General features: G+C 54.8%; 56 protein-coding genes (2 of these 56 running past the window's edge). 24 read left to right on the forward strand and 32 right to left on the reverse strand.

Translation table 11 applies throughout. From position 1 onward, the window contains the following. From ACOTYH_RS10725 to rppH, 6 genes are all read right to left on the reverse strand, one after another. Positions 1–256, reverse strand: partial view of a prepilin peptidase-dependent protein gene (locus tag ACOTYH_RS10725; protein ID WP_032619109.1) — the beginning only. It extends 305 nt beyond the left edge of the window; the window shows 256 of its 561 coding nt (coding positions 1–256); its start codon is at positions 254–256; its stop codon lies beyond the left edge, outside the window. Beyond that, positions 247–711, reverse strand: a complete 465-nt coding sequence (locus ACOTYH_RS10730) for a prepilin peptidase-dependent protein (RefSeq protein WP_047726665.1) — start codon at positions 709–711, stop codon at positions 247–249. The genes ACOTYH_RS10725 and ACOTYH_RS10730 overlap by 10 nt, the downstream gene beginning before the upstream one ends. 184 nt (positions 712–895) lie before the next feature. Next, on the reverse strand, positions 896–1,690 hold the full coding sequence (thyA, locus tag ACOTYH_RS10735; protein WP_015571751.1) for a thymidylate synthase: 795 nt from the start codon (positions 1,688–1,690) through the stop codon (positions 896–898). A 6-nt stretch (positions 1,691–1,696) separates the two neighbouring features. Next, on the reverse strand, positions 1,697–2,572 hold the full coding sequence (lgt, locus tag ACOTYH_RS10740; protein ID WP_003862787.1) for a prolipoprotein diacylglyceryl transferase: 876 nt from the start codon (positions 2,570–2,572) through the stop codon (positions 1,697–1,699). Positions 2,573–2,800: 228 nt separating this feature from the next. After that, the gene (ptsP, locus tag ACOTYH_RS10745; RefSeq protein WP_015571752.1) at positions 2,801–5,047 is read right to left on the reverse strand and encodes a phosphoenolpyruvate--protein phosphotransferase; all 2,247 of its coding nucleotides are present in this window, start codon (positions 5,045–5,047) and stop codon (positions 2,801–2,803) included. Between the two features lie 12 nt (positions 5,048–5,059). Continuing rightward, complete coding sequence (gene rppH / locus ACOTYH_RS10750; protein WP_003862791.1) at positions 5,060–5,590, reverse strand: RNA pyrophosphohydrolase; 531 nt, start codon at positions 5,588–5,590, stop codon at positions 5,060–5,062. A gap of 683 nt (positions 5,591–6,273) precedes the next feature. On the opposite strand from rppH, the gene mutH reads away from it, so the two are divergent. From mutH to ACOTYH_RS10765, 3 genes are all read left to right on the forward strand, one after another. Beyond that, entirely contained in the window at positions 6,274–6,966 is a 693-nt protein-coding gene (gene mutH / locus ACOTYH_RS10755) for a DNA mismatch repair endonuclease MutH (protein ID WP_033487604.1), read from the forward strand. A gap of 128 nt (positions 6,967–7,094) precedes the next feature. Continuing rightward, entirely contained in the window at positions 7,095–7,313 is a 219-nt protein-coding gene (locus ACOTYH_RS10760; RefSeq protein WP_003862794.1) for a YgdI/YgdR family lipoprotein, read from the forward strand. Between the two features lie 132 nt (positions 7,314–7,445). Then, a complete protein-coding gene (locus ACOTYH_RS10765) occupies positions 7,446–8,486 on the forward strand; it encodes an NADP(H)-dependent aldo-keto reductase (protein ID WP_194301746.1) in 1,041 nt (346 codons plus the stop codon). 93 nt (positions 8,487–8,579) lie between these two features. Here the strand turns inward: ACOTYH_RS10765 and lplT are convergent, their stop codons facing one another. Both lplT and aas read right to left on the reverse strand, forming a co-directional pair. Continuing rightward, a complete protein-coding gene (gene lplT / locus ACOTYH_RS10770; RefSeq protein ID WP_003862801.1) occupies positions 8,580–9,773 on the reverse strand; it encodes a lysophospholipid transporter LplT in 1,194 nt (397 codons plus the stop codon). Next, positions 9,766–11,925 carry a bifunctional acyl-ACP--phospholipid O-acyltransferase/long-chain-fatty-acid--ACP ligase gene (aas, locus tag ACOTYH_RS10775; RefSeq protein WP_033487605.1) on the reverse strand — a complete coding sequence of 720 codons (2,160 nt, stop codon included), beginning with the start codon at positions 11,923–11,925 and terminating at the stop codon, positions 9,766–9,768. Before aas ends, lplT begins: the two co-directional genes overlap by 8 nt. A 617-nt stretch (positions 11,926–12,542) precedes the next feature. Between aas and galR the strand changes: the two genes are divergently transcribed. After that, positions 12,543–13,565, forward strand: coding sequence for an HTH-type transcriptional regulator GalR (gene galR, locus ACOTYH_RS10780; protein WP_003862806.1), 1,023 nt, complete (start codon positions 12,543–12,545; stop codon positions 13,563–13,565). Here galR and ACOTYH_RS10785 read toward each other — a convergent pair. From ACOTYH_RS10785 to ACOTYH_RS10800, 4 genes are all read right to left on the reverse strand, one after another. Further along, positions 13,520–13,996 (reverse strand): GNAT family N-acetyltransferase, encoded by a 477-nt coding sequence (locus ACOTYH_RS10785; protein ID WP_033487606.1) that lies wholly within the window; start codon positions 13,994–13,996, stop codon positions 13,520–13,522. The two genes, galR and ACOTYH_RS10785, sit on opposite strands and share 46 nt — an antisense overlap. Further along, on the reverse strand, positions 13,993–14,766 hold the full coding sequence (locus ACOTYH_RS10790; RefSeq protein WP_003862809.1) for a GntR family transcriptional regulator: 774 nt from the start codon (positions 14,764–14,766) through the stop codon (positions 13,993–13,995). The genes ACOTYH_RS10785 and ACOTYH_RS10790 overlap by 4 nt, the downstream gene beginning before the upstream one ends. A 78-nt stretch (positions 14,767–14,844) precedes the next feature. Beyond that, positions 14,845–16,272, reverse strand: a complete 1,428-nt coding sequence (locus ACOTYH_RS10795) for a glycoside hydrolase family 1 protein (protein ID WP_154123104.1) — start codon at positions 16,270–16,272, stop codon at positions 14,845–14,847. 7 nt (positions 16,273–16,279) lie between these two features. After that, on the reverse strand, positions 16,280–17,605 hold the full coding sequence (locus ACOTYH_RS10800; protein WP_015571758.1) for a PTS sugar transporter subunit IIC: 1,326 nt from the start codon (positions 17,603–17,605) through the stop codon (positions 16,280–16,282). Between the two features lie 299 nt (positions 17,606–17,904). Between ACOTYH_RS10800 and ACOTYH_RS10805 the strand changes: the two genes are divergently transcribed. Then, on the forward strand, positions 17,905–18,942 hold the full coding sequence (locus tag ACOTYH_RS10805) for a LacI family DNA-binding transcriptional regulator (protein ID WP_003862814.1): 1,038 nt from the start codon (positions 17,905–17,907) through the stop codon (positions 18,940–18,942). Here ACOTYH_RS10805 and lysA read toward each other — a convergent pair. Further along, positions 18,912–20,174, reverse strand: coding sequence for a diaminopimelate decarboxylase (gene lysA / locus ACOTYH_RS10810; RefSeq protein ID WP_033487609.1), 1,263 nt, complete (start codon positions 20,172–20,174; stop codon positions 18,912–18,914). The genes ACOTYH_RS10805 and lysA overlap by 31 nt on opposite strands. 120 nt (positions 20,175–20,294) lie before the next feature. Between lysA and ACOTYH_RS10815 the strand changes: the two genes are divergently transcribed. Further along, positions 20,295–21,221, forward strand: coding sequence for a LysR family transcriptional regulator (locus ACOTYH_RS10815; RefSeq protein WP_017692726.1), 927 nt, complete (start codon positions 20,295–20,297; stop codon positions 21,219–21,221). Here the strand turns inward: ACOTYH_RS10815 and ACOTYH_RS10820 are convergent. Then, the gene (locus ACOTYH_RS10820) at positions 21,216–21,908 is read right to left on the reverse strand and encodes an aspartate/glutamate racemase (protein WP_062938016.1); all 693 of its coding nucleotides are present in this window, start codon (positions 21,906–21,908) and stop codon (positions 21,216–21,218) included. The two genes, ACOTYH_RS10815 and ACOTYH_RS10820, sit on opposite strands and share 6 nt — an antisense overlap. Positions 21,909–22,043: 135 nt before the next feature. Between ACOTYH_RS10820 and ACOTYH_RS10825 the strand changes: the two genes are divergently transcribed. Beyond that, the gene (locus ACOTYH_RS10825) at positions 22,044–22,367 is read left to right on the forward strand and encodes a cupin domain-containing protein (protein ID WP_015571763.1); all 324 of its coding nucleotides are present in this window, start codon (positions 22,044–22,046) and stop codon (positions 22,365–22,367) included. A 33-nt stretch (positions 22,368–22,400) separates the two neighbouring features. Here the strand turns inward: ACOTYH_RS10825 and wzz(fepE) are convergent, their stop codons facing one another. Then, on the reverse strand, positions 22,401–23,537 hold the full coding sequence (gene wzz(fepE) / locus ACOTYH_RS10830) for an LPS O-antigen length regulator Wzz(fepE) (RefSeq protein WP_032669284.1): 1,137 nt from the start codon (positions 23,535–23,537) through the stop codon (positions 22,401–22,403). Positions 23,538–24,080: 543 nt separating this feature from the next. On the opposite strand from wzz(fepE), the gene ACOTYH_RS10835 reads away from it, so the two are divergent. Genes ACOTYH_RS10835 through ACOTYH_RS10850 form a run of 4 tightly spaced genes read left to right on the forward strand, consistent with a single transcriptional unit; the run spans position 24,081 to position 28,306 of the window. Then, positions 24,081–24,971: a carbohydrate ABC transporter permease gene (locus ACOTYH_RS10835; protein WP_003862825.1), complete on the forward strand. Its 891-nt coding sequence runs from the start codon at positions 24,081–24,083 to the stop codon at positions 24,969–24,971. Continuing rightward, positions 24,964–25,866: a carbohydrate ABC transporter permease gene (locus ACOTYH_RS10840; RefSeq protein ID WP_017692724.1), complete on the forward strand. Its 903-nt coding sequence runs from the start codon at positions 24,964–24,966 to the stop codon at positions 25,864–25,866. The genes ACOTYH_RS10835 and ACOTYH_RS10840 overlap by 8 nt, the downstream gene beginning before the upstream one ends. A 12-nt stretch (positions 25,867–25,878) precedes the next feature. Beyond that, positions 25,879–27,006, forward strand: a complete 1,128-nt coding sequence (locus ACOTYH_RS10845; protein WP_039269866.1) for an ABC transporter ATP-binding protein — start codon at positions 25,879–25,881, stop codon at positions 27,004–27,006. Between the two features lie 13 nt (positions 27,007–27,019). Next, a complete protein-coding gene (locus ACOTYH_RS10850; protein ID WP_017382862.1) occupies positions 27,020–28,306 on the forward strand; it encodes an ABC transporter substrate-binding protein in 1,287 nt (428 codons plus the stop codon). An 84-nt stretch (positions 28,307–28,390) separates the two neighbouring features. On the opposite strand, the gene ACOTYH_RS10855 is transcribed toward ACOTYH_RS10850, so the two are convergent. The 3 genes from ACOTYH_RS10855 to kduI form a co-directional block, all read right to left on the reverse strand. After that, positions 28,391–29,806, reverse strand: a complete 1,416-nt coding sequence (locus ACOTYH_RS10855; RefSeq protein ID WP_421637732.1) for a sugar porter family MFS transporter — start codon at positions 29,804–29,806, stop codon at positions 28,391–28,393. A gap of 312 nt (positions 29,807–30,118) precedes the next feature. Then, positions 30,119–30,880, reverse strand: a complete 762-nt coding sequence (kduD, locus tag ACOTYH_RS10860; RefSeq protein ID WP_006811839.1) for a 2-dehydro-3-deoxy-D-gluconate 5-dehydrogenase KduD — start codon at positions 30,878–30,880, stop codon at positions 30,119–30,121. Between the two features lie 63 nt (positions 30,881–30,943). Then, positions 30,944–31,780, reverse strand: a complete 837-nt coding sequence (gene kduI, locus ACOTYH_RS10865; protein WP_017382863.1) for a 5-dehydro-4-deoxy-D-glucuronate isomerase — start codon at positions 31,778–31,780, stop codon at positions 30,944–30,946. A 300-nt stretch (positions 31,781–32,080) separates the two neighbouring features. Between kduI and ACOTYH_RS10870 the strand changes: the two genes are divergently transcribed. Further along, positions 32,081–33,256 carry an oligogalacturonate lyase family protein gene (locus tag ACOTYH_RS10870; RefSeq protein WP_033487612.1) on the forward strand — a complete coding sequence of 392 codons (1,176 nt, stop codon included), beginning with the start codon at positions 32,081–32,083 and terminating at the stop codon, positions 33,254–33,256. Between the two features lie 205 nt (positions 33,257–33,461). Here the strand turns inward: ACOTYH_RS10870 and ACOTYH_RS10875 are convergent, their stop codons facing one another. The 3 genes from ACOTYH_RS10875 to ACOTYH_RS10885 form a co-directional block, all read right to left on the reverse strand. Further along, the gene (locus ACOTYH_RS10875; protein ID WP_003862842.1) at positions 33,462–34,145 is read right to left on the reverse strand and encodes an oligogalacturonate-specific porin KdgM family protein; all 684 of its coding nucleotides are present in this window, start codon (positions 34,143–34,145) and stop codon (positions 33,462–33,464) included. Between the two features lie 317 nt (positions 34,146–34,462). Beyond that, a complete protein-coding gene (locus ACOTYH_RS10880; protein WP_015571770.1) occupies positions 34,463–35,641 on the reverse strand; it encodes an acetyl-CoA C-acetyltransferase in 1,179 nt (392 codons plus the stop codon). Between the two features lie 92 nt (positions 35,642–35,733). Then, complete coding sequence (locus ACOTYH_RS10885) at positions 35,734–36,600, reverse strand: LysR family transcriptional regulator (protein ID WP_015571771.1); 867 nt, start codon at positions 36,598–36,600, stop codon at positions 35,734–35,736. Between the two features lie 101 nt (positions 36,601–36,701). Between ACOTYH_RS10885 and ACOTYH_RS10890 the strand changes: the two genes are divergently transcribed. After that, positions 36,702–37,166: a multidrug/biocide efflux PACE transporter gene (locus ACOTYH_RS10890; RefSeq protein ID WP_017382868.1), complete on the forward strand. Its 465-nt coding sequence runs from the start codon at positions 36,702–36,704 to the stop codon at positions 37,164–37,166. A 116-nt stretch (positions 37,167–37,282) separates the two neighbouring features. After that, positions 37,283–38,512, forward strand: a complete 1,230-nt coding sequence (locus tag ACOTYH_RS10895; RefSeq protein ID WP_015571773.1) for an amino acid permease — start codon at positions 37,283–37,285, stop codon at positions 38,510–38,512. Between the two features lie 33 nt (positions 38,513–38,545). Here the strand turns inward: ACOTYH_RS10895 and ACOTYH_RS10900 are convergent, their stop codons facing one another. Both ACOTYH_RS10900 and yjdI read right to left on the reverse strand, forming a co-directional pair. Continuing rightward, entirely contained in the window at positions 38,546–38,818 is a 273-nt protein-coding gene (locus ACOTYH_RS10900; RefSeq protein WP_003862848.1) for a GNAT family N-acetyltransferase, read from the reverse strand. A gap of 10 nt (positions 38,819–38,828) precedes the next feature. Further along, positions 38,829–39,059 (reverse strand): 4Fe-4S mono-cluster protein YjdI, encoded by a 231-nt coding sequence (gene yjdI / locus ACOTYH_RS10905; protein ID WP_015571774.1) that lies wholly within the window; start codon positions 39,057–39,059, stop codon positions 38,829–38,831. Between the two features lie 453 nt (positions 39,060–39,512). Between yjdI and ACOTYH_RS10910 the strand changes: the two genes are divergently transcribed. From ACOTYH_RS10910 to ACOTYH_RS10940, 7 genes are all read left to right on the forward strand, one after another. Further along, positions 39,513–39,701: a general stress protein gene (locus ACOTYH_RS10910; RefSeq protein WP_015571775.1), complete on the forward strand. Its 189-nt coding sequence runs from the start codon at positions 39,513–39,515 to the stop codon at positions 39,699–39,701. Positions 39,702–39,791: 90 nt separating this feature from the next. Beyond that, positions 39,792–40,289 (forward strand): ferritin-like domain-containing protein, encoded by a 498-nt coding sequence (locus ACOTYH_RS10915; RefSeq protein WP_003862851.1) that lies wholly within the window; start codon positions 39,792–39,794, stop codon positions 40,287–40,289. A 61-nt stretch (positions 40,290–40,350) separates the two neighbouring features. After that, the gene (locus ACOTYH_RS10920) at positions 40,351–40,857 is read left to right on the forward strand and encodes a ferritin-like domain-containing protein (protein ID WP_017382870.1); all 507 of its coding nucleotides are present in this window, start codon (positions 40,351–40,353) and stop codon (positions 40,855–40,857) included. 17 nt (positions 40,858–40,874) lie between these two features. Then, positions 40,875–41,747, forward strand: coding sequence for a manganese catalase family protein (locus ACOTYH_RS10925; RefSeq protein WP_015571777.1), 873 nt, complete (start codon positions 40,875–40,877; stop codon positions 41,745–41,747). A gap of 70 nt (positions 41,748–41,817) precedes the next feature. Continuing rightward, a complete protein-coding gene (locus ACOTYH_RS10930; protein ID WP_017382872.1) occupies positions 41,818–43,221 on the forward strand; it encodes a cytochrome ubiquinol oxidase subunit I in 1,404 nt (467 codons plus the stop codon). Next, positions 43,221–44,231, forward strand: coding sequence for a cytochrome d ubiquinol oxidase subunit II (cydB, locus tag ACOTYH_RS10935; protein WP_421637733.1), 1,011 nt, complete (start codon positions 43,221–43,223; stop codon positions 44,229–44,231). Before ACOTYH_RS10930 ends, cydB begins: the two co-directional genes overlap by 1 nt. An 8-nt stretch (positions 44,232–44,239) precedes the next feature. Beyond that, entirely contained in the window at positions 44,240–45,865 is a 1,626-nt protein-coding gene (locus ACOTYH_RS10940; RefSeq protein WP_368740739.1) for an alpha-amylase family protein, read from the forward strand. On the opposite strand, the gene ACOTYH_RS10945 is transcribed toward ACOTYH_RS10940, so the two are convergent. The 4 genes from ACOTYH_RS10945 to ACOTYH_RS10960 are packed head-to-tail and all read right to left on the reverse strand — an operon-like array spanning position 45,866 to position 48,358. Continuing rightward, on the reverse strand, positions 45,866–46,852 hold the full coding sequence (locus ACOTYH_RS10945; RefSeq protein WP_015571781.1) for an SDR family oxidoreductase: 987 nt from the start codon (positions 46,850–46,852) through the stop codon (positions 45,866–45,868). It abuts the gene before it with no gap. Between the two features lie 16 nt (positions 46,853–46,868). After that, a complete protein-coding gene (locus ACOTYH_RS10950; RefSeq protein ID WP_017382875.1) occupies positions 46,869–47,387 on the reverse strand; it encodes a 2-oxo-tetronate isomerase in 519 nt (172 codons plus the stop codon). Between the two features lie 11 nt (positions 47,388–47,398). Beyond that, entirely contained in the window at positions 47,399–47,845 is a 447-nt protein-coding gene (locus ACOTYH_RS10955) for a DUF421 domain-containing protein (protein ID WP_421637734.1), read from the reverse strand. Between the two features lie 9 nt (positions 47,846–47,854). Beyond that, complete coding sequence (locus ACOTYH_RS10960; RefSeq protein ID WP_058689558.1) at positions 47,855–48,358, reverse strand: hypothetical protein; 504 nt, start codon at positions 48,356–48,358, stop codon at positions 47,855–47,857. Positions 48,359–48,497: 139 nt separating this feature from the next. On the opposite strand from ACOTYH_RS10960, the gene ACOTYH_RS10965 reads away from it, so the two are divergent. Beyond that, positions 48,498–48,887 (forward strand): YdeI family stress tolerance OB fold protein, encoded by a 390-nt coding sequence (locus ACOTYH_RS10965; protein ID WP_032649404.1) that lies wholly within the window; start codon positions 48,498–48,500, stop codon positions 48,885–48,887. Positions 48,888–48,948: 61 nt separating this feature from the next. Further along, positions 48,949–49,833: an SDR family oxidoreductase gene (locus ACOTYH_RS10970; RefSeq protein ID WP_421637735.1), complete on the forward strand. Its 885-nt coding sequence runs from the start codon at positions 48,949–48,951 to the stop codon at positions 49,831–49,833. Positions 49,834–49,935: 102 nt separating this feature from the next. Here ACOTYH_RS10970 and ACOTYH_RS10975 read toward each other — a convergent pair whose 3' ends face one another. Beyond that, positions 49,936–51,918 carry an alkyl/aryl-sulfatase gene (locus ACOTYH_RS10975; protein WP_421637736.1) on the reverse strand — a complete coding sequence of 661 codons (1,983 nt, stop codon included), beginning with the start codon at positions 51,916–51,918 and terminating at the stop codon, positions 49,936–49,938. 171 nt (positions 51,919–52,089) lie between these two features. On the opposite strand from ACOTYH_RS10975, the gene ACOTYH_RS10980 reads away from it, so the two are divergent. Then, positions 52,090–52,488 carry a hypothetical protein gene (locus tag ACOTYH_RS10980; RefSeq protein WP_045330801.1) on the forward strand — a complete coding sequence of 133 codons (399 nt, stop codon included), beginning with the start codon at positions 52,090–52,092 and terminating at the stop codon, positions 52,486–52,488. A gap of 59 nt (positions 52,489–52,547) precedes the next feature. Here the strand turns inward: ACOTYH_RS10980 and ACOTYH_RS10985 are convergent, their stop codons facing one another. The 4 genes from ACOTYH_RS10985 to ACOTYH_RS11000 form a co-directional block, all read right to left on the reverse strand. Then, complete coding sequence (locus ACOTYH_RS10985) at positions 52,548–53,159, reverse strand: outer membrane beta-barrel protein (RefSeq protein WP_023295375.1); 612 nt, start codon at positions 53,157–53,159, stop codon at positions 52,548–52,550. A gap of 100 nt (positions 53,160–53,259) precedes the next feature. Beyond that, on the reverse strand, positions 53,260–53,889 hold the full coding sequence (locus ACOTYH_RS10990; protein ID WP_015571785.1) for a winged helix-turn-helix transcriptional regulator: 630 nt from the start codon (positions 53,887–53,889) through the stop codon (positions 53,260–53,262). Between the two features lie 63 nt (positions 53,890–53,952). Continuing rightward, a complete protein-coding gene (locus ACOTYH_RS10995; RefSeq protein WP_045910758.1) occupies positions 53,953–55,128 on the reverse strand; it encodes an OmpP1/FadL family transporter in 1,176 nt (391 codons plus the stop codon). Between the two features lie 222 nt (positions 55,129–55,350). Further along, positions 55,351–55,483, reverse strand: the end of a protein-coding gene (locus ACOTYH_RS11000) for an isochorismatase family protein (RefSeq protein ID WP_150390929.1). Its footprint extends 536 nt past the window's final position; 133 of the gene's 669 nt are visible here — the last part of the coding sequence; its start codon lies beyond the right edge, outside the window; its stop codon occupies positions 55,351–55,353.

Below are 55,483 nucleotides of genomic sequence, written 5' to 3' on the forward strand. Positions count from 1 at the left end.
CACATCGTCCTTGCCTGCCGATGATCATCCCCTGCCCCTGGCAATGCCCTGCACAATATCCTGCCCTCTGAAACTGTTTACCGATCGCGAACAGACGTTGCCAGACCTCATCCTCCAGCTCCTGCTGTCCGGATTGCAGTAAAACACCCCGCTGTAGCCCCGGTAAAAAACGTGACGTGCTGAGTAACAGAATGCTGCTTATCGTCATCGCAATAAGCACTTCCAGCAGGGAAAACCCTTTTCGATTTACTGGCATGCACCTTCTCCTGCGGCATTACACAGCCTGATACGTCCGCCATTTGAGACAATAACCCACCACCCACCAGCGCGGCTCTGCACGCGGATATGTCCGGCCCATGCGGTATCCCTTAAACCGTAAAATCCCAGCGCAGGGGTTATGTCGCTTATCGTGACCTCGGGCCACATCGGCTTCATCACGAACGGTCCGCCGCTGTCACAACCGGTCACCGCTGAACTGGCCAGACACTCCTTTTCACCGTCGTTATGCAGCGCGATCCTGTGCTCGCTGTTGTGACGGTTGGCGTCATTGCGCAAAAACACCAGGTAATCCCGCACCTGGCAGGCGGTTTGCCAAAGCCGCTGCCGCTGCTGCCAGCTGTCCCAGCCATAGAGCCCTGTGGCGCTGAGGATCACTGTCAGCGAAACGGCGATAAGGGTTTCGATAAGCGTAAAGCCTTGTTCGTTTTTCATGGCGGGAGTGTGGCGGAATAGCAAAAACGGTGCGAGCGTCAAACCAGAACTTTACGAGCCGCTTTCAGGAGATTTTCACCCGTTGCAACGCGTTGCATCGTCTCTGGAAACAGGCTCGAAAAACAAAACGGGCGTGAAAAAAAACCGGCGCTAAAGAGCACCGGTTGTGTCAGGATTTGCCGTATCAGATGGCGACAGGAGCTTTAATGCCGGGATGCGGGTCGTAACCCTCAATCTCGAAATCATCAAAACGGTAATCGAAGATCGATTCCGGTTTACGTTTGATCACCAGCTTCGGCAATGCACGCGGTTCGCGCGTCAGCTGGAGATGTGTCTGTTCCATATGATTGCTGTAGAGGTGGGTATCACCGCCCGTCCAGACAAAATCGCCCACTTCAAGATCGCACTGCTGCGCCATCATGTGCACCAACAGCGCGTAGCTGGCGATGTTAAACGGCAAGCCGAGGAACACGTCGCAGGAGCGTTGATAGAGCTGGCAGGAGAGCTTGCCGTCCGCCACATAGAACTGGAAAAACGCGTGGCAAGGCGCCAGCGCCATTTTATCCAGTTCCCCCACGTTCCAGGCAGAGACAATGATACGGCGCGAGTCCGGGTCATTTTTCAGCTGGTTCATGACGGTCGTGATCTGGTCAATATGGCGGCCGTCCGGGGTAGGCCACGCGCGCCATTGCTTGCCGTAGACCGGCCCCAGGTCGCCGTTCTCATCTGCCCACTCGTCCCAGATGGAGACATTGTTTTCATGCAGATAAGCAACGTTGGTATCGCCTTGCAGGAACCAGAGCAGTTCATGAATGATCGAGCGCAGATGGCAGCGCTTCGTTGTCACCAGAGGAAAGCCTTCTTGCAGATTGAAGCGCATCTGGTGGCCAAAAATGGAGAGCGTACCGGTGCCGGTACGGTCGTTTTTCGGCGTGCCCTCGTCGAGCACTTTTTTCATCAATTCAAGATACTGTTTCATGATTCCTCAGGAAAGTTGTTGCTGTGGACGACGACGATACGCCCAAATCATCATAATGGCACCCGCGACAATCATCGGGATGGAGAGGATCTGCCCCATGCTGATGTACTGTACCCATTCCCCGGTAAACTGCGCATCCGGCTGGCGGAAGAACTCGACGATGATACGAAACGCGCCGTAGCCAATCAGGAACAGACCGGAGACAGCCCCCATTGGGCGCGGTTTGCGGATATACAGATTCAGGATGATGAACAGCACCACGCCTTCCAGCGCCAGCTCATAGAGCTGTGACATATGGCGCGGCAGAACGCCGTAGGTATCGAAAATGGACTGCCACTCAGGATGCGAAGGCAGCAGCGCGATGTCCTCCGCGCGGGAACCCGGGAACAGCATGGTAAACGGCACGCTCGGATCGACACGCCCCCACAGTTCACCGTTGATGAAGTTGCCAAGACGCCCTGCGCCCAGCCCAAACGGGATTAACGGCGCAATAAAATCAGCCACCTGGAAGAAGTTGCGTTTGGTGCGTCTGGCGAAGATCACCATGACCAGGATCACACCAATCAGCCCGCCGTGGAAAGACATGCCACCGTCCCAGACGCGGAACAGATAGAGCGGGTCGTTCAGGAATACCGGGAAATTATAGAACAGGACATAACCGATGCGACCGCCCAGGAACACGCCGAGGAAGCCGGCATAAAGCAGGTTTTCCACTTCGTTCTTCGTCCAGCCGCTGCCTGGACGACTGGCGCGACGGCCAGCAAGCCACATGGCAAAGACGAAGCCCACCAGGTACATCAGACCGTACCAGTGCAGCGCTACAGGTCCTATTGAGAAAATAACCGGATCGAATTCCGGAAAATGCAGATAACCACTGTTCATCTGTCACCACAAGATGTTGTTATTCCGCTGAAAGTGGACAGCGGGTGAATTGCATTCCCGCCGTTGGCAGGTGCTCCAAAGTTGCGAATCATAGCATAAGGCAGGCGTGGAGGATGCGCCTGAGATGTAAAAGATGTGTATAGGGTTTCATGCGCGCTGTTCCCCCTCACCCCATCCCTCTCCCTCAAGGGAGAGGGGGTCGTCAGAGCCGTCATTATTTTGTGGGGATCAGCGGCCGCCCCGGATCAAACCGCCCATGCCGCGTCGCTCCATAAACGCAGCCACCTGATGGCGCACTTCGGCTGCCAGCTGTGCTTCCAGGCTACGCGCAGCCAGTTCGCGCGCCTCATCTTGTTCGATGTGACGTAACAGGTATTTCACACGCGCAACGGAACGTCCGTTCATTGACAGGTGACGGAAACCGAGACCAATCAGGATCGCCACGCACATCGGATCGCCGGCCATTTCACCGCACAGGCGCAGGTCGATATTATGCTGCTCGGCTTCGCGGGCGATCATCGCCAGGGCACGAAGCATCGCCGGATGCAGGCTGTCGTAGATGCTGGCAACGCGCGTATTGTTGCGATCGACCGCCAGAATGTATTGCGTTAAGTCGTTGGTGCCAACGGAGATAAAATCAACGCGGGTCGCCAGCTGCGGCAACATAAAGACCATCGAAGGCACTTCAAGCATCACGCCAATACGGGGTTTAGGGATCGCATAGCCGATCATCTCTTCCACTTCGCGCCCTGCACGTTCTATCAACCGCCGCGCTTCGTCGATCTCGTCAATACTGGTGACCATCGGCAGCAAAATGCTGAGATTCCCCGTGGCCGCGTTGGCACGCAGCATCGCACGAACCTGGATAAGGAAGATTTCCGGCTGATCGAGGGTTATGCGGATCCCACGCCAGCCGAGGCAGGGATTCTCTTCACTGATGGGCATATAGGGCAGTTGCTTATCCGCGCCGACGTCCAGGGTGCGCAACGTGACGGGTTTATCGTTAAACATCTGCAACATGCCCTGATACTGCGCCACCTGCTCCTCTTCTGACGGGAAGCCGCTTTGCAGCATAAACGGTATTTCGGTGCGGTAGAGGCCGATGCCATCGATGCGGCTGCCGAGCTTCTCTTCATGCTCAGGGCTTAAGCCAGCATTGAGCATCACCTTCACACGCTCACCGCTCTTGAGCTGCGCGGGCAGGTTGACGTCATCTTCCGCCAGCTTGCTTAATTCATTCTCTTCGCTGATAAGACGCTGGTACTCCTGAAGGAGAACCGGCTCAGGATCCACCAGCAACTCACCGCGGTATCCGTCCACCACCAGCGTACGGCGGTGCAGTACGGAGGGCTGAATATCCGCCCCCATCACGGTCGGAATACCGAGCGCGCGCACCATAATGGCGGCATGGGAGTTAGCTGCGCCATCGCGCACCACTACGCCCGCCAGCCTGTCCTGCGGTAATTCCGCCAGCGTCGTCGCCGAGAGTTCATCGGCCACCAGTACAAACCGGCTCGGCCAGGCATTCGCCCCCTGAATAGTATCATCAAGGTGGAACAGCAGACGTTGCCCAAGCGCGCGTAAATCGCCGGCGCGCTCTTTCAGATAACCGTCAGTCAGCACCGCAAACTGCTCGGCAAATTTTTCAATGACCTTTTTAACCGCCCACTCTGCCACCGAACCTTTATCGACCTCGGCAAATAACTCACGACGCAAACGCGCATCGGAAAGCAGGTGTGAGTAGAGGTCGAAAATGGCCGCCGTCTCTTTTTGCGCGCCAGCGGCAAAGCGTTTGCTGTAGCGACGAAACTCATTCGCCGCCTCTTCCAGCGCAGCGGTAAGCCGTTCGCGCTCAAGCGCTTCATCCAGCGTCGAGGCTTCATAGACCTGCTCCATCAGGGGGAGCGTGGCATCCATCCAGCCTTCGGCAATCGCGACGCCCGGCGAGGCCGGAAGCGCGCGGATGCGGGTATGACGATACTGCCCAAAAAGGGCTGCCAGCTGAGACTGGGAGAGGATCGCAGCCATCTGCGTTGCCAGCGTGACGAGGAAAGACTCCTCGCTTTCGTCGTACTGCCGCAACTCTCGTTGCTGGACAACAAGCACGCCAAGCAGTTGACGGCGCTGAATAATCGGCACGCCAAGGAAAGCGCGGAACCGCTCCTCTTTGACGGAAGGGATATATTTGAAGCTGGGATGTTTTTGCGCATCGGCAAGGTTGATTGGCTCCGCCAGTCGCCCGACCAGGCCAACAATACCTTCATCAAACGCGAGCGTGACGGTGCGTCCCCGTGGTTTTTTTAAACCGCGGGTTGCCATCAGGTAGTAGCAACGTCGGTCATGGTCGGCCAGGTAGACCGAACAGACCTCGGTTTCCATCGCAAGACAGATGTCCGTCACCAGAATATTCAGCGCCTCGTTGAGGCGAGGCGCACTGGCAACCTTTTCAACTATTTCTCGCAAGCGGGTGAGCATGATTTGCGTAGCTTAACCTCTTTTACGTCGCCAGGCAGGTGCGCTCTGTGGCTTCGGAGGCGTCTCCTGAAGCTGCATCACGACACTTGCGAACTCTTTCATCACCCTACGATATACATCGCGCTTAAATGACACGACCTGACGAACCGGATACCAGTAGCTTACCCAGCGCCAGCCATCAAACTCTGGCGTGCTGCTGGTTTGCATATTGATATCTGAATCGTTGCCCACCAACTGCAAAAGAAACCACTTCTGTTTCTGGCCGATACAAACCGGCTTTGTGTCCCAACGCACCAAACGTTTCGGTAACTTGTAACGCAACCAGTTGCGGGTCGAAGCCAGGATGCGAACATCTTTTCGGCTTAAACCAACCTCTTCAAACAGCTCCCGGTACATCGCTTGTTCTGGGGACTCTCCGGGATTGATCCCGCCTTGCGGGAACTGCCAGGAGTGCTGACCATATCGCCGGGCCCACATCACCTGGCCCTGACGATTACAAATTACTATTCCTACGTTTGGGCGGTAGCCATCGTCATCAATCACCGGACTACCCCAAACTAAATCTGATATATGAATGATTGTTTCACACTACAGGGAGGCGGTAAACCACTCTCTTACAGGCCTGCAACCTAATAACATTTGAATAACTCACAATTTAGTGCGGAGTTATAAACAGATGCGGCCGACAGAGACCATTTTTATTCACCTTTTCTGTGGATATAGTTGTGAAGAAGTGCGGAATTACCGATGAACAACCTTGTAGCCCGACGAGCCGCCAATTTACCCCGCTTATAATAAATCATTTAAATTCATATGATTATATTGAAATTAAGGGTATCCAGTGCGATAAACGTGACGATCATCACATCAAAGATCCTCCTGCTGATGAAAGATCGAACAGCGTCGGTTTTATCCACAGTTTGTGCCAATAAGTTAGGCACAATTTGTGTGAAAATTCGATTTTCATCGCACGTCAAGGCTGTAAATTGAAACAGTAGTGGCAGTTATTCCCAGTTATCCCATTTTTCTGTGGATAACATGGTGTAAGATCCTGTTTATTGTCAGTGACCAGAATTGCACAACCTGTTTTTTAGCCGCCGCGGGACGGATTATATTCTAAAAAAGATGATATAAATCATCCACATGGAATAGGTGCACAGAAAAAGGTAAACTCTGTCCACAAGGGATAAAATATCAGCTCACTTTTTAATCAAAAGGTCGTTAGCATGCAATCTCTCGCCCCACTGCTCTCTCCTCCCGTCAGTGAAGCCCAGTTGCTCCAGCAGGCGCAACGTCTGGCAGGCTATTCACTGGGCGAGCTGGCCGTGATGGCGGGGTTGACGATACCCAACGATCTAAAGCGTGATAAGGGCTGGATCGGCGTGTTGCTGGAACGCTGGCTGGGCGCAAGCGCGGGCAGTAAACCCGAGCAAGATTTTGCGGCGCTGGGGGTGGAACTGAAGACGATCCCCATCGATAGCCAGGGACGGCCGCTGGAAACCACCTTTGTCTGCGTTGCGCCGCTCACAGGTAACAGCGGAGTGACCTGGGAAACCAGCCACGTCAGGCATAAGCTGAAGCGGGTGTTGTGGGTACCCGTTGAGGGCGACAGGCAGATCCCGCTGGCTGAGCGTCGCGTTGGCGCCCCGCTGCTCTGGAGCCCGAATGAAGAAGAGGAGAGACAGCTTTCCCAGGACTGGGAAGAGCTGATGGACATGATTGTGCTGGGACAGGTTGAGCGTATCACCGCCCGGCATGGCGAAGTGCTGCAACTTCGTCCCAAAGCCGCCAACAGCAAAGCGCTCACTGAAGCGGTAGGCGCACAGGGCGAACCGATCCTGACGCTGCCGCGCGGTTTCTATCTTAAAAAGAATTTCACCGGGGCGCTGCTGGCACGCCACTTCCTGTTGAAAACATAGTTTTTTACCAATTTTGCGCTCCGGCTAACATAATCTCCTCCTTTTTAAGATTTCCCCCCTTTCACCTGTCGTAATATCAGGTTATTACTACACTATGATTTGATACGAGCCAGGTGAGGATGAGAACGATGAAAAAATGGGCAGTAATTATCTCAGCAGTCGGTTTAGCGTTTGCGGTATCGGGTTGCAGCAGCGACTATGTCATGTCAACGAAAGATGGTCGTATGATCCTGACCGATGGCAAACCCGAAGTCGACGACGATACCGGTCTGGTGAGTTACCGCGATCGCGAAGGCAATCAAATGCAGATTAATCGCGACGAAGTCTCCCAGATCATCGAGCGTTAAACAGATAAAGGTCAGTAGCTTGCTGGCCTTTTTGATTTTTTCCTTCCCCTTTTGCCTTCCCTCTGCCATGTTTATATTCCTTTGTCGGGAGGTTCCTGACGCAGTCTGTATGTCTAAAAAAGGAAACCGGCTATGCATTATCACCGTATCCCCCACAGCGCTCTGGAGATCAGCCAACTGGGGTTGGGCACCATGACATTTGGTGAACAAAACAGCGAAGCCGATGCCCATGCACAACTCGATTACGCCGTCAGCCAGGGCATTAACCTGATTGACGTGGCGGAGATGTACCCCGTTCCTCCCCGCCCGGAAACACAAGGTCTTACTGAAACGTATGTCGGCAACTGGCTGGCGAAACGCGGCAATCGCGAAAAGCTGGTCATCGCCTCCAAAGTCAGCGGCCCTTCCCGTAATAACGATGCCGGGATCCGCCCTAACCAGATCCTTGATCGCAAGAATATCCGTGCCGCGCTGGATGCCAGCCTCAAGCGCCTGCAAACCGACTATCTCGATCTTTATCAGGTGCACTGGCCGCAGCGTCCGACGAACTGCTTCGGTAAGCTTGGCTACACCTGGAACGAAAGTGCTCCGGCAGTTACCCTGCTGGAAACGCTGGAAGCGCTCACGGAGTGCCAGCGGGCGGGTAAGATCCGCTACATTGGCGTTTCCAACGAGACGGCGTTTGGCGTGATGCGCTATCTGCATCTGGCCGATAAACACGACCTGCCGCGCATCGTGACCATTCAGAACCCGTACAGCCTGCTGAACCGCAGTTATGAAGTGGGTCTGGCGGAGGTGACGCAGTACGAAGAGGTGGAACTGCTCGCCTACTCTTGCCTGGGCTTCGGTACCCTGACGGGCAAATACCTGAACGGCGCGAAACCGGCTGGTGCGCGTAACACGCTTTTCAGCCGCTTCACCCGCTATAGCGGCGAGCAGACGCAAAAAGCCGTTGCGGCCTACGTGGATATCGCGAAACGCCACGGACTCGATCCGGCGCAGATGGCGCTGGCCTTCGTGCGTCGTCAGCCGTTTGTGGCGAGTTCCCTGCTCGGCGCAACGACGATGGATCAGTTGAAAACCAATATTGAGAGTTTCCATCTGAACCTGAGTGAAGAGGTATTAGCGGAGATTGAAGCGGTGCATCAGGTTTATACCTACCCGGCACCGTAATAAAAGCAAAACGGCAACGTGCGTTGCCGTTTTTAGGGTTTTCACCCTCTCCCCGTGGGAGAGGGCCGGGGTGAGGGCATCAGGCCGCACAATTCAACGACGACGCTGCCAGACCCACAGACCGCTAATCGCCAGCGCGAACAGCGCGCCGAATCCTACCCCGATTGCCACGACCGGCGCACCTGCTTTTACCGCCAGCGAGTAAATCCCCAGCATCAGTAACATCGCCATGTTTTCACCAAGGTTTTGCACCGCAATGGCGTTACCCGCTCCAACGGTCTGCTTGCCGCGCTCCTGCAACAGCGCGTTTAGCGGCACCACAAAGAAACCGCCTAACATGCCGATCAGCAACAGCAGGGCATAGGCAGGCAATAGGGCATGTTGCAGGGAGAAGAACAGAACGCCGACGCCAATCAGGATCCCCGCAGGCATGCAGCGCGCGACGGTTTCCAGCGTCACCAGTTTTGCCGCAGCCCCGGCCCCGACAACAATCCCGACGGCGACCATGGCATTCAGATAAGTCGGCGTGGCGTTGTCAGTAATGCCCAGCGCCACCGGCACCCACAGCACCAGCAGGAAACGCAGCGTAACGCCGGCCCCCCAGAACATGCTGGTGCCCATCAGCGAGAAGCGTGTTTCACCGTTACGCCACAGTACGCGGCAGGCGTTGAAGAAGCTGCCGGTCATTGGCCCGAAGCGCCAGGATTGCCCCGGACGCGCCACGGCCAGTTTGGGGATAAACAGGTTGGCGATCACCGCGCCACCGTACATCAGGGCGCAGATGCCAAGCGCGGCGAGCACATGCCAGTCTGCCAGTACGCCACCCGCCACCGAACCCAGCAGAATAGCCGCAATGGTGGAGGACTCCATCAGGCCGTTGGCCTTCACCAGCTTATCACCGGTGGTGAGCTCACCCAGAATACCGTACTTCGCCGGGGAGTAGGCTGCCGCACCAATGCCCACCAGCGTGTAGCCGACAAACGGGTTGATACCAAAGCAGATACTTGCCGCGCCCAGAAGCTTAAGGCTGTTGGCAAACATCATGACCCGACCTTTCGGGAAGCTGTCCGCCACCTGGCCGACAAACGGCGCAAATACGATGTAAGCACCCACAAACACCATCTGTAGGATCGGCTGGCTCCAGTCGGGGTAAAACTCAGCTTTCAGCAATGCCAGCGTGGCAAACAGCAACGCGTTATCGCCGAACGCGGAAAGAAACTGGGCGGCGATAACCGCCATCATGCCTTTCGACCAGATTGAAGTGTTAGTGTGCACTGACTCACGCATTTTGCTGTTCTGCCTCTTCAACCATGCCCTTCAGGGTCACGAAATCGGGTTTACCGCTGCCCAGCACCGGTAACTGTTTGAGGTAACGAATATCGCGGGGGACCGCTAGCTCGGGGATACCGTGTTCGCGTGCATACCTGAGCAGCGCATCACGCTTCAGTTCACCGTCTGTCGTGAAGAGCACCAGCGCCTCGCCTTTACTGGCATCACTTTTCACCACGGTCGCATGCATTTTCTCCGCCGAGACTGCGGTCGCCAGCGTTTCGACCATTTCAAGAGAGACCATTTCCCCGGCGATTTTGGCGAAGCGTTTTGCACGTCCCTGGATCTGCACGAAGCCCTGATCGTCGAAGCGCACGATATCGCCCGTGTCGTACCAGCCCGTTTCAACCTCGCCATTGACGTTCTCGGCCGTCGGCGCCTCAAGCACGCCCGGGTTTTCCACACGCAGATAGCCGTTCATGACGTTCGGCCCTTTCAGCTGAAGACGTCCGCCGTCTTCAATACCCGGCACCGCCAGCAGACGTGCGTCCAGCCCCGGCAGAATGCGGCCAACCGTTCCCGGTTTTGCCGCCATCGGAACGTTGATGGAGACCACCGGCGCGCACTCCGTCACGCCATAGCCTTCCAGAATGCGCAGGCCAAACTTGTCCTGCCAGATCTGGCGCGTGCTGTCCTGGAGTTTTTCCGCGCCCGCCACCACGTAGCGTACGCGGAAGAAATCATACGGGTTGGCGAAGCGCGCGTAGTTACCGAGGAAGGTGGACGTCCCGAACAGCACCGTGCAGTTACGGTCATAAACCAGTTCCGGCACAATGCGGTAGTGCAGCGGGCTTGGGTAGAGGAACACCTCGGCACCGGTCAGCAGCGGCGTAAAGAGACCCACGGTCAGACCAAATGAGTGGAACAGCGGCAGCGCCGACATAAAGCGATCGTTGGCGGTAAAGTCAGCAATAGTTTTAATCTGTTCGACGTTCGCCAGAATGCTTTTGTGGCTGTGAACCACACCTTTCGGGTTACCTTCAGAGCCAGAGGTAAAGAGGATAATGGCATCATCTTCCGGCTGCTGCTTAACCTGCGCCAGACGCGGCATCAGCAGGTGCGCGAAAATCCACAGCTTGTCAGCGGTCGTGACGTCTGCTTTCAGATCTTCCAGGAACACCCAGCGCACCTGCGTCAGCTGTTCCGGCAGGTGCCACAGCTTGCCTTTATCCAGGAACTGGCGGGAGGTAAAGATGGTGTTGATTTGTGCGGCGGTAATCGCGCTGGAGAGCCCTTTCACGCCCGCCGTGTAGTTCATCATCGCCGGAATGCGGCCCCGGGAGACGGCACCAAAGATTACCGCCGCGCTGATACCCGCGTTTGGCAGCATCAGGCCGATCTTTTCGCCCTGTTTGCTGTACTTTTCCAGAATACGCCCGACAAACAGCGTTTTGGTCAACAGCTTACGGTAGGTATCCGGCGTAAAACTGATGTCTTCGATGCAGTTTTTCTTCGCACCGTAGCGATACTGCGCCGACAGCAACGATTCATACAGCGTTTCGCGCGGGCGAACGGCCATGCGCGCTTCCATCATAATCTGGTGCAGCATTTCCCCGGCGATTTTACGGCGGTCGCGCGCGCGCGGCGCCTCGGGCATCGGCAGTGACGTCGGCGGTAATATATGCAGGGTAATTTTCGGGAACAGACGCTGCTTCACCAGCCCTTTCAGACGGCTGAAAAAGGTCAGCTCAGCCCCGTCGATGCGTAGCGGCACGACGGTGGCCTGAGACTTCGCCGCGACAAAACCGGCCCCGTCGTAAATTTTCATCAGGGAGCCCGTCACTGAAATACGCCCTTCCGGGAAGATAACCACCGGGCGCCCCTGCCCAACCAGACGCACCAGATGTTTAATCATCATCGGTTTGGTTGGGTCGAGCGGGACAAAATCAATCAGCGGTTTGAGCCAGCGCATGTACCATTTTTCACTGATGGAGCTGTAAACCGCGAAGACGGGGCGCACGGGCAAAAACAGCGCCAGCAATACGCCATCAAGAAAAGAGACGTGATTCGGTGTGATAAGCACACGCTCGCCATAGAGTGCCTGCGTATCGCCAGTCACGCGGATGCGAAACAGGACACGAAACAGTGTGCGGAAGAACCCAAAAAGCATTTCAACTCCCTTTGCCAGCCAGTGTGAAAGGTATAAATGGTGGCAGATTACACGAGAAGTAGTGAGGGAGCGATAGCAAAAACAGAGGCGAAAAAAAACCTGCGCATCCGCGCAGGTTGGTGCAAGAGAAGAGTACGAAAACGTACCAGGAATTCTCACCAATCAATACCTCTGGGATCTTGATTGTGGCCTCCGGCGACAGGCTTCGCCAGCGGGAAAACGCAAGGGAATGAGCCGAAGTGCAACCAGGTGTGAATATTCTCTTTTGCTGTTACAGGTTGAACTTACAGGCAAAAAAAAACCTGCATAAAACGCAGGTTGGTGTAAATCGTGTTAATCAACCGAAGTTGATTCCACCTATCAATACCTCTGGGATCTCGACTCTAGCAATTCACTACGCATCGTTGCTAACGGACAATCGCAACAGCCTGAGGCAAAGTGTAACTAAAGGTTCAGATTGACATTATTCAGACATGACTGGCCGTGTAACGATTACACCGTGAGGGATGTTCTGCTTCACGTTTGCAGAGGACGCCCACTCGCTCCCCTTGAATGCGCGCTGCTTTTCCGCAACACTAGTTAGTGTGTAAACGCTTACCCCTATAAGAAGGTATTGAATGGCGACAATTAAGGATGTGGCTCGTCTGGCCGGTGTTTCCGTCGCGACCGTCTCCCGCGTGATCAACAACTCCCCTAAAGCGAGTGATGCATCGCGCCAGGCCGTGCAGGACGCCATGGAAAACCTGAATTATCACCCTAACGCCAACGCGCGCGCCCTTGCCCAGCAGTCGACAGAAACCATCGGGCTGGTGGTCGGGGATGTATCCGATCCGTTTTTCGGTGCAATGGTCAAAGCCGTAGAACAAGTCTCTTATCACACCGGTAATTTCCTGCTGATTGGTAATGGCTACCACAATGAACAGAAAGAGCGCCAGGCCATTGAGCAGCTGATCCGTCATCGCTGTGCGGCGCTGGTGGTCCATGCAAAAATGATCCCCGACGCCGAGCTGATCCATCTGATGAAACAGATGCCGGGGATGGTGATTATCAACCGTATTATTCCCGGTTTTGAAACCCGCTGCGTGGCGCTCGACGACCGTTACGGCGCATGGCTCGCAACCCGTCATCTGATCCAGCAGGGCCATACCCGAATTGGTTATCTGTGCTCCAACCACCCAATTTCCGATGCGGAAGATCGCCTTCAGGGCTATTACGACGCGCTGCGCGAAGCCGGTCTGCCGTGCAACGATCGTCTTGTGGCGTACGGAGAACCGGATGAGAGTGGCGGCGAGCAGGCGATGACGGAGCTGCTGGGCCGCGGGCGGAATTTCACCGCCGTGGCCAGCTATAACGACTCCATGGCCGCCGGCGCAATGGGCGTGCTGAATGATAACGGGATTGACGTCCCGGCAGAAATTTCGCTGATTGGCTTTGATGATGTGCTGGTGTCGCGCTACGTGCGCCCTCGCCTGACCACCGTGCGCTACCCGATTGTGACCATGGCAACGCAGGCGGCAGAACTGGCGTTAGCGCTGGCCGAGCATCGCCCGCCACCGGAAATTACCCACCTGTTCAGCCCAACCTTAGTGCGCCGTCACTCGGTGGTATCGCCCGCGGAAGCCGTGAGCGAACAGCGATAGAGATGGACGGTTTTATCCGGGTATTCCAGCGCATCGCCAATGTAGTGCCAGCCGTAACGTTCGTAGAAGTCGCGGCAGGCAGACCAGAGATGAAGCTCGTGATATCCGGCGCGTCGCGCGTAGCCGATAACATGCCGCTGAAGTTTTCCCGCCAGCCCGTTTCCCCGGGCGGCTTCATCGACATACAGCGCAGCCAGCCAGGGGTGGAGATCCTGTCGGGAAATTAAATCGCAACGCCACAACCCAACGGTGCCCAGCAGCTGGTCATCCTCAACGGCAATAAAGGTGAGCGGTAACTTGCCCGGCGTCAGGCTGTGCTCAACAATGCTCTGGAAAAAGGCACGCGGCATACCTTCACCAAACGCGTTCCAGATCCAGTCGATCACCCGCTGTGTAAACTGCGGCGCAGCGTGAAGCGGCAGTATATTCACACCAGCTTCCCCTGGAAAAGGGGGACCGATTCAAAGAGATAGCCGTCAAAATCGGGCGCGTCTTCGTCTGACAGCTCAAGCAGGCTCTTTTTGACGTTTTCAAGATGCTGGAACATCGCCTGCCACGCCCCCATCACGTCGCGGCGGCGGAGCGCAGCGAGAATGGTTTGCCTGTCGCCGAGCCATTTCAGCCGCCATGCGCGGCTGGCGATGTGGCCATTAAACTGCTGCCACAGCGGGCTGCTGTCCATGTGATGCCAGACGCTTTCAACGGTCGCCAGCAGCATCTGGTTTTGTGTGGCTCCCGCCAGCACCAGGTGGAACATTTTGTTGTTGTCCTGGCTGCGATCGTCGGCGGCAATAGCCCGTTGCTCCTGCTCGATGATGCGGCGCAGGTTGTCGATATCCGCCCGCGTCGCCATTTTTGCGGCAAAGGCGGCAATGTTGCTTTCAAGCAGCTGACGCGCCTGGAGAATTTCAAACGGACCCACGTCACTGTTCAGAAAACGCTCTTCCTCATTTTCATGCTCCTCCGGAATGCGCATCACGTACACGCCAGACCCCTGGCGAATATCCACCGTCCCCTGTAGCTCAAGCATCAGCAGCGCCTCGCGCACGATAGTGCGGCTCACGCCATACGTCTCGGCAATGTTGCGCTCCGGCGGCAGACGCGATCCCACGGGATAATGCCCCTGGATAATCTGCGCCCGTAAATCCTCGCCAATCTCCTGGTACTGTTTTTTTTCCGGCAGGATGACAGCCTTATCCACGTTTTCACCTGTGTTTATCAGTTAATGCGCGGGCCGGACGTCCTCCCGGCCAGTTTGTGCGCTATTTTACCAGAAGGCTTACTTCCATTCATCGTCAACCCTGAGCGTCAGCACACGCTCATCGCGCAGCTGGCGAAACCAGGATGCCGATTTCTTTGCCCGCCGTGCGCGATGGTTTTCAAGGTCGATCTCAATAAGCCCGTAGCGGTTTTTAAACGCGTTCATCGGGGAGACGTTGTCGGTGAAGGCCCACAGCATATAGCCGTGGCAGTTAGCCCCCGCCTCCCGCGCCAGCAGCGTGTAATAAAGATGTTCGCTGAGAAACGCAATGCGGTACGCGTCATCGATAATGCCGTCGCGATTGCGAAACTGCGCTTCGTTCTCCACGCCCATCCCGCTTTCCGCTACAAACCAGTCAATGTTGCGATAGTCGTTTTTAATCCGCATCGCCATGTCGTAAATAATGCGCGGGAAGATCTCCCAGCCGCGGGAGGTGTTCATCCTCCGCCCCGGCAGCTCGAACGGCTCGTAGTAGTACGCCGGGTGGAACGGCGTCTCCGGGTGCCAGGCGCGGGACGGGGCTTTGACGCGATGCGGGTAATAGAGGTTAATGCCCAGCTCGTCGACGGTGTTGTCGGCAATCAGCGCCAGCTCGTCAGCCGTGTATTCCCACTGCACCTGATGCTGCGCCAGCAGGGTAAAAAGCGCCTGCGGATAGCGCCCGTGCACCAGCGGGTCAAGAAAGACGCGGTTATAGAACAGATCGTACATCTCTGCCGCCCGCACGTCATGCGACGCGCGCGAGCGCGGGTAGGTCACCTCCGGGTTGAGAATACAACCCACCGTGCCGTCATACCCTTTCTCGCGAAACAGCTTCACCACTTTCGCCGTCGCCAGCACCTTATGGTGGTTCCACTGCATCCAGGTGCTGGTGTTCTGCTCATAGGGCCAGCGCAGTGCGTCAAGGTAGACGCGCGTCTGGACCACAATCGGCTCGTTGAAGGTAAACCAGCGGGTGACTTTGCCGTGAAAGCGCTCAAACACCTTTTCCGCATAGCGAACGAACAGCTCGACGACGTGCTTCGACGCCCAGCCGCCGTAGGTCTCCAGCAGCACGCCCGGCAATTCGTAGTGTTCCAGGCAGATCATCGGCTCAATGCCCTGACGGTGCATTTCATCGAACAGCGCGTCGTAATAGGCGGCGTACTCTTCATCTACGGTGGCGTTTTCATAGTCGGTCAAAAAGCGCGACCAGTTGATCGAGGTGCGATAGTGCGTCAGTCCCGCCTGCTTCATCAGCGCCACGTCTTCGCGAAAGCGATTGATAAAGTCGGTTGCCACCGCCGGGCCGTAGCCGTTGTGCCAGACGTGACGATCGTTCTTGTACCAGAGATCGATCCACGAATCCTGCCCCGGCTTTTTGCCGCTCCAGCCCTCGGTCTGCCAGGCCGATGCCGCCGCGCCCAGCATAAAATCTGGCGGTATGGTTATCTGTTTTATGCTCATCCTGCCCTCATGCGTTATCGGTGGCTTGTTGCAGTGCGGCCTGATCTGCGCGGCGTGAGGCAATTTTCACAAACGGCAGATAGATAATCACCGCGGTCACGATGCAGATAAACTGGGTGATCACCGCCCCCATGGAGCCCGCGGTTGACAGCCAGGCGTTGATCAGCGGCGGCGTGGTCCAGGGCACCATCACCACGGCTTTCCCGGCAAATCCGGTCACGGTGGCAAAGTAGCCAATCGAGCCCGTCACCAGCGGCGTGATGATGAACGGGATAGCCAGGATCGGGTTGAGCATGACTGGCATCCCGAAGATCACCGGCTCGTTGATGTTAAAAATACCCGGGCCGATGGAGAGCTTAGCGATCTCCTTCATCTCTTTACGTTTGGTGGCAATCATGACGGCTATCAGCAGGCCGATGGTCAGGCCGGAGCCGCCGATGCTCATATAGACGTCCCAGAACGGCATGGTGATGATGTTTGGCACCTCTTTGCCCTGCTCGAACGCGCTCATGTTAACGGTGATTGCCCCCAGCAGCAGCGGCTCGCGGATCGGCTTGATCATCTGGTTGCCGTGAATACCAATCACCCAGAACAGCTGGGCGACAAACATCAGCAGCAGGATCCCCGGCAGGCTTTGCACCACGCGCTCCAGCGGCTGTTGCACCACCTGGTAAACCGCGTCGTAGAGATACATTCCGGTAACCTGATGAAACACGAAGCCAAAGGTGGCGATGGCGGTGGTGGTGATAATGGCCGGGATCAGCGCAGAGAACGACGCGGCGACGTTCGGCGGCACCGTGTCTGGCATCCTGATTTTCAGCCCCTTGCGGTTTTCCAGCCAGCAGTAAATCTCCACTGACAGGATGGCGATAAACATGCCGAGGAACAGGCTGCGGGTATCCGAGAACTGGCGCAGCAGCACGTCTTTCACCACGTGCATCTCGCCGTCCACCAGCATTTCCACCGTGGTCGGCGTCACGCAGATAAAGCAGATCACCGCCAGCAGGCCGGGGAACAGGGACTTAATGCCGTTAATACGCCCCAGCTCAATGCCGATTAAAAACACCGCGCCGATGTTGAGAAAGTTGAGCGTGGCATAGTTCAGCGCACTGGTGATCGGCTTTAACGCCGCCAGAAACGACAGCGACTGAAAGCTCGCCAGGCCGTTTTTCGGATCCAGCACCATATTGGAGATCAGTACCGAGAACGCCCCCACAATGATGACCGGCATTAAGGTAATAAACGCAGACTTGATCGCCTGGATGTAGCGATAGCTGTTGAAGGTGGTGGCAAAACTGCCCAGAGCGTCGATCAGTTTTTCCTGAAATGCCATAGGGTAATACCTCAGTAAAAGGGCTTTTATTGAATAAGATGGACAGCCGGATACTATTGGTATGCCAAAAATAGCGTCCACAGGCGCTTTGTTCTGTGATTAAGCTCTCAATGAGGTAAGAGGTATTCCAGATTGCGATTTATCACCATTTTGGCATGCCAATGACAGGCATTTATCCCGCGGGCGAGGATCGTTACCGAAAAGCGTGATCGTTATGGGGTTTTGCCCTTCCCACGTCGCTTATGCGCCGGATGGTCTGTGTTAAACTGCAAACCATTACGTGGAAACAGGAATTTCGAATGGCAACAATGCTGGATGTCTCACTGCGTGCGGGCGTGTCGAAGGCCACCGTTTCGCGCGTGCTGAACGGCACAGGTCAGGTTAAAGAGAGCACGCGTCAGCAGGTATTTCGCGCGATGGAGGAGCTGGGCTATCGTCCGAACTTTCTCGCGCGTTCGCTGGCTAACCAGACCAGCAACAGCATTGGTCTGGTCGTCTCGACGTTCGACGGTTTTTACTTTGGTCGTTTGCTACAGCAGGCGTCACGGCAGACCGAAAAGCACGGAAAACAGCTGATTGTTACCGACGGTCACGACGCCCCTGAGCAGGAAGAACAGGCGGTCCAGATGCTCGCCGATCGCAAGTGCGACGCCATCGTGCTGTATACGCGTTACATGAGCGAAAAGACGATCCTGAAGCTGATCAACAGCGTGCAGACGCCGCTGGTGATCATTAACCGTGAAGTGAGCCAGGCGGCGGATCGCTGCGTGTTCTTTGAACAGCAGGACGCAGCCTTCAAAGCGGTGGATTACCTGATAAGCCAGGGCCACCGGGAGATCGCCTGTATCACCGTCCCGATCCACACGCCAACGGGTAAAGCGCGACTGATGGGCTACCGTAAGGCGCTGGAGAAGCACGGTATTCGTCTCGACGAGCGGCGGATTAAATACGGCGATGCAGGCATGACGCGGGGTTACGAGCTGTGCAAGGAGCTGATTGCGGAAAAGACATCGTTCAGCGCCCTGTTTGCCTGTAACGATGATATGGCCCTGGGCGCCTCCAAAGCATTACACCAGGCCGGGCTGAAGATCCCGCAGGATATTTCGCTGTTTGGTTTTGACGATGCCCCCAGCGCAAAGTGGCTGGAGCCTGCCCTGTCGTCGGTGTATCTGCCGATCGACAACATGATCGTCACGGCGATCGACCAGGCGATCCGGCTGGCAAAAAACCAGCCGGTTGAAGCGATCCCGCCGTTCACCGGCACGCTGGTGTTACGCGATTCGGTGACGACGGGGCCCTGGTTTAATCAGACCAGCTCTAACGCCAGCAGCTCCTGAATGGTCTGGCGACGGCGAATCAGCTGCGCCACGCCGTTATCAAACAATACTTCCGGCAGCAGCGGGCGGCTATTGTAGTTGGAAGACATAGACGCCCCGTACGCGCCAGTATCATGCAGCACCAGATAATCTCCCGGTTTTACCTCTGGCAGCGAACGGGTTTCGACTTTCCCGCCTTCCTGCTGAGTAAAGACGTCACCGGATTCACACAGCGGGCCGGCAACAACGGTCTCGATGCGCGGGGCGTTGACCAGATCGCGGCCATCGGCGGCAAGCGCGGTGATGTGATGATAACTGCCGTACATGGACGGGCGCATCAGATCGTTGAAGCCAGCATCAATCAGCACAAAGTGACGGCTTCCCATCTCCTTCACGCTCCGCACCTGCGCCACCAGCACGCCGGCCTCGGCAACCAGGAAACGACCCGGCTCAATCTCCAGCTTCACCGCATGGCCCAGATGGGCGGCGATGCTGTCACGCGCGGCGCTCCACAGGCCGTAATAGTGATCCGTGTCGATCGCCTCTTCCCCTTCGCGGTAAGGAATCGAAAGCCCTCCCCCGGCGGAGATCGCCTCCAGATCCTGACCAAAATCGATAACCTGACGCACCATGGCGCCACAGACCTGCTCAAGATGGCCGTAATCCACGCCGGACCCGATATGCATGTGAATGCCCACCAGCTTGAGGTTGTAGCGTTGTAAAACCTCCAGCGCCGCAGGCATATCGGCATACCAGATCCCGTGCTTGCTGTTTTCGCCCCCGGTGTTGGTTTTCTGACTGTGACCGTGACCAAAGCCCGGGTTGATGCGCAGCCAGACGCGATGGCCAGGAGAGACCTGCCCAAGCTGTTCCAGCATATCCACCGAACCGGCATTGACCGGGATTTGCAGCTCGTGCACGCGCGCCAGCGTGGCGTCGTCAATCAGGTCAGCGGTGAAGACGATCGCGTCGCTGTCGGCTTTCGGATCAAACCCGGCCGCCAGTGCACGTTCGATCTCACCCAGCGATACGGAGTCAACCTTCACGCCCTGCTCGCGCATCAGGCGCAGAATATGAATATTGGAGCAGGCCTTCTGCGCAAAACGCACCACATCAAACTGATGCAGCGCGGCGATCTTCTCGCGCACAATCTGCGCATCGTAGACCCACACCGGGCAGCCGAATTCGGCAGGCAGGCGCAGCAGGTTATCGGCGTTTAAATCGGTCTCAGTCTGGTTGAGTGGGCGTGGCATGGTCGTCTCCGGAAATCTGTTTTTTATCATTACGCCATAGCCTGAAGAGAATAAAAAATATCGTTTTATCTTGAGTCTATGCAAAAATGATATGGACTACGCTCAGCCATCAGGTGCCCTATGCCCGCCGTTAACCTACGCCATATCGAGATTTTTCATGCGGTAATGACCACCGGCAATCTCACTGAAGCCGCGCACATGCTGCACACCTCGCAGCCGACGGTCAGCCGCGAGCTGGCGCGTTTTGAGAAAGTGCTGGGGCTGAAGCTGTTTGAACGCACCCGCGGCCGGCTACATCCAACGGTGCAGGGTTTACGCCTGTTTGAGGAGGTTCAGCGCTCCTGGTACGGGCTGGACAGGATCGTGAGCGCGGCAGAGAGCCTGAGGGAGTTCCGCCAGGGCGAGCTGTCCATCGTCTGCCTGCCGGTCTTTTCCCAGTCATTCCTGCCGGTACTGTTACAGCCGTTTCTGGCCCGCTATCCGGAGGTCAGCCTGACCATCGTGCCGCAGGAGTCGCCGCTGCTGGAGGAGTGGCTTTCGGCCCAGCGCCACGATCTGGGTCTGACCGAAACCCTCGTCACGCCAGCGGGAACGGAACGCACGGAGCTGCTGTCGCTGGATGAGGTCTGCGTACTACCTGCCAGCCACCCGCTTGCCCACAAAGCGGAGCTGACGCCGGCGGATTTTCACGGTGAGAACTATATCAGCCTGTCGCAGACCGACAGCTACCGGCAGCTTCTGGATGGCCTGTTTGCCGAACATCAGGTGAAGCGGCGGATGGTGATGGAAACGCACAGTGCGGCGTCTATTTGCGCGATGGTGCGCGCGGGCGTGGGTATTTCGGTGGTGAACCCGCTCACGGCCATGGACTACGCCAGCAGCGGCGTGGTTCTGCGCCGTTTTAGCGTTTCCGTTCCCTTTACCGTGAGCCTGATCCGCCCGCTGCACCGGCCCGCCTCAGCGTTGGTTGATGCGTTTAGTGAACACCTGATTGCGCACGCGCGTCAGGTGGCGCTTCGCTTACCTGACCTGCAAAAACCACTATGACAGCATGAACTCCACCGCATCCGCGGCATGGATGGCGGCGGTATCGAAGACCGTTATCGGGCTTTGGTCTGCCGGCACCAGCAGGCCAATTTCGGTACAGCCGAAGATAACCCCTTCCGCCCCCTGCTGCGCCAGTTTCTCAATCACGCTGATGTACCATGCGCGCGACGTTTCGCTGAAGGTGCCCAGACACAGCTCATCAAAAATAATCTGGTTAATGCGCGCCCGGTCAGCCTCTTCAGGGATCAGGCTTTCAATCCCGAACTGGCTGTTCAGCCGCCCGCGGTAAAAATCCTGCTCCATGGTGTAGCGCGTCCCCAGCAGCGCCACGCGCGTCATGCCGGCGGCACGTATGGCACGTCCGGTGGCATCCGCGATATGTAAGAACGGCAGCGAACAGCGGTCTTCAATGTGCGACGCCACCTTATGCATGGTGTTGGTACACAGCAGAATACCCTGCGCGCCCGCACGCTCCAGCCCGAGCGCGGCGTCCGCCAGCATCTGCCCGGCTTTGTCCCACTCCCCGCTCGACTGGCAGGCTTCTATTTCATGGAAATCCACGCTGTGCAGCAGCAGGCTAGCCGAATGCAGACCGCCCAGACGCTGTTTGACACCTTCATTAATCAGGCGGTAGTACGGGATCGTTGATTCCCAGCTCATGCCCCCTAACAGACCGATCGTTTTCATCTTTCCTCCTGTGCGTTTCACCCAGTGAAGCAAACTTGTGATCGCCTTTCCAGTTATTTGGCTAAACGTTTCCTTTTCGCCGCGGGTGAGATAAATTAATTGAAACAATGTTTCATTACATAACAGGGCGAAAATATGTTTATTTTCCATAAAGAGACCACGCTTGAGGATCTGGGCAACGGCGTGACGCGTCGTATTCTGGCGCACGACGGCAGGATGATGGCGGTGGAAGTGAATTTCGAGCAAGGCGCGATTGGCCCGATGCATAACCATCCGCATGAGCAGCTCACCTACGTTCTCTCGGGGGAATTTGAGTTCACCATTGGCGAGGAGAAGCATGTGGTGATGGCGGGCGACACCCTCTATAAAGCGCCGCACGTGATGCACGGCTGCGTTTGCCTGAAACCCGGCACCCTGCTGGATACCTTTACTCCGGTTCGCGAAGATTTCCTGAAATAAAAAAAGGCGCTCAGTTGAGCGCCTTTTTTGATGTTATTCCGTAACCGGCTCAGGAAGTTGTTCCGGCAGCGGGTTGCGGGTGCTCATTGCCTCGCGCAGCAGCACGCTGCCACAGGCGAACAGTCCACCCAGAATACACGCCAGCAGCACGATCAGGGCTTTGCCCGGGCCATCTTTTTTCACCGGCATAGAAGGTGAAAGCTGGTATTTGAACGGCTCCAGGCTCACATCTTCGAAGGAAAGTTTTTGCAGCTGTGCCAGATAGTATTCGCGGTTCTGGAAATCGGCGTTCAACTCAGAAACGTCCTTCAGATTTTTTTCAATCTGCAATTTCTGCGCAATCCCGTCCGCACCGAGGGCGACGGAATAATCCGGATCGTCTTTCACCGCCTGTCCATTGCTGTAGACCGGCTTTTTGATCCCTGCCGCGTTCGCCACTTCCAGCGAGTAGTTCAGGCGTTGCAGGTTGGTATTATGGATATTTGTCAGACGGACCCGATCCAGCTCCAGCTGCTGCTGAACCGTTTTGGTTCTCAGGATCAGCTGATCGCGAATGTTTTGCATGGTCTCCTGCTCGACGATGCGGGAGATGTACTGAATGTAACCATTCAACACTTTCTGCGCGTCCTCTGCCGTTGGGGCAGTGAAGCTTAACGTCCAGGAGAGGTACGGTGCTTTATCGGCATTTTTTTCCTGCGTGTTATCAACGGCTTTCATCTTTTCGGCAATATTGACCACCGCGCGGTGCAGCTCCAGCGGGTCAACCTGAGCGCCATCGAGCTGAGCCATCACGTAAGGTGAGCTCTTCATGTACTCTTCAAGCAGAGACTGGGACTGAAACTTTTTAACAAACAGATTAAACACATCCGCACGGGTAATTTTCACGTCGACATCAAGCACCTGGAGCGCCACCATCATCTGGCGTAGCGAACTCCACTGCGTCTGTTCCGCGGGCGTAATGACCGCTTTACTGGTCCATTTTTGCGGTATCAGAAAGGCGATTGCCAGGCCGACCAGTGCAAATGCAAAGACAATGGTGATGATGCGTTTTTTTGCTGCCAGCAGGACGTCCAGCAGACCCAGAAGATCTATTTCTTTAGCGCTGACCGCCGGGGGAGCATAGTGAGGAAAGTTGAGATCCGTATGTTTTTTGAAATCCATCGCTGACATAACTGTTCTTCTTTTAAGGATGCAGTGAAATTCTGCCTGACTGGTTCCGGTGTAACAAATCATACAAGAATGTAAGAATTATCTGAATGACGAATTGGTACATCTGTAGACCTGCTATCAGATCTGGTAGTTAGCCACGCTGCGTGACTATTCTTATTCCCGCTCCCTTTTTGCTTCGTTATCTCTTCCTCATGGCCGGCGGCAAAGCTTCGTGAAAAGTCAAAAATGCCACCTCCCTCACTATATTGAAACAGCGTTTCGACGCCGATCACATTTCCACCATTAAGCGAATGACGCAGAAATAAATCGCAATAATATAAAATAAAACGATGTTTTAGTATCCAAGAACGCCGGTTCAGCTCTTTTGAAACCAGAAGCGCTTACAGCACAAAGAAAGACAAAAAAGCGTTAAAAAACAAACGTAGATTTCGCCGTTGCCAGACGTTGCACCCTGAATTTCAGCTCTCATGCCGCGCATCGCAGGCCTGAAAAATGTAACAAAGCAGATTTCGTATTAAACCATTGATTGCCAGGTAGGTATGTATGAATGAAAACAAGCTGCTGGGGCTCGCATGGATATCACCCTACATCATCGGGCTGATACTCTTTACGGCATTCCCCTTCGTCTCATCGTTTTTCCTCAGCTTTACGGATTACGATTTGATGAGTCCGCCGGTGTTTAACGGCATTGAAAACTATCGCTACATGTTTACCGAAGACACGCTCTTCTGGAAATCCATGGGCGTGACCTTTGCCTATGTATTTTTAACCATCCCGTTAAAGCTCGCCTTTGCATTAGGAATTGCCTTTGTCCTGAACTTTAAATTACGCGGCATCGGCTTTTTCCGAACGGCCTACTATATTCCGTCGATCCTCGGCAGCTCCGTCGCCATTGCCGTATTGTGGCGCGCCTTATTTGCCATTGATGGTCTGCTGAACAGCTTTATCGGTGTATTTGGCTTTGATCCGGTGAACTGGCTGGGCGAGCCGTCGCTGGCGCTGATGTCCGTTACCCTGCTGCGCGTCTGGCAGTTCGGTTCCGCGATGGTCATCTTCCTGGCCGCGCTGCAAAACGTACCGCAGTCCCAGTATGAAGCGGCAATGATCGATGGCGCATCGAAATGGCAGATGTTCATGAAGGTGACCGTGCCGCTGATTACGCCGGTGATCTTCTTCAACTTCATCATGCAGACCACGCAGGCGTTCCAGGAATTTACCGGGCCGTACGTGATTACCGGCGGCGGGCCAACCTATTCGACCTATCTGTTCTCGCTCTACATCTACGACACCGCGTTCAAGTATTTCGATATGGGCTATGGCGCGGCGCTGGCGTGGATCCTGTTCCTGGTGGTGGCCGTCTTCGCCGGTATCGCCTTTAAGTCGTCGAAATACTGGGTGTTCTACTCCGCCGATAAAGGAGGCAAAAATGGCTGATATTCAACAACTCTCCACGGCAAGAAGCGTCGCCGAACGCGAAGTGGCCCGCACGCTGCGCAGAGAGAAAATCAACGCCTCCGTTCGCTATGTGATCCTGCTGGTTGTCGGCCTGCTGATGCTTTACCCGCTGGTGTGGATGTTCTCCGCGTCGTTCAAACCGAACCACGAGATCTTCACCACCCTGAGCCTGTGGCCAGCCCACGCCACCTGGGATGGTTTCGTGAACGGCTGGAAAACCGGCACCGAGTACAACTTCGGCCATTACATGCTGAATACCTTTAAGTATGTGATCCCGAAAGTGATCCTGACCATTATCTCCTCCACCATCGTGGCGTACGGCTTTGCCCGCTTCGAGATCCCGTGGAAGAAGTTCTGGTTCGCCACGCTCATCACCACCATGCTGCTGCCCAGCACCGTGCTGCTGATCCCGCAGTACCTCATGTTCCGTGAAATGGGCATGCTCAACAGCTATATGCCGCTGTACCTGCCGCTGGCCTTCGCCACTCAGGGGTTCTTCGTCTTCATGCTGATCCAGTTCCTGCGCGGCGTCCCGCGTGACATGGAAGAGGCGGCGCAGATTGACGGCTGTAACTCCTTCCAGGTGCTGTGGTACGTGGTGGTACCGATCCTGAAACCGGCCATTATCTCCGTCGCCCTGTTCCAGTTCATGTGGTCCATGAACGACTTTATCGGGCCGCTGATTTACGTCTACAGCGTGGATAAATACCCCATCGCACTGGCGCTGAAAATGTCCATCGACGTCACCGAAGGCGCGCCGTGGAACGAAATTCTGGCAATGGCGAGCATCTCCATTCTGCCATCCATCATTGTTTTCTTCCTGGCACAGCGCTACTTCGTACAGGGCGTCACCAGCAGCGGAATTAAAGGTTAAGAGGGAAATACCATGGCTGAAGTTATTTTCAACAAGCTGGAAAAGGTCTACTCCAACGGCTTTAAAGCGGTACACGCTATCGATCTTAAAATTGCTGAAGGGGAATTCATGGTGATTGTCGGGCCGTCCGGCTGCGCCAAATCCACGACCCTGCGCATGCTGGCGGGGCTGGAAACCATCAGCGGCGGCGAGGTGCGCATCGGCGACAAGATCGTGAACAACCTCGCGCCGAAGGAGCGCGGTATTGCAATGGTGTTCCAGAACTACGCCCTCTATCCGCACATGACGGTGCGCGAGAATCTGGCCTTTGGTCTCAAGCTGAGCAAACTGCCGAAAGATCAGATTGAGTCTCAGGTGAATGATGCCGCCAAAATTCTTGAGCTGGAAGAGCTGCTCGACCGCCTGCCGCGCCAGCTTTCCGGCGGCCAGGCGCAGCGCGTGGCGGTAGGCCGTGCGATTGTGAAAAAGCCGGATGTGTTCCTGTTCGATGAGCCGCTTTCAAACCTCGACGCCAAACTGCGCGCTTCGATGCGTATCCGTATTTCTGACCTGCACAAGCAGCTGAAGAAGTCAGGAAAACCGGCGACCACCGTTTACGTGACCCACGACCAGACCGAAGCGATGACCATGGGCGACCGCATCTGCGTGATGAAGCTCGGCCATATCATGCAGGTGGACACGCCGGACAACCTCTACCACAAGCCGAAGAACATGTTCGTAGCGGGCTTTATCGGCGCGCCGGAGATGAATATACGCAAAAGCGTGCTGGTCGAAAAAGCGGGCCAGCTGCACATCGCCATTGGCGATGAAACCATGCCGCTGAACGCGGAGAAGCAGGAGAAAGTCGCGGCTTACGCGGGTCAGGAGATCTTCTACGGCGTGCGCCCGGAATTTGTGTCGCTCTCTGATGAGCCCTTCCCGAATGGCGGCTGTAGCGGGGAGATGGTGCGCGTGGAGAACATGGGCCATGAATTCTTTGTGTACCTGAAGGTCGCGGACTACGAACTGACCGCCCGAATCCCGTCCGATGAAGCTAAGCCAATGATTGATAAAGGGCTTCATCGTAAGGTGTATTTCACGTTTGAGATGAACAAGTGTCATATTTTTGACGCAAAAACTGAACAGAACCTCTCTCTCTGATGGAGTGATAAAAATGAAAAAAGTGCTTTTAAGCGCAGCAATCTCCGCGACCCTGGGCCTTACCGCTTTGCCATCGATGGCGCAGAATGTGGATTTACGGATGTCCTGGTGGGGCGGCAATGGCCGTCACCAGGTCACTCTGAAAGCGCTGGAAGAGTTCCATAAGCAGAACCCGGACATCAACGTAAAAGCGGAATACACCGGCTGGGACGGTCACCTCTCCCGTCTGACCACCCAGATTGCGGGCGGCACCGAGCCGGACGTGATGCAGACCAACTGGAACTGGCTGCCGATCTTCTCCAAAACCGGTGACGGCTTCTACGATCTGAACAAGATGAAGGACGTGATCGACCTGTCGCAGTTCGATCCCAAAGAGCTGCAAACCACCACCGTGGACGGCAAGCTGAACGGCATTCCGATCTCGGTGACGGCGCGCGTGTTCTACTTCAATGACGAAACCTGGAAAAAAGCGGGTATTGCGTACCCGAAAACCTGGGACGAGCTGATGGCGGCCGGTAAAACCTTCGAGAGCAAGCTCGGCAAGCAATACTATCCGGTGATCCTGGAGCACCAGGATACGCTGGCGCTGCTGAATTCGTACATGATCCAGAAGTACAACATTCCTGCGGTGGATGAGAAAACCAAAAAGTTCAGCTACACAAAGGAACAGTGGGTGGAGTTTTTCCAGACCTACAAAAAGCTGATCGACAGCCACGTCATGCCGGACACCAAATACTATGCCTCGTTCGGTAAGAGCAACATGTATGAGATGAAGCCGTGGATCCAGGGTGAATGGGGCGGCACCTACATGTGGAACTCCACCATCAACAAATATTCCGACAACCTGAAGCCACCGGCGAAACTGGAGCTGGGCAGCTACCCAATGCTGCCGGGCGCCACCGACGCGGGTCTGTTCTTCAAACCGGCGCAGATGCTGTCGATTGGTAAGACGACCAAAAACCCGGAAGCGGCAGCGAAGCTGATTAACTTCCTGCTCAACAGCAAAGAAGGGGTTGATACGCTGGGTCTTGAGCGCGGCGTGCCGTTGAGCAAAGTGGCGGTGCAGTATCTGACCGAAGACGGCACCATTAAAGAGGACGATCCATCCGTGGCGGGCCTGCGCCTGGCGCAGTCGCTGCCGGCGAAACTCACCGTCTCGCCATACTTTGACGACCCACAGATTGTGGCGCAGTTCGGTACCTCTTTGCAGTATATCGACTACGGGCAGAAAACCGTGGAAGAGACGGCCGCTGACTTCCAGCGTCAGGCGGAGCGTATTTTGAGACGTGCGATGCGGTAAACACAAAGCCGGGTGGCGGCTACGCCTTACCCGGCCTACAGGCTATCGTAGGCCCGGTAAGCGAAGCGCCACCGGGCAATGACATTACACGCCGATATTACGTAGTTTCTCCCCTCTCATCAGCTTGCGTTCAATATGCTCCAGGGTCACGCCTTTGGTTTCCGGAATCAGCCAGAAGGTCACGCCGATAAATGCCACGTTCAGCACCGTATAGAGCCAGAAGGTGCCTGCCACGCCAATCGCATCCAGCAGCGTCAGGAAGGTCGCGCCAATGATCATGTTCGACACCCAGTTGGTGGTGGTGGAACAGGTGATACCAAAGTCACGGCATTTCAGCGGCTGAATTTCAGAGCACAGGATCCACACCACCGGCGCGGCGCTCATCGCGTAACCGGCGATGCACATCATGGTCATGCCGACGGAGAGCCAAGAGAGGCCGCTTGACGCCGTGCCGTTATCGAACTGCATCAGGCAGTAGCCGAGTATTAAGGTGCCGAGCGCCATCACGCTAAAGCCAATTTTCAGGGCCGGTTTACGTCCGGCCTTATCAACGGTGAACACCGCGATAAAGGTGGCGAACATAAAGGTCAGCCCTACCACCAGCGTGGCGATCATCTGCTGTTCGGTGGTGGTAAAACCGGCCATTTTAAAGATGCGTGGGGCGTAATACATGATGATGTTCATCCCCGTGAACTGCTGCATCGCCTGTAACAGCATGCCGAGGAACACCGCGCGGCGCACGTTGCGGTTTGCCTTAAACAGCGACCAGCCGCCCTGCTTCAGCTTCAGGCTCTCGCGGATTTCGTTCAGCTCTTCACGCGCTTTTTCAGACGTGTCGCGCAGCATGCGGAGCACCTCTTCCGCCTCCACGTGACGCCCTTTTTGCGCCAGCCAGCGCGGGCTGTTCGGCAGGAAAATGACTAACACAATCAGCAGCACCGCAGGCAGCGCCAACACGCCAAGCATTGCCCGCCAGTTGCCGCTGTAGCTGAAGTATGTATCCGACAGGAACGCCAGCACGATACCGAGCGTCACCATCAGCTGGTACATGCTGATCATCTTCCCGCGCACGTTTTCGCTCGCCATTTCGGAGAGGTAAAGCGGCGCGGTGTAGGACGCGATACCCACCGCCACGCCCAGCAGCACGCGGGAGAGCAGCAGCACCTCAACGTTGATGGCAAACGCCGAGCCAATGGAACCGGCAACAAACAGGATCGCCCCAACCATCAGGCTGTATTTGCGCCCGAGACGGAACGACAGCCAGCCATTAAACAGTGCGCCGATGGCCGCACCCAGCATCATGCTGCTCACCACCCACTCTTGCAGGCGGTTGCTTAACGTAAAGTGGTCGGTAATAAAGGGCAGTGCGCCAGCGATAACGCCGATATCCAGACCAAACAGTAAACCGGCTACGGCGGCCGCAACAGAAACAAACTGGTTCATGCGTCGGGTATCGCGCAGCGCAGCGGGCATAAGGGTAGAGTCATTTACAGATGTCATAGTTTCCTGCCTCAACAGCGAAATTCGTTAAGTGAAATTACGAGATACCGGAAGAAAGTGTCAGGCCGGAACTGGTGAAGATATGGATTATTTCGCTACGACATACCGATCTGTGATGGACATTACAATTTCAAATCAGGGTGGTTTAACCTTATTTTTTATTAATTAGTTAATATTTAAGCAATAAATGTGTGATGCCTGTCATTCATTCCTTTTCAGTATGGATTTTTCATCTTTAAGGATATGGATAAAGCCAATTTTGGCGCAAAAAAAACCTCTACCCGAGGGCAGAGGTTCTTGATTCGGGGTGAATTATCGTGCCAGCCAGCCGCCGTCGACGGCCACGGTGTAGCCGTTAATATAATCCGAAGCCGGGGATGCCAGGAACACGATCGGCCCCATCAGATCGCTCGGCAGACCCCAGCGACCCGCTGGAATACGCTCCAGGATTGCCGCGCTGCGCTCTTCATCCGCACGCAGCTGCTGGGTATTGTTGGTGGCCATGTAGCCCGGCGCAATCGCGTTGACGTTGATGTTGTGCTGCGCCCACTCGTTCGCCAGCAGACGGGTCACGCCCATCACGGCACTCTTCGATGCGGTGTAAGACGGCACGCGGATGCCGCCCTGGAAAGAGAGCATGGAGGCAATATTGATGATCTTGCCCCCTTTCCCCTGGGCGATGAAGTGCTTCGCAGCCGCCTGGGACATAAAGAACACGCTCTTGATGTTCAGATTCATCACGTCGTCCCAGTCCGTTTCGCTGAAGTTAATCGCGTCTTCACGACGGATCAGGCCGGCGTTGTTGACCAGAATATCGATATGCCCAAACTCCGCCACCGCGCGATCCAGCAGCTCAGGGATCGCATCGATTTTGCGCAGGTCCGCGGTCAGGCTCAGGAAACGGCGGCCCAGTGCGGTAACGCGCTCGATGGTTTCCGTTGGCTCAACGATGTTAATCCCGACGATATCGCAGCCCGCTTCAGCCAGACCTAACGCCATACCCTGCCCCAGCCCGGTGTCACAACCGGAAACCACAGCCACTTTACCTTGCAGAGAAAATGCATCCAGAATCATGTTTATTCCTTAATCGTTCAGCGCCTGTCAGCAACAGGCAGATATATACTTAACTGCCTGCGACTAGCGCAGATCCTTAACAGCGACGTGGTCCATGTCATCGAAGACCTGGTTTTCACCGACCATACCCCAGATAAAGGTATAGGCTTTCGTTCCCACGCCAGAGTGGATAGACCAGCTCGGCGAAATGACCGCCTGCTCGTTGTGCATAACGATATGGCGCGTCTCCTGCGGCTGTCCCATCATGTGGAACACGCAGGCGTCTTCATCCATGTTGAAATAGAAGTAGACCTCCATGCGGCGCTCGTGGGTATGGCACGGCATGGTGTTCCACAGGTTGCCCGGCGCAAGCTCGGTCAGCCCCATGCTGAGCTGACAGGTTTCCAGCACATCCGGAACAAAGTATTTGTTGATGGTGCGACGGTTGCTTGTGAGGTTATCGCCAAGGGTCACCGGGGCAACATCCGCTGGCGTGACTTTTTTGGTGGGGTAAGTCGTATGAGCCGGGGCGCAGTTGTAGTAAAACTTCGCCGGTTTGCTGCCATCAATGCTGGCGAACACCACTTCTTTCGCCCCTTTGCCGACGTACAGCGCGTCGCGGTGACCAATTTCGTAGCACTGGCCATCAACGGTAATGGTGCCCGGCCCGCCGATGTTAATCACGCCCAGTTCACGGCGTTCGAGGAAGTAGCTCACGCCCAGCTGTTTGCCCACTTCACCGCCCACGGAGACGGTTTTCGCCACCGGCATAATCCCGCCCACAATAATGCGGTCAATATGGCTGTAGACCATGGTGTACTTGTCGGCTTCGAACACTTGCTCAACTAAAAACTCACTGCGCAGCCCCTGAGTATCCAGCGTTTTAGCGTGCGCACTGTGGATGCTTTGTCTGACGTCCACGTAAACCTCCAGAATTGATCGTGCCCGAAGGCAAAGATAATTAACGAAACAACGTTCCGTTTTCGTGATGAACACATATTATCCCCTGACCACGGGGTTTTCAATTGCATTTAAAACAACGTTTCATTTTTTCTGCTTGTTTATGCCAGAAATGGTGTTTCGATCACGATAAATTTTTAAGACCCTCAATCTGGTTAATCAAACTGAGAAAGTGCGCTGTCAGTCACACATAATGAAACAACGTTTTGATAATTTATCACCTAGTTTTCAACCTACATTACGCGTTCAAAGGAGTGCATTATGGCTAAAGGTATGCGGGTCAAGCTGAACTATGAGGTCAGCCGCGATCCGGATACAGGCGTGGAAGTCACCCGCCTGACCCCACCGGAAGTAACCTGTCATCGCAACTACTTTTACCAGAAGTGCTTCTTTAACGATGGCAGCCACCTGCTGTTCGCCGGGGAGTTCGACGGTCACTGGAACTATTACCTGTTGGATCTGAAAAACGCCGAAGCGGTACAGTTGACCGAAGGCGCGGGCGATAACACCTTTGGCGGGTTCCTCTCTCCGGACGATAAATCCCTCTACTATGTGAAGAACGATCGCACCCTGCTGGAGGTGGATTTACAGACGCTGGCAGAGCGCGAAGTGTACCGCGTCCCGGAAGAGTGGGTCGGCTACGGCACCTGGGTCGCGAACAGCGACTGCACCAAACTGGTGGGTATTGAGATTGCCAGACGTGACTGGACGCCACTCAACGACTGGAAAATTTTCCACGACTTCTTCCACAAAGGGCCGCACTGCCGCCTGCTGCGCGTTGATCTGAAAACGGGTGAAAGCACCACCATTCATGACGAGAAGATCTGGCTGGGACATCCAATATATCGCCCGTTCGATGACAATACCGTGGCCTTCTGTCATGAAGGGCCGCACGACCTGGTCGACGCCCGCATGTGGCTGGTGAACGAAGATGGCAGCAACGTGCGGAAAGTGAAAACGCACGCGGAAGGTGAAAGCTGTACACATGAATTTTGGGTGCCGGACGGGTCCGCGCTGATCTACGTTTCTTACCTGAAAGGTCAGCAAGGGCGCACCATCTCCCGCTTCAACCCGGACACCGGCGTGAATGAAGCGGTAATGAATATGCCCGCCTGTTCGCACCTGATGAGCAACGTCGACGGCACCCTGCTGGTTGGCGACGGCTCCGGTACGCCTGTCGATGTGAAAGACACCGGCGGCTACACCATTGATAACGATCCTTATCTGTATGCCTTTGACGTGGCGAAAAAAGCCTGTTACCGCATCGCCCGTCATGACACCTCATGGGCTACGGTGGCGAACAGCCGCCAGGTAACCCACCCGCATCCGTCCTTCACGCCGGACGAAAAAGCGGTGCTGTACAGTTCCGATAAAGACGGCAAACCGGCCCTCTATATCGCGAAACTCCCTGAGCAACCTGAAATGTTGCATGCCTGACTTGAGTTAGTGTTTCTGTAACTGGCCTTGCCCTCCGATTCGGAGGGCTTTTTTTTGGGTGATTGCGCGGCGCTTTTTGCCGGGTGGCGCTTCGCTTACCCGGCCTACGAAACGACGGATTGGAAGGAAGGTGTAGGACGGATAAGAAGGTGTAGGCCGGGTAAGCGAAGCGCCACCCGGCGGTTTTAGCGAAGAAGATAAATTATCAGAAGGAGTACGCCACGCCTAAACGGAAACGGGTCTGGCGTTCGTCCGTGTCTTTAACCCCCACGTTGCCCACCTCCACATACGGCGCCCAGTTTTTATCCCATTTGTAGGCCAGCTTGGCGTTATATTCGTTGGAATAATCTTTATTGTTATTTCGGGCCACGCCTTCAGAACTTTTCGCGTAAACATAGTTCAGCTCGGTACGCCAGTCACCTAATACCCAACCGACCCACGCATCGCCACGGTTAACTTTATCGTCGTCCTTATTTGAGCTTGACGGGTAGCGGGTATATTCGTAACGGTAACGCGCAGCCACGTAGAAGCCATTATCGAAGCTATATTGCACATGCAGATTCGGTTTATAAATGGTGCGACTGTCTGTGCTTTCAATCGTAAACGCAGGGGTCAGGGCGATATTGTCTGTCGCTTTCCAGCGCCAGCTAATCTGATCTTCGTGACCGTTCCCCACTACATCCGCGAATGGCTGATCTGCCTTGTCCCCGCCTGATTTCCACTTCGCCTCGACTGAAAAACCGAAGCCATTATCAAAGCGGTGCGAGACGGCAACACGGTCGGCATTCGAGCCGCTGTCAATATATTCGTGACGCAGATCGACGGTAACGGCGCTAGCCGCAAAAGAGGCACTAATAAGGGAAGCAAGGAGCAGAGATTTCTTAAACATGAAAAAACCCTCAATTAAAATAACGTTTCTTTTTTATGAAACTTGAGTTTATTTTTTATGCACCGTTATTTTAGTGACAAGGATCGAAATTATTTGTTTCATTTTTTTTGGCAAAGATTGACGTGAACCCCATCAACAAAAAAAGGGTATTAACCGTAAATTTCAGGCGTGAGATCACATTAAGCACTTCACAAAGCAAATAATTAACCGCGCAATAATTATTGCGGGCTTCAGAAAGAACGCATAAGTGTTAAAAAAGGATTCTGCGGACACAAAAAAACCTCCCGTGGGAGGTTTTCTGTGCGCAGAGGGAGAAATTACCGTTCGATAGCCAGGGCCACCCCCTGCCCCCCGCCAATACAGAGCGTTGCGATCCCTTTTCGGGCGTTACGCTTTTTCATTTCGTGGACCAGCGACACCAGAATGCGGCAGCCGGAGGCGCCAATGGGATGGCCCAGCGCGATGGCTCCGCCGTTGACGTTGACCCGCAGCGGATCCCATTCCAGCATTTTCCCGACCGAGATCGCCTGTGCAGCAAAAGCTTCGTTGACCTCAATCAGATCCACATCGTTCAGCTCCCAGCCCGCCCGCTCCAGGCAGCGGCGCGTGGCATAGACCGGGGCGATCCCCATTAACGCGGGATCAACGCCCACGCTGGCAAACGCTTTGATCCGCGCCAGCACCGGCAGCGCCAGCTCCTGGGCTTTGCTTTCACTCATCATCATCACCGCCGCCGCACCGTCGTTAATGGATGAGGCGTTGCCTGCCGTTACGGAACCGAGCGTTTCAAAGGCCGGATCGAGTTTTGCCAGCCCTTCTGCGCTGGCATCGGTGCGCGGCTGCTCGTCGGTATCGACGATGAGCGCTTCGCCGTTCTGGCGCTGGGTACTGACCGGGACAATTTCATCGCGAAAACGCCCGGAGTCGATCGCTGCACGCGCTTTTTGCTGTGAGCTGAGGGCATATGCATCCTGAAGCTCGCGGCTGATACCGTATTCCCGCGCCAGGTTTTCCGCCGTTACGCCCATATGGTAGTCGTTGAAGGCGTCCCACAGCCCGTCGTGAACCAGGCTGTCAAGCAGCTGACTGTTCCCGAGCTGCGCGCCGGTCCGGCTGTCGGTCAGGACATGCGGGGCGCGGCTCATATTCTCCTGCCCGCCGGCAATGACCACATCCGCTTCACCACACTGGATGGCCTGCGTTGCAAGATGGAGCGCTTTCAAACCTGAACCACAGACGTCGTTAATGGTAATTGCCGAAACGGTATTAGGCAGGCCGCCCTTCAGCGCCGCCTGGCGCGCAGGGTTTTGTCCCGCGCCAGCGGTCAGCACCTGGCCCAGGATCACCTCATCAATTTCATGTGCGGCAATCCCGCTGCGTTCCACCAGCGCTCTTACCACCACGCTGCCAAGATCAACCGCAGAGTGACGCGCAAGCGCTCCCTGAAAACAGCCGATAGCCGTACGTAACGCACCCACTATAACGACATCTTTCATCACGACCTCTGTGCAAAATGACATGACGATAGTAGAGGATTGTTATCAACAATTGACGCAAATGTTTAAAATTAGTGAGTTTAGTCACAGGATTATCGTGCGTCCTGCAAGTACTGGCGCAGCCAGCTTCCGGCGACGCCGGGCGGGGTTCGTTTGTTCCATACCAGATCGATGGCAATCGACCTCGGCCAGCCCGGCACGTTCAGCTGCACCAGCGATTTCGACGCGGCAAATTCGTCGACCAGCGCGCAGGGTAACGCGCACCAGCCAAAGCCCTGTACCGCCATGCTCAGCAGTAACAGATAATTCGGCGCAGACCAGACCGGCCCGCGCGAAAGGGGCGCTTCCCGTTCAAGATAGGTGCTCAGCCGCAGCTCGCGCCAGCCATGCAGCTCGTCCGCCTGCGTCTCATGTTGCCCTGCCAGAGGATGTCCGGCAGAAACGTAGATGGCCATCCGCGTCTGCATAGGCAGACGGGTCGCGCCAATATCGGTCGGGTAGCTGTCGCGCGCTTCCGTCAGGCCAATTTGCGCCCGCTCCTTTTGCAGCAGATCGATCACGTCCTCCTCTTCTCCAATCAGGCACTCAAATTCCGTGTGCGGAAAACGCTGGTCGAACTGGCTCATCATCTCTTCCAGCACGGCCGGGTTAAGCGTATCGGAGAGAACAAAGGTAAAACGCGCCTCCGTTTGCGCGGTTAACGATACGGCCAGCTCATCCAGGCGCGCGCTGGCGGCGAGTATCGACTGGACATAGCCCAGCACCTGTTCACCCTGGGCGGTTAATACCGGGTGACGCGCCGAGCGATCGAACAGCTCAAAGCCAAGGTCAGCTTCAAGGTTGGCAATGGAGGTGCTGATGGTGGACTGGCTTTTACGCAGCCGCCGTGCCGCAGCAGAAAACGAACCTGCGGCGACAGTTTCAACAAACGCGGTCAGTGCTTCGGGAGAGTAACGCATGATGTATCTACTTTATCGATGGATACCATCTTTTATATATCACCTTAAACGATAAGAATAGGCGGCATCAACGCCCATACTGGCGTCTATATGAGGTAAATATGCAATATCAGGATGCACTCCAACGTAAATTGCCGGAGCGGATCTTCCATGCCGTCTGTTTTGAAGGCATTGCTACGGCGATCCTCGCCCCGACGGCCGCGTGGCTAATGCAGCGCTCGGTGGTTGAAATGGGGGGGCTCACCATTATTCTGGCGACCACGGCAATGCTCTGGAACATTATCTATAACTTTGGCTTCGACCGTTTCTGGCCCGTCCAGCGGGTGAAGCGCACGGCGAAAGTGCGCGCCCTGCATGCCCTGGGTTTTGAATGCGGCTTTATTGTGATTGGCGTAACCATCGTTGCCGCCGTGCTGGGCGTGACGCTGCTCCAGGCTTTTACCCTGGAAATTGGTTTCTTTCTGTTCTTCCTGCCGTACACCATGCTTTACAACTGGGCGTACGACACCCTGCGGGAGAAAATCATCAAGCGCCGCCAGCAACGACGCGCCCTGGCAAGCGAATAACCTTCCGGCCGGAGACCTGCTCCGGCCCACCCCCTGCGAAGCAACGGCGACCTCAACGCATAATTATGGTAAATTGCACTCCTTTTTGTTCGTTTTATAGTTGATACGTTGCTCTAATGTCGAAAATTTGGTCAAAAGAAGAGACTCTCTGGAGTTTCGCCCTCTACGGCACTGCCGTGGGCGCAGGAACCCTGTTCTTGCCCATTCAGCTCGGCTCTGCTGGCGCGATTGTCCTGCTGATCACCGCCCTTGTGGCGTATCCCTTAACCTACTGGCCGCATAAAGCGCTGGCGCAATTTATTCTGTCGTCGAAGACGAAAGGCAACGAAGGGATCACCGGTGCCGTTTCGCATTACTACGGCAAAAAGATCGGCAACCTGATCACCACACTCTATTTTGTGGCCTTCTTTGTGGTAGTTCTGATTTACGCGGTGGCGATAACCAACTCACTCACTGAACAGCTGGCGAAACGGATGACGGTGGATACCGGCATGCGGATGCTGGTGAGCTTTGGCGTAGTGCTGATTTTGAATCTGATCTTCCTGATGGGGCGGCACATCACCATTAAGGTGATGGGTTTCCTTGTCTTTCCGCTGATCGCCTATTTCCTGTTTGTCTCGCTGTATCTGACGGGCAGCTGGCAGCCGTCGCTGCTGACCAGCCAGATGGCCTTCGACCAGCATACGCTGCACCAGGTGTGGATTTCGATCCCGGTGATGGTTTTCGCTTTTAGCCATACTCCGATCATCTCGACCTTCGCCGTAGACCGTCGCGAGAAATACGGTGAAGAGGCGATGGGTAAATGCAAAAAAATCATGAAAGTGGCGTACCTGATCATCTGCCTCAGCGTGCTGTTCTTTGTGTTCAGCTGCCTGCTTTCGATTCCACCGTCGTATATCGTGGCGGCAAAAGAGGAAGGGGTGACGATCCTGTCCGCGCTGTCGATGATGCCATCGTCCCCGGCATGGCTGGGCATTTCCGGCATTATCGTGGCGATTATTGCGATGTCGAAATCGTTCCTCGGCACCTATTTTGGCGTGATTGAAGGGGCAACGGAAATTGTGAAATCGTCGCTGAATCAGGTGGGTGTGAAGAAAAGCCGCGCCTTTAACCGCGCGATTTCGATTCTCGGCGTGTCGCTGATTACCTTTGCGGTCTGCTGCATCAACCCGAATGCGATCTCAATGATTTATGCCATCAGCGGTCCGCTTATCGCCATGATCCTGTTCATCATGCCGACGCTGTCGACGTACCTGATCCCGTCATTAAAACCGTACCGCTCCATCGGTAACCTGCTGACGCTGATTGTGGGTGTGCTGTGTGTGTCGGTGATGTTTGTGGGTTGAGTATGCTGCCCGGCGCAATGCCGGGCATCTGTTTTACGCCCGAATATCGTCATACTCCCGCGTATTATCAAACTCATGCTTCGCAAATGGACACAGCGGGATAATTTTACGATTCTCACCGCGCATCTTCTCTACCACCTTCGCCACCAGCTGTTTACCCACACCCTGCCCTTTCAGGCTCGGATCCACATCGGTGTGCTCAATGATGCTCAGATGCTCGCCGGTCGGGACAAAGACGATCTCCGCTACCTGATTGCCTTCGGCGTCGTTGACGTAAAACTTGTTATGGCCTTCAAGAATTTCCATGGTTCCTCGCTTATTTTTGGCGGTACTTCAGCGCACCGCTCGGGCAGGTATCAATTACGCGCATAACCGTTTCTGCATCTACTTCATCCGGCGCGATCCATGGTTTACGCTTCAGATCGAACAGCTTCGCGCTGCCGCGCACGCAGTTGCCCGAGTGTTTGCAGATCCCGGTGTTGAAATAGACATCGATTTTCTCACCGGTATAGGCCCGGTACCCCGCATCCAGTAGCTCCTGATCCATGACATTGCCTCTGTAATTATTGTGGTGACAAAAGAAGCATACCCTCACCCGATCCGCCTGACCACGTCAAAAACGAGGTTTAGCCACACTCTTTTCAGCGCATGACTTCGTCACGTTCATAGGATTATTCCGAATACAAAAACACCCGTTGCGAAGATATATTTTTGCGCTGTGTCAATTCTTGTAATAATTCCCGCCACGTTCACATTAGGATTATTAGCTAAGCGCAATCTTAACCTCCGGTTTTATTTTCATCTAACTGATGGATTTCCCATTCGTTTTTAAAACTCGTAACGAAGCGGTATTTCTTCATTCCCTGCAAAATTACCGTAAAACAACCCAGACAAGAAATTTGACTCTTCTCACATAACGACTAATGTTAATTTCTGAACGACAACTGATACGAATTACTTATCGTATCTCCTGACATAAACGCAACATGAGGGTTGATATATGGCAGAGCAACATCGTGGTGGTTCCGGTAATTTCGCTGAAGACCGTGAAAAGGCATCAGAAGCTGGACGTAAAGGCGGCCAGCACAGCGGCGGTAATTTCAAAAACGATCCGCAACGCGCATCTGAAGCGGGTAAGAAAGGGGGACAGAGCAGTCACGGCGGAGGCCGTAAATCTGATAACTCCTGATCTTATTTAAAGCTCTTATAAATATACCGAGAGCATGCTGCGGGCCCGTCGGCTCGCAGTACCTTCCCTTTATTTCACTGGAGCGAAAATATGAATATGAAAACTGTTGAAGATGTATTTATTCACCTGTTATCCGACACCTACAGCGCTGAGAAGCAGCTGACCCGCGCGCTAAGCAAATTAGCTCGCGCCGCATCCAGCGAGAAGCTGAGTGCCGCGTTCACGGCTCACCTCGAAGAGACGCAGGGACAGATCGAACGTATCGATCAGATTATTGAGCAGGAATCCGGCCTCAAACTGAAGCGCATGAAATGCGTTGCGATGGAAGGCTTAATTGAAGAAGCCAACGAAGTTATTGAGAGCACTGAGAAAAATGAAGTACGTGACGCTGCATTAATTGCCGCAGCTCAGAAAGTTGAACACTACGAAATTGCCAGCTACGGCACCCTGGCCACCCTGGCTGAACAATTAGGCTATAAAAAAGCCGTTAAACTTCTTGCCGAAACGCTGGAAGAAGAAAAAGAAACCGATCTCAAATTAACCGATCTGGCTGTCGGTAATATTAATCAAAAAGCCCAGAAAGGATAATTAATATCTGATGAGCATCAGCACCAAAAATTAACCAGAAAATAAATCACAGGAGTTAATTATGAATCATGTAGAACACTACCATGATTGGCTACGCGATGCCCATGCGATGGAAAAGCAAGCCGAATCCATGCTGGAATCAATGGCCAGCCGTATTGATAATTATCCCGACTTACGTGCACGAATTGAACAACACGTTAATGAAACTAAACACCAAATTACCGTGCTGGAAGAAATTCTCGACCGCAATGATATTTCCCGTTCGGTCATAAAAGATTCCATGAGCAAAATGGCGGCGCTCGGCCAGTCCATTGGCGGCATGTTCCCTTCCGACGAAATTGTTAAAGGCTCCATCAGCGGCTACGTTTTTGAGCAGTTTGAAATTGCCTGCTACACCTCTCTGCTGGCTGCGGCCAAACAAGCAGGCGATACCGCCTCCATTCCAGCCCTTGAATCCATTCTGGAAGAAGAGCGCCAGATGGCAGACTGGCTGCTCCAGCATATTCCACAGACGACGGAACAGTTCCTGCTGCGCTCCGACGCGGACGGCGTTGAAGCGAAAAAATAACGAAATAGGGAGAATGTATGTTTCGACACGTAAAACAGCTGCAATACACGGTACGCGTAGCCGAACCGAATCCGGGCCTGGCCAATCTTCTGCTTGAGCAGTTTGGCGGGCCACAGGGCGAACTTGCCGCGGCATGTCGTTACTTTACGCAAGGATTAAGCGACGACGATCCCGGTCGTAAAGATATGCTGATGGATATCGCGACCGAGGAGTTAAGTCACCTGGAAATTATCGGCACCCTGGTGGGTATGCTCAATAAGGGTGCGAAAGGCGAACTGGCGGAAGGCGTTGAAAATGAAGCGGAACTGTACCGCTCCATGACCGAGAACGGCAACGACAGTCATATCACCTCCCTGCTCTACGGCGGCGGTACTCCGCTTACTAACTCCGCAGGCGTACCGTGGACGGCGGCGTACGTGGATACCATTGGCGAACCGACCGCGGATCTGCGCTCTAACATAGCGGCCGAGGCGCGCGCCAAAATTATCTACGAACGGCTTATTAACGTAACGGACGATCCGGGTGTTAAAGATGCGCTGGCGTTTTTAATGACGCGTGAGGCAGCACACCAGCTCTCGTTTGAGAAGGCGCTCCAGTCGATCCGTAACAATTTCCCACCAGGTAAATTGCCGCCAATCGAAGAGTACACCAACAAGTACTACAATATGTCTGAGGGGGGAGAAGTTCGCGGCAGCTGGAACAGCGATAAGCACTTCGACTACGTGGAATCTCCTCAGCCAGCGGTCGATGGCGGTGACGGCGGCGCAAGCGTAACGCTCACTACAGAGCAGGAAACGCTGGTCAAAGCGATGTGCGCACGCACGAAATCCGACCCCAATGCCGATCCGCTTACCGGTGCCGAGCTTGGCGCAGGTAAGAAAAAACCGTAACCGGTTTTGCCAGGCAGCCTGAGGCTGTCTGGCAATGCCTTGTGCGTTATCAGTTCCAGAGGTACGGAGCATGTTCGAGCTTGATGCGTTTCATCTGGCCAGGATACAGTTCGCCTTTACCGTCTCTTTTCATATTCTCTTCCCGGCGATCACCATCGGGCTTGCGAGCTATCTGGTGGTTCTCGAAGGCATGTGGCTTCGCACCAAAAATGATGTCTGGCGCTCGCTATACCATTTCTGGCTGAAAATTTTCGCCGTCAACTTTGGTATGGGCGTGGTTTCCGGGCTGGTCATGGCTTACCAGTTTGGGACTAACTGGAGCGGCTTTTCCCAGTTCGCAGGCAGCATAACCGGCCCTCTGCTCACCTATGAAGTACTAACCGCCTTCTTCCTGGAAGCTGGTTTCTTAGGCGTAATGCTGTTCGGCTGGAATAAGGTCGGCCCCGGCCTGCACTTCTTTGCCACCTGCATGGTGGCGCTGGGCACGCTGATGTCCACCTTCTGGATCCTCGCCTCCAACAGCTGGATGCACACCCCGCAGGGCTTCAGTATTCAGAACGGTCAGGTCATTCCCGAAGACTGGCTGGCCATTATCTTTAACCCCTCATTCCCTTACCGCCTGATCCATATGTCCATCGCCGCCTTCCTGTGCAGCGCCTTGTTTGTGGGCGCATCCGGGGCATGGCATCTGCTGCGGGGTAACGATACGCCCGCTATTCGCACAATGTTCTCCATGGCCATGTGGATGGCGCTGCTGGTCGCGCCCATTCAGGCCGTGGTTGGGGATATGCACGGCCTGAATACGCTTGAGCACCAGCCTGCCAAAATCGCCGCGATTGAAGGCCACTGGGAAAACCCGCCCGGCGAGGCCACCCCGCTGCTGTTGTTTGGCGTACCGGATATGGAAGAGGAACGCACCAAATACGGGCTTGAAATTCCCGCGCTCGGCAGCCTGATCCTGACGCACAGCCTGGATAAACAGGTCCCGGCGCTGAAGGATTTCCCGAAAGAGGACCGCCCTAACTCGCTCATCGTCTTCTGGTCCTTCCGCATTATGGTCGGCATGGGGCTGCTGATGATTACCCTTGGCGTGCTGAGCGTCTGGCTGCGCTATCGCCGTCGACTCTATCACTCGCGGCCATTCCACTGGTTTGCCCTCTGTATGGGGCCTGCCGGACTGCTCGCGCTGCTCGCCGGGTGGGTCACCACCGAAGTGGGCCGCCAGCCGTGGGTCGTTTACGGCTATCTGCGCACGATAGATGCGGTGTCTCTGCACAGCACGTTGCAGATGAGCATCAGCCTGCTGGCCTTTATCGTGGTCTACTGTTCGGTGTTTGGCGTGGGTTATGTGTATCTCGCCCGGTTGATTAAGAAAGGTCCGCAGCCTGTGGGCACGCTAACGTCTAATACGTCGGGCACTCCTGCCCGTCCGCTGTCCGCCGCCGAGTCCGTTCCGGAAGAGGAGAAGATCTGATGGGCGTCGATATCCCGGTCATCTGGTTTGCCATTATTGTCTTCGCCACGCTGATGTACATCATCATGGACGGTTTCGATCTCGGTATCGGCATGCTGTTCAGCTTTGTGGGCGATGCCAAAGAGCGCGACGTGATGGTGAACAGCGTCGCCCCGGTCTGGGACGGAAATGAAACCTGGCTGGTTCTCGGCGGTGCAGGGTTGTTCGGCGCGTTTCCGCTGGCCTACGCAGTGATTATCGATGCCCTGACCATCCCGCTGACGGCCATGCTGATCGGGCTAATTTTCCGCGGGGTGGCGTTTGAGTTTCGCTTTAAGGCGACCCCTTCACACCGCAAATTCTGGGACTACTCCTTTGCCGGCGGTTCCCTGCTGGCAACCTTCAGCCAGGGGATCGTGGTTGGCGCGATGATCAACGGCTTTGACGTGGAAGGGCGTCGCTTTGTGGGCTCCTCGCTGGACTGGTTCACCCCGTTTAATCTGTTCTGCGGGCTGGGCTTAATTGTCGCCTATACCCTGCTGGCTACCACGTGGCTGATCATGAAAAGCGAAGGCGCGCTGCAAAACCGGATGCGCGAGCTGACCCGCCACGTGCTGCTGGCGCTGATTGCCGTTATTGCGGTGGTAAGTATCTGGACCCCGCTCGGCTGGCAGTTTGTCGCCGAGCGCTGGTTTACTCTGCCTAACTTCTTCTGGTTCCTGCCAGTTCCGGTTCTGGTCGCGGTATTCAGCCTGTGGATCTGGCGGCTGACGCGCAATCCTTACAGCCATGCCCGTCCGTTCCTGTTAACGCTGGGCCTGATCTTCCTCGGCTTTAGCGGCCTGGGCATCAGCCTGTGGCCACACATTATTCCGCCGCACATCACCCTGTGGGAAGCCGCCGCGCCGCCTGCCAGCCAGCTGTTTATGCTGATTGGTACGCTGTTAATCATCCCGGTGATCCTGGTTTATACCGCCTGGAGCTATTACGTCTTCCGGGGCAAAGTGTCTGATACCGAAGGTTATCATTAAGGATTGCTATGGCAGGCTGGCATACACGCGCCATTATTTACCAGATTGATACCGCCCTGTTTTACGATCTTAACGGCGATGGCTGTGGCGACATCGCCGGAATCACCGCGAAGCTGCGCTACATCCGTCGGATGGGCGCGACGGTTATCTGGATCACCCCGTTTTACCTCACGCCTTTTCTCGATGAAGGCTATGACGTGAGCGACCATTTGCAGGTCGATCCCCGCTTCGGCAAGCTCAACGATATCATCGCCTTTATTGAACAGGCGCGGGAGCTGGGGATGCAGGTCATTATTGAGCTGCTGATCCAGCATACCTCGGATGCGCATCCCTGGTTTCAACAGGCCCGCCGCAACCCCCAGTCACCCTACCGTGACTATTACCTGTGGTCCGACACGGATGACGACGATACGCCACCGATGTTCCCCGGCGTGGAGAAGAGCATCTGGACATGGGACGACGAGGCGGGGCAATACTACCGGCATATGTTTTATCACCACGAGCCGGATCTCAATCTGGCCTCCCCTGCGGTGCTAAAGGAGATTGAGAACATCATCATCTTCTGGCTAAAGCTCGGGGTGTCGGGCTTTCGCCTGGATGCGGCATCGCACCTGACAAAACAGGCCGGACGTGGGGATGAAAAACGCGGCCTGTGGATCCTGGAGCATCTGCGCCGTCTTATCGGGCAGCGTAACCCGGACGCGATCCTGCTCGGCGAAGTCGACGTGGAGGTCGAGGCCTACAAAGATTATTTTGGTCAGAACGACCGGCTCAACCTGGTGCTGAATTTCTGGCTCAATAAGTACTTTTACGTCAGCCTGGCAGAGAAGAGCGCACGACCGCTGCGCAACGCGGTGAAGAAGATGATTGTGCCGCCGGACTCCTGCTGCTTCGCCAACTGGCTGCGCAATCATGATGAGCTGGATCTGGAAGGGATAGGAAAAAAAGCGAAGCAGACCGTCATCGATACCTTTGCCCCTGACGAAGAGATGAGTGTGTATCAGCGAGGTATCCGCCGCCGTCTGGCGCCGATGCTTAATGGCGATCGAAAGCGGCTGGCCTTTTGCCATGCGGTCTTGTTTTCGCTGCCGGGCGTACCGGTCATGCGCTACGGGGATGAGATTGGCATGGGGGATGATTTGGATCTGGAGGAGCGTTACGCCGTACGCACCCCGATGCAGTGGGCCGGATCGCAAGGCGGCGGTTTCTCAGATGCCGACCCGGAAACTTTTGTCGCCCCGATGATTGACCACGGCCCGTACCGCTATCAAAAAATCAACGTGGCGGATTCGCTGTTGCACCGCAACTCACTCCTGCACTGCATTATCGATATCGCCAATACGCGCTCGGAGTTCCCTGAGATCGGCGTCGCGCCGTTTCGTCTTATTAATATCGACAGCGATGCGGTACTGGGGCTCTATTACGAAACCGACACGCGCAGCATTCTGACCTTCGTTAACTTCAGCGATAAGCCCGTTAATTTTACCGCCAGAGGGATCCGGCATGCGACCTGGACCGCCTGCCTGGCGGACAAACGCTACGACGACGCGCTGGTGTGCGGCAAAACCGTCGCGCTTAACCTCAGCGGCTATGGCTACCGCTGGTTCTGGACCGATCGTACCGCACTGCGCTGATTATCGTCTCCGCGAGAGCAGCAGACGGGCCACGATCGCGCCCGTGACGGCAAGGGAGCCGAGCAGCACTTTCCCCGGCATGCCGGAGGTGACGCTGATAGCGCGCTCTTTTGCTTCGTCGGTGAAGTGCCCGTGGATTTTATGCAGGTCGTTAACCGGCTGATCCAGATAGTCCTGACGGTCATCCGCATTTAACGTATCGGTCATCTGCCCTTCCCAGGCCTTTTTAACCATCAGCCGATCCAGAAAGCCGGGGAAAAGAAATTGCCCGACAATCGACTGGACGGTGCTGCTGCCCACCCACAGTTCCCGCACCGGTTTCTGCGCCACCTTAAAAATAGCGCTGGCAGCTACTTCCGGCTGAAAAACGGGAGGAACCGGGCGCATCGCCCAGGCAAATTTATTCCTCGCCCACTCGAACTGCGGCGTATTGAGGCCCGGCATCTGTACCATTGCGATCTGCACCCGGCTGTTTTCATGCATCAGTTCGGTGCGCACGGCATCGGTAAATCCGCGGATTGCGGCTTTCGCCCCGCAGTAGGCTGACTGCAAGGGAATGGAACGGTAGGCCAGCGCGGAGCCAACCTGAATAATCGTTCCGCGATCGCGTGGGGTCATTAACTCCAGCGCGGCGCGGGTGCCGTTAACATACCCCAGATAGGTCACCTCGGTGACGCGGCGAAACTCCTCAGGCGACATGGTGCGAAACGGCGCCAGCATCCCGCCCATAGCGTTATTCACCCAGACATCGATGGCCCCAAGCCGGTATTCAATCTCGTTAGCAGCATCGGTCACCGCCTTGCTGTCGGCCACGTCGGCCTGAACGGCACGGGCGTTGATCCCAAAACGGCGCAACTCCTCTTCTGTGGAGCGCAGGCTCTGCTCGTCGCGGGCAATGATGCCCACATCGTAGCCCGCTTTGGCAAAGTGCAGCGCCGTGGCTTTCCCCACGCCCGCCGTACCGCCGGTAATAACGATCACAGCCATAGCCTTTCCCCTTGTTTCAGACGTTATCCCAGCCGGAGAGTATTTCGATCAGTTCAGACAGGGAATAACGCACCGCTTTATCCACCACATCCTGACATTCACCGGAAAACAGCACGGTGCGGGTTTCCGTCTTTCCGCGAATATTCCAGCCGAAGCAGACCGTACCGGCTGCGGTGCCATCGTCTCCGCCTTCCGGTCCCGCATAGCCGCTGATGGCAAGGCCGATATCCGCCTCGGCAATTTCGCGAATTTTAGCGGCCATCTCGGTCACCGTTTGTTCACTGACGGCGGTGAAGCGCTCAATGGTTTCGTGCCGCACGCCGAGGATCCTCTCCTTCGCCGCATCGCTGAACACCACCATGCCAACGTCATAAAATTCCGCCGTGTTCTCTTCGGCACAAAGCGCAACCGCGAGATTGCCGCCGGTACAGGACTCTGCGGTGGTTAACCGCAAACCTCTGTCCGTAAGCTGAGTGGCGAGCTTTTTCGTCAGCTCGCTGATGGTGCTGTTGCTGTCGTGAATAAGGTTGCTCATCGCGTTGCCCCTTAATTTTCGTCAGGAATAATAGAAATATGACCATTACGCTCAAGAATAGCGTATTTAATCTCCTTCAATTCTGTAATACCGTGATTCTGGCGGGCTGATACCAATATATCATCACAGGACACATTGACCTTTTTCAGTTTATCGGCAAGGGGAACACCGTTCTCCACCAATATCACCGGCGTGCCATCAAGAATATTCTCAACAGTGGAAAAATATTTTTTCAGCAGGCCAAAAATAATATCAACCACCACCAGTGTTGTTATTGTAATCATCGCGCCGGTGACGGAAAAATCTTCGCCAAGCAGCGCCTGTTGTGTCGCTTCACTGATAATTAAGAGCAAAATAAGGTCAAAACTGGTCATTTGTAGCAGAGCGCGTCGCCCGGCAACTTTAAACACAATGACCAGAAACAGGTAAATTGCCAGGGCACGAAAAACCATGTCCATATTCGACTCCTAGGGGTAAATAAACTGCCAGAAATGGATATCTGGCTCGTTGTTTACGCGGATGCTGTTTGTCCACTTCCCTGCTTTTGACGGCGTGGTAAATAACAAAACGGTAAATTTATCGGTCTGTTGTAAACGATCGTAGACGAGAAACAGGGTATTCCCCCGGCTGTACATGCTGTCCGGCTGTGGCCAAACGCTGCCTGGCTCATACGCGTCGCTGCTTTCGCTGGTCATGCTGAGGGTATATTTCCCCTCAGACGTCACCGGAAACGTCAGTGCCATCCGCGATTCGGTCTGGCGGCGACCGAAGCGCTCATAGCTCAGGGTCAGGGATTTTGCTTCGTTTGTTTTCTCCACGTCGCTGACCGCGCCGCTGGAAAACAGGCCGGCTATCGCGGCCACGATAATAGCTAACAGCACAATAAAACCCACCTGGCGAAATGCATACTCAAACGTCAGTAAACGGCTACTCTCTTTTATCCCAGGCACTTTTTCATTTTTTGGTTCCATGGCTGTGGTCACCGTTTCGCTTAATTGCCGAAATTTTTGATTTTTCTGTGCAAATGCTTTTAAGACTTATCACATTTGCCACATAAAGGAATAGCAACAATACTTAATAAGTCAAGACATCCAAAATGAAGGGTATCAGATGAAATTATCAGTGATTTCAGCCTTGTTTATATTAATTATCCCTACTGCATGGGCAGATAATAACGGCGGGTTACAAAAGGGTGATGCGCCGCCACCGCCGCATGCGCTGGACAGCGGTTATCGTGGTACCGATGATGCGCGCATTATGACTATTACTCAGGCGAAAGAGATGCATGATGGTGCCTCTATTTCATTGCGCGGCAATCTTATTGATGGCAATGGCGATAAATACGTATTCCAGGATAAAACCGGGAAAATCGACGTTATTATCCCGAAAGCCGTATTTGACGACAGAACCGTGGAACCTGACAACATGATCAGTATTAGCGGCTCGCTCGATAAAAAATCATCCCCACCCGTAGTGCGGGTCAGCCACTTGCAAAAATAATTCAGCGAAGCGTTAACGCTGTAACTATCCATCAAATCTCACCCCTAACAAGGAGTTAGCTATGAGTGATAATGAACAACGTACGAACGCTTACCCAACGCCACCTTTCCCGGAGCAGCCTCAGACGCCACCGGGCCTGGCCTCAGAGATGAAACCCGTACCCGACCACGGCGAGAAGAGCTACAAAGGGCATGGTCGTCTTGCCGGTAAGAAGGCGCTAATTACTGGGGGCGATTCCGGCATTGGACGCGCGGTAGCCATTGCCTATGCCCGCGAAGGGGCAGATGTCGCGATTAACTATTTGCCGGAAGAGGAAGAAGACGCAGCGGAAGTCATCGCCCTGATTAAAGCGGAAGGGCGGAATGCCGTCGCGCTTCGGGGCGATGTGCGGGACGAAACTTTTTGTCAGAACCTGGTGGAGCAGGCCGTCTCAAAACTGGGCGGGCTGGATATCCTGGTGAATAACGCAGGCCGCCAGCAGTACCGTGAGTCGCTGGAAGAACTGACCACGGAAGATTTTGACGCGACCTTTAAGACCAACGTCTATGCGCCTTTCTGGATCACAAAGGCGGCGTTGCGCCATATGAAAGCCCCTGCTTCCATCATTAACACCTCCTCCGTTCAGGCGGTTAAACCGAGCGCCGTACTGCTTGACTATGCGCAGACCAAAGCCTGTCTCGCGGTGTTCACCAAAGCGCTGGCGAAACAGCTGGGACCGAAGGGGATCCGCGTGAACGCGGTAGCGCCGGGACCTTACTGGACCGTGCTTCAGCCCAGCGGTGGGCAGCCACAGGAAAAAGTGAAACATTTTGGCGAGAGTACCCCTCTGGGACGCCCGGGACAGCCCGTGGAGATCGCACCGCTGTATGTCACCCTGGCCTCGGATGAGTGTTCATACACCTCCGGGCAGGTGTGGTGTTCAGACGGCGGGGATGGCGTCATCTAGCGCTCAAGGCGCGCAGAGTGTAGGCCGGGTAAGGCGAAGCCGCCACCCGGCAAATTGTTGCAGGCGAATGCTAAAGGGCTGCGAAAGCAGCCCTTTTTACGTTTAAGGGGTGACGACAGGAAACCAGAAGCTGAAGCTCTCCATGCAGCGCAGCATTTCGTTTACCTTCGCGGCATTGCCGACGATCGTCACCTCTCCTGCCTGTTGCGCCTTTTTCAACGTGGTCTCTTTGAGGATGATTTTATTCAGCGTTTCGCGGCTGAGCGTGATGGTTGCATCCGGATCTTCTGCCTGAGCGTTGGCGATATGGTTCAGCACGCCATTCTCCAGCTCCAGCTTGTACCTGCCGCCCTCGCGACCCAGATCAACGTTAAAAATCCCTCTGGCATTCGCAGCTCTGACGCCGTTAAGGTGAACGCCGAAGTAGTCAAAAATCATCTCAGTCGACATGGCACGAACCGCATCCGGGCTGGCGGTATTGGGCGTCGGCATCCTCTCCACGCCGTTACGCAACTCCTGCGCACCGGTGAGGTAGGCGTTACGCCAGGGTCCTGACTCGGCCTGGTATCCCAGCTGTTCAACCGCGTCCGCTTCCAGTTCGCGCGCCGCCTTATTATTTGGATCGGCAAAAACGACTTTATTCATCACCTGCGCCACCCAGCGGTAATTTCCCCGGGCATAATCAACCCGGGCTTTTTCAAGGATCGCGCGGGCTCCGCCCATGTAATCGACATATTTTTTCGCTGCCTCGACCGGAGGCAGTTCATTGAGCGTCGCCGGATTTCCGTCGAACCAGCCAAGATAGTAGACATAGGTAGCTTTGACATTGTTGCTTACCGAGCCGTAATAGCCACGGCCTGCCCAGGATTTTGCCAGCCCGTAAGGCAGGGCGAAATTAGCGGCTATCTCATCCCTCGTCAGCCCTTTATTCGCCAGCCTCAGCGTCTGGTCGTTGATATAGCGGTAGATATCACGCTGGCTTTTCATCAGCTTCACCACTTTCTTATTACCCCATGTGGGCCAGTGGTGCTGCGCGATAATAATTTCCGCTTTATCCCCCCAACGATCGAGGGCGTTATTGATGTATTTTGACCATGCCAGCGGATCGTGTATTTTCGCCCCGCGCAGCGAGTAAGTATTGTGCAGGGTGTGAGTGACATTCTCCGCTGCTTCAATCAGCTTTTTCTCTTCCACATACCAGAGCATTTCAGACGGCGCTTCCGACCCCGGCGCCAGCATAAAATCATAGGTGAGACCGTCGATGATCTCTTTCTGCCCGTCTTCGGTAATGGCGTGAGTGGGCGCGATAAGCGTGACCGTCCCGGCTGAGGTGGTAGTCCCCAGACCCGCCCCTACCTGACCTTTTACATTGGCCTTTAACAGGTTTCCGTAGATATAACTGGCACGGCGGCTCATGGCATTTCCGGCCATGATATTTTCCGATATCGCCTCTTCCATAAAACCTGCTGGAGCATAGACTTTCACTTTGCCGGTTATCACTCCCGCTTCATCGACTACACCACGCACGCCGCCATAATGATCGACATGACTATGGGTATAAATAACGGCAACAACCGGGCGTTTGCCACGATGTTGAACGTAAAGATCCATGCCCGCTTTGGCCGTTTCCGCAGACACCAGCGGATCGATAACCGTGATCCCCTCTTTGCCCTCTATAATCGTCATATTCGACAGATCGAGGTTGCGGATCTGGTAGACGCCTTCCGTGACCTCAAACAGACCGCCAATATTATTCAGCTGCGCCTGACGCCACAGGCTCGGGTTGACGGTATCCGGCGCTTTTTGCCCTTCTTTGATAAAAGCGTATTTCTGGGGGTTCCAGATAACGGCGCCTTTTTCGCCTTTAATCACCGCGGGTGGCAGCGGGGCAATAAAGCCTTTGTGCGCATTTCGGAAATCGGTCTTATCAAAGAAGGGCAGTTGACCATAAAGTGCATCATTCATCTCTTTCGTATGGGCAGTGGCTCCCTTCCCTTCCTTTTGTGCCAGGACAGGCAATGAGGTCAACGACACTAATAGCAGACCAGCAACGGCCATCGCACTAACGAGAGTTTTAAATTTCATACTTCCTCGAGGAGTTATATTCACGCTGGCGGTACATGGGGGGAAAGGAGGCTATCACCAGGCTTATCTTTAACCTATGGAAATAACGTTTATAAATAAATTAGTTTATTCTTTCGTCGCTGCATCCTTAAGGGATAATGCTGAGTCCAGTTATTTCCCCGGAGTGATTCGATGAAGAGCCTGCCGTTCTTTTTCGCTGTATTAACCCTCAGCACATTAACAGCCTGTAGTTCTCCCCAACCAGACAATGTTGAAAAAATTAATCATCTGCAAATTCCACTGGTGTTGCCGGGGGAAAAACCGCCGCAGGCACAGATATCGCATATCGCGTCTCTTTATCAGGAAAATAAACAGCAGATCGAGACCTTAACGCGCAGCGTAAAATCACAGTATCTACAGGACACCACCGCAAAAGAAATTTTTGTTGCGGACAGTGACGTTCAACGCGTCTATGCCTCGCTGACCAAACTGGAACAGTTAGATATGGTTAATCAGCAATACCTGAAAGATAATAATGTCACGGGCCTGCAAAATATTCATATCATTCTTGAACCGTTATTCACCAGCTGAAAATAAAAAACCCGGCAACATAAGCAGCCGGGTTTTTATTAATGGGCATATCACGGGCATCAGTCGTACTGACCAAAGCGATAGCTAAGCCCTGCGGTGACGGAACTCAGGTCGCTGCTCACGCCGATCTGGTTAACATTGCCCACGTTGCTTACCCACTGATACTCCAGGCGGCCCGCCCAGTTTTTATTGAAAGCGTATTCAGTACCCACGGCTGCAAGCGGGCGCACACCGGTTTCAAAACGATTGTGACCACTTACATCGGATTCAGCGCGATAGCCCATTGCGCCGGCACGGCCGTAAATATCCCAGTCACTGGTCAGGGCATAACTGGCCTTCAGAGACATTTGCAGCCCCTGCGTCTTCATTTGCGCCCCGGCGCCATGCTGACCTTTAATCTGCATGTTGCCTAAATAATCATAACCACCTTCTACCGCAAGCCATGGGGTAATCTGATAACCCGTATAAACACCCCCGCCGACATTATCATGGTTAAAATCGAAGTGATCGGAATGTGTGTTCTCAAACGCTTTTGAACCCATATTGGTATCAAAATAGTGAGACCAGCCGAATTTAGCCCCGCTATACCAGGTGCCCGCATCAGCGGCGGCGAACGCGGAAGTGGCGGTAAATGCATTAGCCATAATCAATGCGATAACTGTCTTTTTCATAAATATACCGTTTACTTGATAATGTTAAATCTGAGAAAGCAAACGATATAGAAAATTAACGGTAGCGTTAATTGCATTTCTGTTTAATTTTAAACTTCCGCTAGAATGACTCGGGTAAATGTCTGACCTCAAGCAGATATCCACCGCGCTTAAAGGCGATATATTCCCCCTGCTTAAGGGCAGATAATACATTGAGTATACTGCTGCGAGAGAGCAGCGTACGATCCTGGATATATTCCAGAATCGTGGTACGCAAACGCGTCTCTTCCGGGAGCAAAATCATTTCCTGAAGGTGGTTACGAATAACGGAATAGGTACGCTGCTGGAGTACCTGGGCATCACGGAATATTAAATAGGCCGTATGGTATGAGAGCAGCGCGGCGACATCCTCCCAGACGCCCTCGGCACGAAACAACTCAGCCGCCTTGTCCGCATCGAGACGTAAAATAGTCGACTCTCTTTCAGCACGGAGAAGGTGCCCCTGCGTAGGCTGGATCATCTCTGCAATACCAAACAAATGCGGCTCGTAAACGGTCACTACCACCAGTCCATCCGAAGCCCGCAGCAGGGACAGCTCTCCTTCCAGAAAGAGGTACATCTGCTGTTTCCCCTTCCGTAACCAGGTGAGTCGCTTACGCGGAACAACGTGCACTTTCTCCGCTATCGGCTCAAGGATGGCGGTCAGTCTTTCGATGGATTTTTCGGGTCGAACAGGCGGTAAAATATGCATGGTACAACCTTCTGACATTCAATATCTGCCATTATAGACCATATATTTTAAGCGGTTAGCCGATCAAAACTGATAGCTGTAGTTGACGCTGGCAAACCAAAGATAAGGATGATCGTAACTTCCGGCAAACGCCGTCGGGGATTTCACATGCGACGACTGCATATGAAGATACGACACGGCAATACCAATATTGCTGGCCGGGGTGATCTGATACTGGGCTCCCGTGCCAAATCGCCACTCATCCCCGGTGGGTAAAGTTAAGGCCACATCACTCTGACTCTCATACGGCGAGCTGTCGAACGCCACACCGATATTCAGTCGCCACTGAGGTGTTGGACGATACTGCACGCCCACCGCGCCGTGCCACGTATCCTTCAGGCGGCTGACGTTGTTCAGTTGCCGATCCCCAACGACGATTTGCGGGGCACCGAACTGGCTCCAGTCCTGCCAGCCGAGATCGCCCATAACCGACCACCGAGGGTTAATATCATGCACAAGACTGAGCATGATTTGCTGCGGCGCGCTGATTTGTGCCGACACCGGGAGGTCGTAGGCACCATTCTGTACTCGAGCTTTGCCGTTAACAGAGTAGCGATAGTTCGTCTCGCTGTTCCATGTAATACCGGCTCGCGTCTGGTCGGTCAGTTGCATGAGTAGCCCAAGCCGATAGCTCATGGCCCAGTCCTCATCATGCTGCCGATAGTCATTATCATTAACGTTGCGGGTCAGCGAGAAATAACCGTAATTAACGTTGGCGGACGCCCCTATTGAGAGTCGGTCGTTGAGCTTGTATGCCAGTGACGGACTGAGCGTCATTGCAACCAGGGTACTCTTTTTAATCAGCCTGTCGCCCGCCCAGCTACCGTAATCGATCCCCAGACCGTAATTACCGTAAAGCCCGATCCCGGCATAAAGATCGTCGTTTATCTTCTGGCTATAAAAGGCGCTGGCATTCGGGATGGTTTTCATCACGTCGCCGGGGCTTTGATGGGCATGGTTATCCAGCTGGTTGTCGATGGAGCCATCCATAACCTGTAACCCGCCAGTGACCATATGATCCGGCAGGCGCGTCATGCCAGCAGGGTTGGTCATGATTGTCGAGGCGTCCTGCGCACGAGCCGCCTGCCCTGCTCCGGCAAGCGCGGTATCTTCGGTGCCGGCTTCATAAAAATAGAGGGCGCTGGCATGGGCACTGGAGGCGGCAAATAAGCCCGCGCACAGGAGGAGTCGTGTTTTCATCTGCGATCCGGGAAATAAAAAATTTGCCGACAGATATAACAGGGGCGCCTGATGACGTAAAAAGGAAGAGGGTTTAATTTTAAATTATGCGCGGTTCAGCCCCTCTTAATATCTCTGACAATTCAGCGACGTCCGGAATAAGGCGCCGCTACGTCCTGCACCTGTAATACGTTCAGGTACAGGACGATAAAATCCAGGAATTTTGTTCAGGTTTATCCGGCCTTACTTATAATGCTCCAGATTGGTTTCCGGGCCCGTTCTGGCAATTTCCTGAGCTTTGCCGAAACTTTCAATCAGGCACTTATATTCCGGACAGACATGCTCTGCCAGGATCTCAGCAAAGCGAGAACCTTCC

Source organism: Enterobacter cloacae complex sp. SHL001 (assembly GCF_049236825.1).
GTDB lineage: Bacteria > Pseudomonadota > Gammaproteobacteria > Enterobacterales > Enterobacteriaceae > Enterobacter > Enterobacter hormaechei_C.

Bases quoted from the DNA above. Each gene is read 5' to 3' on its own strand.
- ACOTYH_RS10990 (WP_015571785.1), bottom strand. From the start codon at position 53,889: ATGCATATTTTACCGCCTGTTCGACCCGAAAAATCCATCGAAAGACTG.
- ACOTYH_RS10960 (WP_058689558.1), bottom strand. From the start codon at position 48,358: ATGGAACCAAAAAATGAAAAAGTGCCTGGGATAAAAGAGAGTAGCCGT.
- ACOTYH_RS10920 (WP_017382870.1), top strand. From the start codon at position 40,351: ATGAATCATGTAGAACACTACCATGATTGGCTACGCGATGCCCATGCG.
- ACOTYH_RS10855 (WP_421637732.1), bottom strand. From the start codon at position 29,806: ATGACATCTGTAAATGACTCTACCCTTATGCCCGCTGCGCTGCGCGAT.
- kduD (WP_006811839.1), bottom strand. From the start codon at position 30,880: ATGATTCTGGATGCATTTTCTCTGCAAGGTAAAGTGGCTGTGGTTTCC.
- thyA (WP_015571751.1), bottom strand. From the start codon at position 1,690: ATGAAACAGTATCTTGAATTGATGAAAAAAGTGCTCGACGAGGGCACG.
- ACOTYH_RS10980 (WP_045330801.1), top strand. From the start codon at position 52,090: ATGAAGAGCCTGCCGTTCTTTTTCGCTGTATTAACCCTCAGCACATTA.
- ACOTYH_RS10915 (WP_003862851.1), top strand. From the start codon at position 39,792: ATGAATATGAAAACTGTTGAAGATGTATTTATTCACCTGTTATCCGAC.
- ACOTYH_RS10955 (WP_421637734.1), bottom strand. From the start codon at position 47,845: ATGGACATGGTTTTTCGTGCCCTGGCAATTTACCTGTTTCTGGTCATT.
- ACOTYH_RS10730 (WP_047726665.1), bottom strand. From the start codon at position 711: ATGAAAAACGAACAAGGCTTTACGCTTATCGAAACCCTTATCGCCGTT.
- ACOTYH_RS10900 (WP_003862848.1), bottom strand. From the start codon at position 38,818: ATGGAAATTCTTGAAGGCCATAACAAGTTTTACGTCAACGACGCCGAA.
- ACOTYH_RS10850 (WP_017382862.1), top strand. From the start codon at position 27,020: ATGAAAAAAGTGCTTTTAAGCGCAGCAATCTCCGCGACCCTGGGCCTT.
- ACOTYH_RS10995 (WP_045910758.1), bottom strand. From the start codon at position 55,128: ATGAAAACACGACTCCTCCTGTGCGCGGGCTTATTTGCCGCCTCCAGT.
- ACOTYH_RS10835 (WP_003862825.1), top strand. From the start codon at position 24,081: ATGAATGAAAACAAGCTGCTGGGGCTCGCATGGATATCACCCTACATC.
- ptsP (WP_015571752.1), bottom strand. From the start codon at position 5,047: ATGCTCACCCGCTTGCGAGAAATAGTTGAAAAGGTTGCCAGTGCGCCT.
- ACOTYH_RS10940 (WP_368740739.1), top strand. From the start codon at position 44,240: ATGGCAGGCTGGCATACACGCGCCATTATTTACCAGATTGATACCGCC.
- lplT (WP_003862801.1), bottom strand. From the start codon at position 9,773: ATGCGTGAGTCAGTGCACACTAACACTTCAATCTGGTCGAAAGGCATG.
- ACOTYH_RS10840 (WP_017692724.1), top strand. From the start codon at position 24,964: ATGGCTGATATTCAACAACTCTCCACGGCAAGAAGCGTCGCCGAACGC.
- ACOTYH_RS10885 (WP_015571771.1), bottom strand. From the start codon at position 36,600: ATGCGTTACTCTCCCGAAGCACTGACCGCGTTTGTTGAAACTGTCGCC.
- ACOTYH_RS10845 (WP_039269866.1), top strand. From the start codon at position 25,879: ATGGCTGAAGTTATTTTCAACAAGCTGGAAAAGGTCTACTCCAACGGC.
- ACOTYH_RS10825 (WP_015571763.1), top strand. From the start codon at position 22,044: ATGTTTATTTTCCATAAAGAGACCACGCTTGAGGATCTGGGCAACGGC.
- aas (WP_033487605.1), bottom strand. From the start codon at position 11,925: ATGCTTTTTGGGTTCTTCCGCACACTGTTTCGTGTCCTGTTTCGCATC.
- ACOTYH_RS10975 (WP_421637736.1), bottom strand. From the start codon at position 51,918: ATGAAATTTAAAACTCTCGTTAGTGCGATGGCCGTTGCTGGTCTGCTA.
- yjdI (WP_015571774.1), bottom strand. From the start codon at position 39,059: ATGGATCAGGAGCTACTGGATGCGGGGTACCGGGCCTATACCGGTGAG.
- ACOTYH_RS10880 (WP_015571770.1), bottom strand. From the start codon at position 35,641: ATGAAAGATGTCGTTATAGTGGGTGCGTTACGTACGGCTATCGGCTGT.
- ACOTYH_RS10870 (WP_033487612.1), top strand. From the start codon at position 32,081: ATGGCTAAAGGTATGCGGGTCAAGCTGAACTATGAGGTCAGCCGCGAT.
- ACOTYH_RS10895 (WP_015571773.1), top strand. From the start codon at position 37,283: ATGTCGAAAATTTGGTCAAAAGAAGAGACTCTCTGGAGTTTCGCCCTC.
- ACOTYH_RS10890 (WP_017382868.1), top strand. From the start codon at position 36,702: ATGCAATATCAGGATGCACTCCAACGTAAATTGCCGGAGCGGATCTTC.
- ACOTYH_RS10800 (WP_015571758.1), bottom strand. From the start codon at position 17,605: ATGGCATTTCAGGAAAAACTGATCGACGCTCTGGGCAGTTTTGCCACC.
- ACOTYH_RS10945 (WP_015571781.1), bottom strand. From the start codon at position 46,852: ATGGCTGTGATCGTTATTACCGGCGGTACGGCGGGCGTGGGGAAAGCC.
- galR (WP_003862806.1), top strand. From the start codon at position 12,543: ATGGCGACAATTAAGGATGTGGCTCGTCTGGCCGGTGTTTCCGTCGCG.
- ACOTYH_RS10970 (WP_421637735.1), top strand. From the start codon at position 48,949: ATGAGTGATAATGAACAACGTACGAACGCTTACCCAACGCCACCTTTC.
- mutH (WP_033487604.1), top strand. From the start codon at position 6,274: ATGCAATCTCTCGCCCCACTGCTCTCTCCTCCCGTCAGTGAAGCCCAG.
- ACOTYH_RS10815 (WP_017692726.1), top strand. From the start codon at position 20,295: ATGCCCGCCGTTAACCTACGCCATATCGAGATTTTTCATGCGGTAATG.
- ACOTYH_RS10765 (WP_194301746.1), top strand. From the start codon at position 7,446: ATGCATTATCACCGTATCCCCCACAGCGCTCTGGAGATCAGCCAACTG.
- ACOTYH_RS10805 (WP_003862814.1), top strand. From the start codon at position 17,905: ATGGCAACAATGCTGGATGTCTCACTGCGTGCGGGCGTGTCGAAGGCC.
- ACOTYH_RS10875 (WP_003862842.1), bottom strand. From the start codon at position 34,145: ATGTTTAAGAAATCTCTGCTCCTTGCTTCCCTTATTAGTGCCTCTTTT.
- ACOTYH_RS10930 (WP_017382872.1), top strand. From the start codon at position 41,818: ATGTTCGAGCTTGATGCGTTTCATCTGGCCAGGATACAGTTCGCCTTT.
- lysA (WP_033487609.1), bottom strand. From the start codon at position 20,174: ATGCCACGCCCACTCAACCAGACTGAGACCGATTTAAACGCCGATAAC.
- ACOTYH_RS10950 (WP_017382875.1), bottom strand. From the start codon at position 47,387: ATGAGCAACCTTATTCACGACAGCAACAGCACCATCAGCGAGCTGACG.
- ACOTYH_RS10985 (WP_023295375.1), bottom strand. From the start codon at position 53,159: ATGAAAAAGACAGTTATCGCATTGATTATGGCTAATGCATTTACCGCC.
- ACOTYH_RS10910 (WP_015571775.1), top strand. From the start codon at position 39,513: ATGGCAGAGCAACATCGTGGTGGTTCCGGTAATTTCGCTGAAGACCGT.
- ACOTYH_RS10965 (WP_032649404.1), top strand. From the start codon at position 48,498: ATGAAATTATCAGTGATTTCAGCCTTGTTTATATTAATTATCCCTACT.
- cydB (WP_421637733.1), top strand. From the start codon at position 43,221: ATGGGCGTCGATATCCCGGTCATCTGGTTTGCCATTATTGTCTTCGCC.
- ACOTYH_RS10820 (WP_062938016.1), bottom strand. From the start codon at position 21,908: ATGAAAACGATCGGTCTGTTAGGGGGCATGAGCTGGGAATCAACGATC.
- ACOTYH_RS10795 (WP_154123104.1), bottom strand. From the start codon at position 16,272: ATGAGCATAAAACAGATAACCATACCGCCAGATTTTATGCTGGGCGCG.
- lgt (WP_003862787.1), bottom strand. From the start codon at position 2,572: ATGAACAGTGGTTATCTGCATTTTCCGGAATTCGATCCGGTTATTTTC.
- ACOTYH_RS10760 (WP_003862794.1), top strand. From the start codon at position 7,095: ATGAAAAAATGGGCAGTAATTATCTCAGCAGTCGGTTTAGCGTTTGCG.
- ACOTYH_RS10925 (WP_015571777.1), top strand. From the start codon at position 40,875: ATGTTTCGACACGTAAAACAGCTGCAATACACGGTACGCGTAGCCGAA.